Origin of the sequence: Williamsia deligens (assembly GCF_024171765.1) — a bacterium.
Classification (GTDB): domain Bacteria; phylum Actinomycetota; class Actinomycetes; order Mycobacteriales; family Mycobacteriaceae; genus Williamsia_A; species Williamsia_A deligens.
Window position 1 is genome coordinate 915895 of sequence record NZ_JAMTCI010000001.1, and the last position, 52242, is coordinate 968136.

The window sequence follows — 52242 nt, forward strand, 5'->3', positions numbered from 1 at the left end:
GGCGACGGCACCGGGCGACCGGGGCCGGGTCTTCGCCGCGGTCTTCGCCCTGAGCTACACGGCCTTCAGCGTCCCGGCCGTCGTCGCCGGGGTGGTGGCCACCCACGTCGGACTGACCCCGACCGCCGTCGGCTACGCCCTGTTCATCGTCGGTCTCGTGGTACTGGCCGCCGGAGCCGCGATCATCCTCGGACGGCGCGGGGTGACCGACGAGTCGGCAGCCGAGGATTTCGCCGAGGTCGCCGACTGCGTCGCCTGAGGCGTCAGTCGAGGATGCGGGCGAGGAACTCCAGCACCTCGCCGCGTGCCGTGCGCTGCGCGAGCGCCTGACCGACGCGGTCACCGCCGAACGCGATCCCGCCGGTCCACTGCGCAGCGGTCGGGAACTCGCCGAACCGGATGAGGTGTCCGGCGCCCGGGACCACGACGAGACGGTCGTCGTCGGAGTGGCGAGCCTGCACCAGGGTGTGCGCCATGCGCGCCGACGGCCACAGGGCGTCGTCGGCGCCGGCGATGCACAGAACCGGCACGGGCACATCGGACCCCAACGACGGTCCGTCGGGCAACGGGGTCGCCACGATCGCGGCGTCGAGGCCCGCGGCGTAGGCGGGCCAGAGGCGGAGCAGGCTCGGCCGCCCCCGGTCGATGTCGCGACCGACGGTCGCGGCCTCCGCCACCAGCTGCGGCATCAGGCGTCCGGTCGGGACGGGTACCGCGGGCACGGGGACACCCGACCACCGCCACGACGACGTGTCCGGGATGTCCCCGTCGGGGCCGACGGCCTGCCAACTCACCGACGAGGGACTCACGAGCACGAGCCCCGAGAGGACGGTCTCGCGGATCGCCGAGCCGGCCATCGCGACCGCCGCCACCAGTCCCTCGGCCCCGCGCGAGATCCCCACGCACACCACACTGAGCGGGTTGACGTCGTCCAGCGCGCACGCCTCCGTGATCGCACGCGTGAACCGTTCGAGCGGGATGTCGACGACAGTCGCCTCGTCCGGCGCGGTGGGCTCGTCCACCCATGAGACGGCGACGGCCAGGCGACCGTGTGAGGCCAGCATCGCCACGGTCGACCGCTGCGAGTCGACGCCGCCCTCGGATCCGCCGAAGCACACGACGACCGGCCACCCCGCCGGCGGACGATCACCGTCCGGTCGGGCGACCACCGCGGCGCGACCACCGAGCTCGACGTCCTCAACGCGCACGTCGTCGTCGGCGTGGGATCGGGAGACGGAGCGCCGCACCACGTCCTGGCCGTCCCGGCGCACCGTGACGGTCACCGTCCAGGCGTCTGCGGGCGGGACGAACATCTCGCCACCCGGCTCCGGCCGCATCGCCCAGATCGGCGCGGCAGGGTCCGCGACAGACCAGTCGCCGTCGCGGGGTGCGTCGCGACCGGTGTCGACCGTCCCGTCGGACGTCGGCGTGAAGCGGGCGTGCGACGCCCACCGTCGGCCCACGAGGTCGACGCCCGTGCACTCCAGGTCGACATCCGTGTCGGGGTCGAGGCCGGCGACGGTCACGACGAACGGCTCGTCGTGGCGGGTCGCCACGGGCAACTCCAGTGTCACGGTGTCGTCGGCGATGTCCGGCGGGGCTGCGGGCTGATCGACGGGCGTCGCCGGCGCCGCTCGTGCTGCGACCTTCGCGGACTGCCTGTCGAACCAGGGCGGGAACGCGCCGGACACGGCCCCGGCCACACCCAGCACCACGAACGGGATCACCCAGTAGCAGACGACGGACAGCGGACGGTCGGCGTCGCGGACGGTCGCGCTGCCGTCGACGATCGGCGGCACGAACGACACCGCGGTCATCACCGCGAAGGCGCCCACCCACATCCACGTCATCGCGAGCGTGACGGCGCGGAACCCGTCGGTCCGGGCGGTCACGTCGTCCACCGCGTCCGCGGCGTACTCCCGCACGAAGGGCCGGCCGACGAGCACCCCCACCAGCGCGACCAGGAACAGCCCCAGGTTGCCGACAGGCTGCAACCAGCGTTCCAGCACGGAGTCGTCGAGGGCGATCGCGGCGATCAGCAGGACGACGAAGACGACCGCGGTCCCGACGTCGAGGGACCGCCACCTGCGCCCGGAGGCCCGGGTGACCGTCGTCGCCAGGAGTGCGACCCCGGTCGCACACGCGACGGCGACGACGAAGCCCGTGTTGCCCACGAGCACCCAGAACAGGATCCAGGGCGCGAACCCCAGGACGAAGGACATCCGCGCACCCTTCTCTCGTCGGCCCCGGACCTCATCTCATCGCATCCGACGGCGACGTGAGCCCGGTTCGTCGTTGCCGACCTGCGACCTCCTGCCCGGCGGTCGAGACGGGGTCGTGCTTCCGGGCGGAGCTGCTCGGGAGTATCAAAGAGGTATGCACCTGCAGCTCACGCCCGACGAGGCAGCCTTCCGCGACGAGATGCGGACGTTCTTCACCACGAAGATCCCCAAGGAGATCCGCGAGCGCTCCGCCAAGGGCGCGCTGAACTTCCCCGACGACATCATCACGACCCAGCGCATCCTCAACGAGGAGGGCATCGCGGTCCCGAACTGGCCTGTCGCCGACGGCGGCAAGGACTGGACCCCGGTGCAACGCCACATCTGGCAGGACCAGCTGAACCTGGCCGCCGTCCCGGAGCCGCTGGCGTTCAACGCCGCCATGGTCGGCCCGGTGATCGCCCAGTTCGGGTCGCAGGAGATCAAGGACCGCTTCCTGCCCGCGACGGCGAACCTCGACATCTGGTGGTGCCAGGGCTTCTCCGAGCCTGAGGCCGGCTCCGACCTCGCGTCGCTGAAGACCAAGGCCGTGCGCGACGGTGACCACTACATCGTCAACGGGCAGAAGACCTGGACGACGCTGGCCCAGTACGCCGACTGGATCTTCTGCCTCGTCCGCACCGACCCCGACGCGCCGAAGAAGCAGGCCGGCATCAGCTTCCTGCTCATCGACATGAACTCCGAGGGCATCGAACGCCGCCCGATCCAGCTCATCGACGGTGGCCACGAGGTCAACGAGGTCTGGTTCACCGACGTCCGCGTCCCCGTCGAGAACCTGGTGGGCGAGGAGAACCAGGGCTGGAGCTACGCCAAGTTCCTCCTGTCGAACGAGCGCGGCGGCATCGCCCGCGTCTCCTACAACAAGATCCGTCTGGCCCGGGCGAAGGAGCTCGCCGCGTCGATCACGACCCCGAACGGCACCCTGCTCGACGACCCGCACATGCGCGCCCGCTTCGTCGAGCTCGAGAACGCGCTGCTGGCGCTGGAGCTGACCCAGCTGCGCGTCGTCGCCGCGGAGACCGGCGGCAAGCCGAACCCGGCGTCGTCGGTGCTCAAGCTGCGGGGCAGCGAGATCACCCAGGACGTCACCGAGCTGATGACCGACCTCGCGGGCAACGACGCGCTGACGGTGTTCGACGCCGACGTCGACGACTCCGAGTGGGCCCACCTGGCCATGCCGACGTACCTCAACACCCGCAAGGTGTCGATCTACGGCGGCTCGTCGGAGGTGCAGCGCACCATCATCGCCTCCGGGATCCTCGGGCTCTGACCCGCCGCCCTCCCCGCTCACCTCCCACACCCGTACCCACGAGAGAGGGTCGTCCCCCCATGGATTTCGAACTGACCGAAGAGCAGACACTGCTGCGTGACACCGCGCGCGAGGTGCTCGGCCGCGCCTACGACGTCGAGAAGCTGCGCGATGTCGCCGCGACCGATCGCGGCTGGAGCACCGACGTCTGGAACTCACTCGCCGAGATCGGCATCCTCGGACTGCCGTTCACCGAGGAGGACGGCGGTGTCGGCGCCGGATTCGCCGAGACCGCGGTCATCGCAGGCGAATTCGGGCGCTCACTGGCACCCGAGCCGTTCATCACCGGCATGGCCACCCCCGGTGTCGCCCTGGCCGCGGCCACCGACGACGCACTGCGCGGCGAGATCGTCGCAGCACTCGCCGGGGGCGACCTGGTGCTCGCCTACGCCCACGACGAGCCCGGGGACCGCTGGCCCACCGCGGCGCTGTCGACCACGGCCACCGCGTCCGGCGACGGCCACACCCTGACCGGCACCAAGAGCCCGGTGCTCGCCGGTGACGTGGCGGGCAAGTTCATCGTCACCGCCACTCTCGACGGGGCGCCCGCACTGTTCGTCGTCGACGCCGACGCCGACGGCGTCACCCGCACACCGCTGCGCACGCACGATCGTCGCCGCGCCGCACGCATCACCTTCGACGGCGCGGCCGCCACCGCGCTCGCCGTGGACGACGCCGCCGCCGTCATCACCAAGACCGAGGTCGTGACGCAGACCCTGCTGTGCGCCGAGGCCGTCGGCGCGATGGAGCAGGCCCTGAACCAGACGACCGACTACCTGAAGTCGCGCAAGCAGTTCGGCGTCCCGCTGAAGACGTTCCAGGCGCTGACTCACCGCGCCTCGAACATGTATGTGGAGCTGGAACTGGCCCGCAGCATCAGCACCTACGCCACCATGCGACTGGCCGACGACGACGTCGACCCTGCCACCGCATCGCGCGCGAAGCTGCAGATCTGCCGGTCGGCCCGCCTCATCGGGCAGGAGACCATCCAGCTGCACGGCGGGATCGGCCTCACCGCCGAGTACCCGGTGGGTCACGTCGTGAGCCGGCTGACGGCGATCGCGCACACGCTCGGTGGCTCCGACGACCACCTGCGGGTGCTCGCGGAGTCGGTCGCCGATCACGACATGCTGACGCTGATCTGAGCGCCCCGGGGGCCATGGGGTGTGGGGTACCGACGGTTACACTCACGTCTCCCCGACGAAGGAGTCACCCCATGGCCGCCCCGCTCATCGAGACGTCCACCGAGATCGCCGCCACGCCCGAGCGTGTGTGGTCGATCGTGTCCGACCTCGGGCGGATGGGTGAGTGGAGCCCGCAGTGCCGCAAGGTGATCGTGCGGGGTGGGACGGTCAAGCTCGGCGCCCGGACGATCAACGTCAACAAGCGGGGGCTGCTCGTGTGGCCGACCACGGCGAAGGTGGTGCGGTTCGAGCCGAACAAGCAGATCGCCTACAGGATCACCGAGAACCGCACCGTCTGGGGCTTCGAGATCACCCCGACCGACGCCGGCGTCCGTCTCACCGAACGGCGTGAGGCCACGGGCGGGCAGACCACCAAGGTCTCGTCGACGCTCATCGACCTCGTCATGGGCGGCACCGACTCGTTCGACGCGGAACTCGAAGAGGGCATGCGCGAGACCCTCGTGAAGATCAAGGCAGCGGCCGAGCGCGGCTGAGGCGCACCCCCGCCGCGCCCGACCGGGGTCTCACTCGGCGAGCTTCGACACCGCCTGCGCCCACAGGAAGAACTTGTTGGTGCCCAGGTCCTTCACGGTGGTGATGTTGAACGCCTCCTTGAGGAGTTCGGCGTGACGGGGGCTGACACCCTGCAGCGCGTCGACCGGCGCGTCGGCCAGCTCGTCGATCGGCTTGTCCTCGTAGGCCTTGTCGAACTTGTCCTTGAATCCCGCCATGGGCTCCTCCTTCTCGGCGCCGCGGACGTCCCCGCGCGCACCGACCACCGTACGACCCGTCGGCGGCGTCAGGAACCGAGTCGCGACATCAGATCAGGCAGATCGGCGATCGAGTCGATGACATGGTCGGGGACGGGACCGAACTCGTCGGCCAGGACCTTGTCGAGTTCGTCGGCGCGGAACTTGCCGGTGCGCACCAGGACTCCCTGCAGGGCCGACGCCTGCGCGCCCAGCACGTCGTTGTGGAGATCGTCGCCGACCATCACCACCGAGGTGGGTTCCATCCCCAACATCTCCACGGCCGCACGGAATCCGATGGGCGACGGTTTTCCGATGGCCCGGATCCCCTGTCCCACAGCCTTCTCCAGGCCCTCGAGGTAGACGCCGGTGTCGATCTTGACGCCGTCGTCGGTGGACCAGGTCATCGAGCGGTGCATCGCGACGACGGGCACGCCGTCGAGCATCATCTGCAGGATCCGCGACATGGCGTCGTGGGTGAAGCCCGGGCCCGCACCCCCGAGGACGACGACCTCGGGGTCGTCGTCAGGGCCGTCGACGATCTCGACACCGGACATGTCCTCGGCGATCGGCCCCTTGTTCAGCACCCACACCCGCCGACCCGGGTACTCCTCCCCGAGGAACTCCGCGGTCAACCGCGCCGCCGACAGGATCTCCTCCGGGCCGACCCGCAACCCACACGACGTGAGCGCGTCGGCGATCTGGTGTCGCGACCGCGACGTCGTGTTCGTGAGGAACATCCGGGGTACCCCGCGACGCTCGAGGGCGTCGAGGGCCTCGACGGCGCCGGGCAGCGGACGCCATGAGGTGACCAGGACCCCGTCGATGTCCAGCAACAACCCCGTCATGGCTCGAATCTAGTCGGCCCCAGAGTCCGTCGCACCGCGCCCGTCGCCTGGCATGCTGGCTCCCATGCCCCCGTTGCCGGACACGGCCGATCGCACCCAGGACCACGCGGCCCTCGCCCCGCTCGTCGCCGACCTGATGGACCGAGCCCGCACCGACCTCGCCGCCCTCGTCGCGCACCCGTCCGTGCACGGCGCCCCCGGCCGCGAACAGGCCTGCGCCGACGCGGCGCAGTGGGTGGTCGACGCCTTCACCGAGGCCGGTGTGCCGTGCTCGTCGATCTGCACCGTCGACGGCAGCCACGCCGTCATCGGGCACCACCCCGGGCCGGAGGGCTCGCCGACCGTCCTGCTCTACGCCCACCACGACGTCCAGCCCGCCGACGACGCCGACTGGGCCTCACCGCCGTTCACGCTGACCGACCGCGACGGCCGCTGGTACGGACGCGGCGCTTCGGACTGCAAGGGCAACGTCGTCGCCCATCTCACCGCCCTGCGTGCGCTCACCGCGCTCGACGGCGACGGCCTGCCCTGCGGCGTCCGCGTCGTCGTCGAGGGCTCCGAGGAGGCCGGCGGAGAAGGCCTCGACCGTCTCGCCCGCGACCAACCGAGCCTGTTCGACGCCGACGTCATCCTCATCTGCGACACCGGCAACGTCGCCGCCGGCACCCCCACCCTGACCACAAGCCTGCGCGGCGTGGTCAACGTGAAGGTGACCGTGGAGACCCTCGAATCGCGCGTGCACTCCGGCCAGTTCGGCGGTGCGGCACCCGACGCGCTCGCCGCCCTCATCGCCGGACTCGCCAGCCTGCGGGATGCCGAGGGCGACACCACCATCGACGGCCTGCCGGCCACCGCGACGTTCGACGGCGCCCCGTACGACCCCGAGACGTTCCGGTCCGACGCCACGGTGCTCGACGGCGTCGACGTGATCGGGTCCGGCGCCCCCGCCGACATGGTCTGGGCGCGTCCCGCGGTCACCGTCATCGGGCTCGACGCCCCCGCCACCGCCGGGGCCGCGTCGGCCATCGCCCCGCGCGCCGCGGCGATGCTGAACCTGCGGGTGCCCCCCGGTGTCGACCCGATCGTCGCCCGCGATGCCCTCGCCGACCACCTGCGCGCCCACATCCCGTGGAACGCGCGGGTCACGGTCGAACCCGAGGCGGTCGGCGCCCCGTTCGCCGCCGACACCACCGGCCCCGGCTACCGGGCGCTCACGGCCGCGATGGAGCAGGCCTACGGCGCGCCCGTCGTGCGTTCGGGCCAGGGCGGGTCCATCCCGCTGTGCACGGTGCTCTCGGAGATCAGCCCCGACGCCGAGATCGCCCTCCTCGGCGTGGAGGAACCCCGGTGTCGCATCCATGCCGCCGACGAGAGCGTCGACCCCGACGAGATCGCGCGGACAGCACTGTCGGAGGCACTCTTCCTGCGCGGGATGGCCGGCGGGATGGCCACCGGGACCGCGCGACCGTGAGCGGTCACGACCACCCGCTCCGGCCCGGTGAGTCCTTACGGCCCGTCGCCGAGCACGCCCGCGTCGTCGCGGCGCTCGTCTCCGCGCGGCCACCGGAGCGCGTGCGACTGGCCGACGCGCTCGGACGTGCCTGCGTCCACGACGTCACCGCACCGATCGCGCTGCCCGGCTTCGACAACTCCGCGATGGACGGTTACGCGGTCCGCGCCACCGACGTCGCCGCGGCGACCGACGACGAGCCCGTCGTCCTTCCCGTCGCCGCGGACATCCCCGCGGGCCGGACCGACGAACTGACGCTCGAGCCGGGCACCGCGCACCGGATCATGACCGGCGCACCGATGCCCGACGGCGCCGACGCCGTGGTGCAGGTCGAGTACACCGACGGCGGCACCACCACCGTCGCGATCCGCCGCGCCGTGGACGCCGGCACGTCGGTCCGCCGTGCCGGCTCCGACATCGCCGCCGGTGATCTCGCGCTGGCCGCCGGGACCGTGCTCCACGCACCCCAGATCGGTCTGCTCTCCGCGCTCGGCGTCGCCGAGGTCGACGTCCCACCCCGGCTGCACGTCGTCGTCCTCTCGACGGGCAGCGAGCTGGTGGCCGCCGGACAACCGTTGCTGCACGGGCAGATCCACGAGTCGAACGGCGCGATGCTGTGTGCCGCCGTCACCGCCGCGGGGGCGCGCGCGAGTGCCATGCACTTCGTGCCCGACGACGTCGACGAGTTCCGCGCCCACCTCGACGGCGTGGTCGACTCCGACGACCCACCCGACCTCGTTCTGACCTCCGGCGGCGTGAGCGCCGGCGCCTACGAGGTGGTCAAGGACGCGCTCGCCCGTGACGAGGTCGAGTTCGTCAAGGTCGCGATGCAGCCCGGGATGCCGCAGGGCTGCGGTCGGTACTCCTCCTCCTCGGGACGGTCGGTGCCGATCGTCACGCTGCCCGGCAACCCCGTCAGCGCACAGGTCTCGTTCGAGATCTTCGTGCGCCCACCCCTGCGGGACGCGATGGGTCTGTCGCGGGATCGTCGCCGCGCCACGGCCGTTCTCACCGACGATCTGCGCTCGCCCCCGGGCAAGCGGCAGTTCCGTCGGGGTGTCGTCGAACCCGCCGACGGCGGCGGACTGCAGGTGCACCCCATCGGGCCGCCGTCGTCGCACCACCTGCGCTACCTCGCCTCCGCGAACGCCCTGGTGGACATCCCCGCCGAGGCCTCCGACGTCGCCCGCGGCACCGCCGTCGAGGTGCTCCTGCTCGACGACTGATTGCCCGCCCGTCCCGGGGAGCCGTTAGGCTGGCGGTCCGTACAGGCGCGTCGGCGACACGGCGCAACAGCGCGTCGGTGACACGACGCATCCGATCGAAGGGACGGTGCGAGGCACGTGGCACGACGCCCGAAGCCCGCCCTCCCCGCCGACGCCGTCCCGGGTGCCCCCCTCGACGACCGCGGGCGCATCACCCGGCACACACAGGGTCTCGCGCACATCGTCGAGCTTGTCGGCCACACCCTGCCGCCGATGCATCCCGCCGGTCTGCCGTTCGTCGCGGTGCCGGCCGCGGTCGCCGTCGCCGGACGCCGCCACCGCTGGATCCGGACGCCGGCGGTCACCACCGCCATGGCGTGCGCGGCGTTCTTCCGTCACCCCTCGCGGGTGCCGCCCACCACCACCGGGGCCGTGGTCGCACCCGCCGACGGCGAGATCACCCTCGTCGACGTCGCGATCCCGCCACCCGAGCTGGGTCTGGGCGACGCGCCGCTCCCCCGGGTCTCCACGTTCCTCAGCGTCCTCGACGTGCACGTGCAGCGCGCGCCGGTCAGCGGCGAGGTGGTGTCGGTGACGCACACACCGGGGTCGTTCCTCTCCGCGGACCTGCCCGCGGCGAGCGCCGAGAACGAACGCACCTGCATGCACATTCGCACCGACTCCGGTGACGACGTCGGTGTCGTCCAGATCGCCGGGTTGCTGGCCCGTCGCATCGTCAACGAGAAGTCGGCCGGTGACCGCGTCGAACTCGGTGAGACCTACGGCCTCATCCGGTTCGGCTCCCGTGTGGACGTCTACCTGCCCGCGGGCACCGAGCACTCCGTCCTCCCGGGCCAGCGCGCGGTGGGCGCGGAGACCGTGCTGGCGAGGTTGTAGATGACCCAGCAGCGTCCCGCCCGGACGGGCTCCGCGACGCGCCGCACGGTCCGTCGCCCCAGGTCCGACAGCAGCGTCCTGCGTCGTCGACACGGCCGCCGGGCCGACGTCGACCGCCGCGTGCCCGACCTCGCCGCCGGACGACTGCTCATCCCGTCCGGCCTCACCGTCCTGGCCATCTGCGCCGGCCTGTCGGGGGCACGGTTCGCGCTCGACGGCCGCGTCGACCTCGCCGTCGGCATGATCGCCGCGGCGGCCCTGCTCGACGGCGTCGACGGACGCATCGCCCGACTGCTCGACGCAACCACCCGGATCGGCGCCGAACTCGACTCCCTCGCCGACGCCATCAACTTCGGGGTGGTGCCGGCACTGACGGTCTACCTGCTGTTGCTGCGCGGTCAGGACGCCGGCTGGATCATCGTGCTGATCTTCGCCTGCGCGATCGTGCTGCGGCTGGCCCGGTTCAACATCCTCGACGACGACGTCAGCGCACCGACCTACACGCGCGACTACTTCATGGGGGTGCCCGCGCCCGCCGCCGCGATCATCGCGCTCCTGCCGGTGGCGTGCGACAAGCAGTTCGGTGAGGGCTGGTGGACGTCGACCGCAGCCGTGGGCGCGTGGATGCTCGTCACCGCCGCGCTCGCGGTCAGCCGGGTGCCGACCGTCTCGGTGAAGACGGTGTCCGTACCCCCGCACAAGGTCGCCGGGATCCTCATCCTCGTCGCGGTGGCCGCCGCACTGCTGCTGACGTTCCCGTACGTCCTGATGATCCTGCTGATCGTGGGTTACCTCGCCCACATCCCGTTCGCGTGGCGGGCCAGCCGGTGGACGGCGAAGCGGCCACACACCTGGGACAAGGCGCCGGCCGAACGGCGCGCGGAACGCCGTGCCGACCGCGGTCGCGACCGCAACCGACCCGTGCGGTCGCAGGCGCGCCTCGGTCTGCGCCGACCGGGCAGGCCCTGACAGCTCAGCCGCGCGACACCTGGTAGAACACCGAGTTCCCGCCACCCGCGGCGCCCGCCACGCTGCCGACCTCGACGGTGTAGAGCGTCCCCGACTTCGTCGCGCTGAGCACCACCACCTTGTTGCCGCCCTCGGTGGTCCGCTGGACCTCCTTGTAGCCGGCCTTCGTGAGGTCGCCGACGGCGTCGTCGAGGGCGGTGGTCGCGGTGGCCGGGCCCTGCACCGTGAGGTTCCAGCCCTCGTCCGCGGTGCCTCCCGCCGACAGCAGCGGGCCGTCGAGCACCGGGACGTCGTCCTTCGGGAAGTCCGACGGCAGCGCGAGCGCCGACGGCGACCCCGGGCCCGCCGGTGAGTCCGATCCCGAACCGCACGCGCCGAGGAGCCCGCAGACGGCGAGGACCGCGATCACCACCGCCGCCACGCGCGGCGCTGACCGGTGGCGGGCCCGTCGGGGGGCGGGGGTCGACAAGGAGTTCATGGTGTCCCTTCGTTCGCAGGCAACCTACCGGCTGCGACGGCCGCGCTCCGGGTGGGGACAGCGGGGGCCCTCCGGGCCGGGACCTCGGGGCCCTCCGGGCCGGGACGGCCGCAAACGGACACGCCCGGTAGAGTCGACACCGCGGATGAGCAGCGGCGTAGGCCTGCGCGGTCCGTGACACCCCGCCCATGCCGGACAAGACGGAGTGCCCGTGATCGCCATTCTGCTCGCGTTGGTCGCCACGGCCGCCGCAGCACCCGCGATCATCATCTGGCTCGGTCGACGGGGCTTCTACGTCCTCGCGCTGGCCCCCGCGGCAGCCACCGTCGTCGTGATCAGCAGGTGGCCCACCGACGACTCACCCTGGACCGAACGCATCTCCTGGGTGCCCGCCCTGCACATGGACATCGACCTGCGGATGGACACCCTCGCCGCGGTGATGTCGGTGCTGGTCCTCGGTGTCGGTGCGCTGGTGCTCTGCTACTGCGCGGAGTACTTCAGCGACGTCCGCCGTCGGGTCGCCGGCTTCGGCGGGGAGATGGTCGCGTTCGCCGCGGCCATGTTCGGGCTCGTCGTCAGCGACAACATGATCGTGCTGTACATCTTCTGGGAGGCCACCACGGTCCTCTCGTTCCTGCTCGTCGGGTTCTACGCCCAGCGCGCGACGTCCCGCCGGGCCGCCACCCAGGCCCTGCTCGTCACCACCGCGGGTGGCCTGGCGATGCTCGCGGGCATCATCGTCCTCGGCGAGCGCGCGGGCAGCTACCTCCTCTCCGACGTGATCGCGTCGCCACCGACGGGTACGGCGGTCACCGTCGCGGTGGTGCTGATCGTGATCGGCGCGCTGAGCAAGTCCGCCATCGTGCCGTTCCACTTCTGGTTGCCCGGCGCTATGGCCGCCCCCACCCCGGTCAGCTCCTACCTGCACGCGGCCGCGATGGTGAAGGCCGGCATCTTCCTGATCGCCCGGTTGGCACCGGGCTACTCCGACCTGCTCGCCTGGCAGATCCTCTGTGTCGGGCTCGGCGGGCTCACGATGATCCTCGGCGGGTGGCGGTCGCTGCGCGAGTTCGATCTCAAGCTGATCCTCGCCTTCGGCACCGTGTCCCAGCTCGGCTTCCTCATGGTGCTCGTCGGCGTGGGCGATGCGAACGTGGCGCTGGCGGGTCTCGCGATGCTGGTGGCCCACGCCCTGTTCAAGGCGTCGCTGTTCATGGTGGTCGGCGTCATCGACCACTCCACCGGTACCCGCGACGTCCGCAAGCTCGCCCGACTGGGATCGGCCATGCCCGGGCTGACCGTCGTCGCCGTGCTCGCCGGCGCCAGCATGGCCGGGCTGCCGATCACGATGGGGTTCGTCGGCAAGGAGGCGGCGCTCGCCTCGCTGCTGGACTACGACGGTGTCGGCGGCTGGGAGGGCGGCGTCCTGACCACCGTCGTGGTCGTCGGGTCGGTGCTGACGATGGCCTACACGGTGCGCTTCCTGTGGGGCGGTTTCGGGCGCAAGGTGCAGTCGACCCCGAGTGCCGCAGTCGCCCGCATGCACCGTCCCTCACTCGCCTTCCAGGCGCCCGCCGCCGTCCTGGCCGTCGCCGGTGTCGTCGCCGGGTTCCTCGCGTCCCCGCTCGGCGACATCCTCGAGCGGTACGCGTCGACGCTGCCCGCGCACGGCCACGAGATCGAGCACCTCGCCATCTGGCACGGTCTGACACCCGCCCTCGGGTTGACCGCGGTGGTGATCGTCGGCGGTGTCACCACGTTCGTGGTGCTGCGCGCCCGTCGCCGTCGTCTCGGTTTCACCACCCCGCCGCTGGGCAACGCCGACCGCATCTACGACGCGGTGCTGCGCGGCGCCGACGTCGCCTCGCTCGCACTGACGCGCGTCACCCAGACCGGTTCGCTGCCCGTCACCCAGGGCGTCGTCATGGTCACGCTGATCATCACCCCGCTGGCCGCCCTGTTCCTGGGCAACCGGAACCGCCTGGAGGTGGCCGGTTTCGACTCGCCCGTCCAGGTGGTCATCGGTGCCATCATGATCGCCGCGGCGTTCGCGGCGACCATCCTGCGCAACCGTCTCGCGGCCACCCTCATCGTGGGCGTCACGGGGTACGGCTGCGGCATGATCTTCGCGTTCTACGGTGCGCCCGACCTCGCGCTCACCCAGTTCCTCGTCGAGACACTGAGCCTCGTCATCTTCGTGCTCGTGCTCCGCAAGCTGCCCGCCGAGACCGAGAAGCGCCACCTCACCGGGTTCCGTCCGCTGCGCATCCTCATCGCCCTGGCGTTCGGCGCCCTGCTCGTCATCATCGGGCTGTTCGCCGCCGCCGCCCGCTCCGGGCCCGGCGTCGCCGCCGACCTGCCCAAGGCCGCATACGAACTCGGCAACGGCGCGAACGCCGTCAACGTGCTGCTCGTCGACATCCGCGCGTGGGACACCCTCGGCGAGATCTCGGTCCTGCTCGTCGCGGCGACCGGTGTCGCGTCGATGGTGTTCCGGCACCGGCGATTCGGCTCCGCGCCGCGGGTCGCCGACGCCGCCCGTCACCAGGGTGCCGACCCGTCCACCGTCGACGGCTCGGAGGCACCCACGCCCGCCGAGCCCCCGATGCCGCTGGCGCGCACCACCTGGCTGCGCGGCAGCGAACTGCGCGACCCCCGGCACCGGTCGATGGTGCTCGAGGCGACCACCCGACTCATCTTCCCGACCATGGTGGTGCTGTCCATCTACTTCTTCTTCGCCGGCCACAACTCCCCCGGCGGCGGTTTCGCGGGCGGCCTCACCATGGGCATGGCCCTGGTGCTGCGCTACCTCGCGGGTGGTCGATACGAACTCGGCGAGACCATCCCGTTCGACGCCGGCCGGGTCCTCGGTGTGGGACTGGCGTTCGCCGCCGGGACCGCCATCGCGTCGGTGCTCATGGGCGCACCCGCGTTGTCCTCGGCGACCATCGAGATCACGCTGCCGGTGCTCGGCGACATCAAGTTCGTCACCGCACTCTTCTTCGACCTCGGCGTCTACCTCATCGTCGTCGGACTCGTGCTCGACGTGTTGCGGAGCCTCGGCGCCCGCCTCGACATCGAGGAGACCGCGACCAACGCACAGCCCGGTGAGACCACCGAGGTGGCGACGAGCCGATGAACCTCGACCCCTCACCGGTGAACCTCGGACTGCTCGTCGTCGTCGGACTCGTCGCGGCCTGCGGCGTCTACATGCTCCTCGAGCGCAGCCTCATCCGGATGCTGCTGGGCCTGCTGCTCGTCGGCAACGCGATCAACCTCATGATCATCGTGCTCGCCGGCAGCATGGGGAACCCGCCGATCTACGGGCGCACCAGCGACAACCGCTCGGGCGACGCCGACCCCCTGGCGCAGGGCATGGTGCTCACGGCGATCGTCATCACGATGGGCGTGGCCGCCTTCGTCCTGTCGTTGGCCTACCGCTCCTTCGTCATCAACACCGACGACGAGGTCGACGACGATCCCGAGGACGTGAAGGTCGGCGCGCAGTCGCTATCCGACGCCCCCGACCGCGACCGCAGCGACGACCCCCTCACCGGCGTCGACACCAAGGTCGGCGACATGTTCGACGACGACGGCAACCCGCTGTCCGTCGACGAGATCCGTGAACGCAAGCGCAGCCGCATCGAGGCCGACCTCATGCCGGAGGACACCGACTCCGACAACGACGACCTCATCGACGACGAGGCCCTCCTCGACGAGGACCAGTCGCAGAAGGGCCAGTCACACGAGGACGGGGCCCGATGACCCCCGACACGTCGTGGTTCGCGACGCTCATCGTGCTGCCGACGCTGCTGCCCCTGATCGGCGCCGCGTCGACCCTGGTGATGGGACGCAGCCCCCGCGTCCAACGCGCGGTCACCATCCTGGCCATCGGCGGGGCGTTCGTCGCGTCGTGTCTGCTGCTCTACCTGACCGACAGGCACGGCACCTACGCGCTGCACGTCGGCGGGTGGGACGCCCGCGGCACCGACAACGGTCCGCTGGGCATCACCCTCGTGGTCGACCAGTTGTCCGCACTGATGCTGGTGGTCTCCACCGTCGTGCTGCTCTGCGTCGTCCTGTACGCCGTCGGGCAGGGCATCCGCGACGGCACCAGCGAGCAACCGACGTCGATCTTCCTGCCGACCTACCTCGCGCTCACCGCGGGCGTCTGCAACGCCTTCCTCGCCGGCGACCTGTTCAACCTGTTCGTCTCGTTCGAGGTGCTGCTCGCGGCGAGCTTCGTGCTGCTCACGCTGGGCGCCAGCGCCGACCGCGTCCGCGCGGGCGTGTCCTACGTGATGGTCTCGATGGTCTCGTCGCTGATCTTCCTCGCGGGCATCGGCTTCGCCTACGCGGCGACCGGCACGCTGAACCTCGCCGAGATGGCGGTGCGCCTGCAGGACGTCCCCGACGGAACCCGCACCGCGCTGTACGCGGTCCTGCTGGTCGCGTTCGGGATCAAGGCCGCCGTCTTCCCGCTGTCGACGTGGCTGCCGGACTCCTACCCGACCGCGCCGGCACCGGTCACCGCCGTCTTCGCCGGCCTGCTCACCAAGGTGGGTGTCTACGCGATCATCCGCACGCACACCCTGCTGTTCCCGGGTGGGTCGATGGACACGGTGCTCCTCGTCGCGGGCCTGCTGACGATGGTGGTCGGCATCCTCGGTGCGATCGCCCAGGCCGACATCAAGCGGCTGCTCTCGTTCACCCTGGTCAGCCACATCGGCTACATGATCTTCGGTGTCGCGCTGTCGTCGGAGTTCGGTCTCGCCGGGGCGATCTACTACGTCGCGCACCACATCCTCGTGCAGACGACGTTGTTCCTCGTCGTGGGACTCATCGAACGACAGGCCGGGTCGGCGTCCCTGCGTCGTCTGGGCGGTCTCGCCGCCAGCCCGCTGCTGGCCGGACTGTTCCTCATCCCCGCGCTGAACCTCGGCGGCATCCCACCGTTCTCCGGGTTCATCGGCAAGGTCGCACTCATCGAGGCGGGTACGCAGGACGGCAGCGTGCTGGCCTGGATCCTCATCGCCGGGTCGGTCGTCACCAGCCTGCTGACGCTGTACGTCATGGCCCGGGTGTGGACGAAGGCGTTCTGGCGTCCGCGCGCCGACGCACCCGAGGGCGACCTCGCCGACATAGGCCCGTCCGCCCTGGTCGACGAGGAGGGCGACATCGCCTTCGGCGAACGTGCCGACGTCGGGCGGATGCCCATCGGCATGGTGGTCCCGACGATGATGATGGTCGCCGCGGGACTGGTGTTGACGGTGTGGGCCGGCCCCATCTTCGACTTCGCGTCGACGGCGGCCACCGATCTCAGCGACCGCGGGATCTACCTGACCGCCGTGCTGGGGGGTCCCCGATGAGCCGTCCGATGGGTGGGACACCCACGAAGGGTCGCGTGTGGGGATCGCTGCACCACGCATGGCGGGTCAGCTTCATGTTCGTCGCGTGGCACCTCGCGCACGCGGTGGTCTGGGTGAAGAACCGCATCCACGTGCTGCGCTGGTTCGGCTCCGACGGCCGTGAGGTCGCTGTCCGACTCTGGACCATCGCCTGGCTGACGTTCGTGTGGGTGTTGCTGTGGGGCACCCTCTCCTGGGCCAACATCCTCGGCGGCATGCTGGCCGCGGTGCTGATCCTGGTGCTCCTGCCGCTGCCGCGGGTACCGGTCGAGGGTCGGATCCACCCCGGCACCGTGCTGCTCCTGCTGCTGTACCTCGTCCGCGACTTCTTCGTGTCCAGCGCCGAGGTCGCCTGGTTGGCGGTCCGCCCGGGCCGCGCACCCCTCAGCGCGGTGCTGCGTGCACGCGTCGCCATCAAGTCCGACATGGTGTTGACGCTCGCCGTCGACTACATCAACCTCGTCCCCGGCACGATGGTCGTCGAGATCGATCACCGCCGACGCCTGCTCTACGTGCACCTCATCGACGTGTCGTCGGAGAAGAAGGTGCGCGACTTCCACAAGCAGATGGCGACGGTGGAACGACTGTTCGTGCGCGCGTTCGAGCGTGACAGCGAATGGCACCCCAGCCCCTACCACGGTCTCGACGACGAGTTCCACCGTCCGCTGCCCGTCGCGCCGACCCGCAGGACACCCGCGCAGACCCGGGGAGAGGACCGCACATGACCGTCGTGTGGGTGATCGCCGCGACGATGCTCCTCGCCGCGGCCGCGATCACGATGATCCGCATCCTCGCCGGCCCGGGCACCCTGGACCGTCTCGTCGCCCTGGACACACTCATCGCGCTGTCGATGTGCAGCCTCGCCGGGTGGGCGGCCTACAGCCTCGACTCGACGGTGGTGCCCGCGGTCGTCGCGCTGGCCCTGCTGAGCTTCGTCGGGTCGGCCGCCATCGCCCGGTTCCGTGTCCGCGACGACGTCGTGCGTGTGCAACCCCCGCGCGACGAGGTCGCGTATCACCCCGGAGAGGCGGAGACGGTGGTCGGCACCGACGTCGACGCCGACCAGGGCGCCGCGATCGCAGCCGACGACGAACTCGACGAGAAGGACGGGGACTCCTGATGATCACCGACATCGTCGTCGCCGTGCTGGTGCTCCTCGGCTCGTTGCTGGCGCTGACCGCCGCGATCGGGGTGCTGCGCTTCCCCGACACCCTCACCCGGATGCACGCGACCACCAAGCCGCAGACCTTCGGGCTGCTGCTGGTGCTGATCGCGGCGATGATCCGGCTGTCGGGCAGTGTCGACTTCGGCATGTTGGTCCTGTCGGGACTCTTCGCCCTCGCGACCGCGCCCGTCGTCGCGCACAGGATCGGCCGCCTCGCATACCAGGAACAACGGGTGCGCGACGCCGACGACTCCACGTCCTGAGCGACTCGTCGCCGACGGCGGCGACGCCCCGGCGCGCACCGAAGGATCGCTCGGTAGCTTTCGTCCAAACGCACATATCCGTTATGGTTCTCGTCACAGTAACGTCGCGCTCTGTGGGGGACACGCGACGCTGATCGGGGAGGGCTCCATCGTCATGTCGAATGATTCCGCCGAGGTCACGCGCCCAGGGGGGCTGACCATCACCGTCGCAGGACGGCCGGCATCCCGGTCTCTCGCCGACATCAACAAGCTCGCGACGCAGCTCGTCGGCCATTTCGCCGACAACGTGGCGCCCTGCCACACGTTGCCCGGCGAGCAGCTGCATGGCGACGTCACGGCGGTCACGCAGACCTGTCTGCGGATGGCCATCGAGGTGCTCGACCAGCAGACGCTCCCCGACGAGGCGCAACTCGCGCAGCTGCGTGAGGCGGCGGCCCAGTGGGCCCGCGAGGGCGTCCCGCTCGACACGATCATCCACACGTACCACGAGGGCATCAAGGTCGGATTCGACCTCATCGCGGCCCAGGCGTCGGCCGACGACCTCCCCGACCTGATGTCGGGGTTCCGCCTGGTCATGGCCCTGCTCGACACGTTCACCGTGGCCGTGTCGACCGCGTACGTGGAGGAGCACCACCTCGTCGCCGGCCAGCACCACTCGGCCACGCAGACCCTGATGTCGGCACTGCTGTCCGGTCACACCGCGTCGGCCGTCGCACGACAGACCGGTCTGCCGGTCGCGCAGTCGTACCAGGTGATCTCGATGGCGATCGCGCCGCATCCCGACGAGCTCGACCCGCGGGTGAACACCAAGATCGCCGCTCGACGCAAGCTGCGGCGGGTGCAGTCGACGCTCGCCTCGATGTTCAACGGCCGGGCGCTGACGTTGCTGTCGAACAAGGGCGGCACCATCCTCGTCCCCGCCGACGGGGACATGCCGCGCCTGACCGGGGCTCTGCTCGAGGAGCTCAGCGCGACCGCCGAGGCCCCGATCATCGCGACGCAGGCGGTGGGGTCCACGGACACCATCCCGAACATGGCCGAGGAGACGCAGGAGCTGATGGACCTGGTGCGGGCCATCCGGCGCCCGCCGGGTCTGTACCAGATGCAGGACCTGCTCATCGAGTACCAGATCACGCGCCCCGGTCCCGCCCGCGATCACCTCGCGGCGACGCTGTCGCCGTTGGAGAACCACCCCGAGCTGCTCGAGACGCTGCGGGTGCACCTCGAGACCGGGCTGAACCGCAAGGGCACCGGCCGCCGGATGCACATCCACCCGAACACCGTCGACTACCGACTGCGCCGGATCACCCAGACCACAGGGATCGATCTCGCTCTGCCGGAGGGCATCTCGCGCGCCCACATCGCGTTGCTCGCCCTCGAGCTCGAGCAGCAGGCGACCCGCCCGTCGGCCTGACGCCTCGTCAGGTGCGGTCGAGCTCGCCGACCACGGCGGCGACCACGTCGAACATGCTGCCGGTGCGTTCCAGCACCGCCCGCTGGCGTTGGTAGGAGCCCTTGCCCGACGCGATCGTCAGCACCGACGCGAGTTCCTCGCTGCACCCGAGGCGTTCGGCGATCGGCGACAACCGCTCGACGATGTCGGCGAGGTCGTCGGTGACGAGGCGTTCGGTGCAGTCGGCGTCGGTGATGATCACCGCGTCGAGGCCGTAGCGCGCCGCCCGCCACTTGTTCTCCTGCACCAGCCACGGCGCCATCTCGCGCGGCAGTGTGCCCGCGGTCCAGCGCTCGTCGAGATCGACGACGAGGCAGTGGATCAGCGAGACGATCGCGCCGAGCTCGGCCAGCGTCGAGATCCCGTCGCACACACGCACCTCGACGGTCCCCAGCCGGGGGGAGGGGCGGATGTCCCAGCGCACCTCGTTGATGTGGTCGATGATGCCGGTGGTCTTCTGGTCGGCGACGAACCCCTCGAACTGATCCCACGTCGAGAACTGGAACGGCAGACCCGCGGTCGGCAACTGCTGGAACATCATGGCCCGGTTGCTGGCGTAGCCGGTGTCCGTGCCGGACCACATCGGGGACGACGCCGAGAGCGCCAGCAGATGCGGGTAGAAGGCCAACAGCGCGTTGACGATCGGGAGGACCTTCTCCTGCCGGTCGATGCCGACGTGGACGTGGACACCCCAGATGAGCATCTGACGTCCCCACCACTGGGTGCGCTCGATCAGTTCGGCGTAGCGCGGTGCGTCGGTGAGTTGCTGGGTGGACCACTCGCCGTAGGGATGGGTTCCCGCGCCGAAGAGGTCGACACCGATTTCGTCGGCCATCCCCGACACGACCCGCAGGGTCGACCGCAGATCGGCGACCGCGTCGCCGGTCGTCGCACAGACGCCGGTGACCAGTTCGACGGTGTTGCGCAACAACTCTCGGTGCACGCGTTGCTCGAGAGTGGGGTCGCCGTGGGCGACGACCTTCTCGAAGAGATCCGCCGCGGAGTTCGAGAGCTCACCGGTCGTCTTGTCGACGAGGGCGAACTCCCATTCCACCCCGATGGTCGGGGCGGGCGAGCCGACGAACTCGATGTGCTCCACGGGCACGCGAGCGCCGCCCGCCGCGGGGGTGGTCACCCCTGTCCGATGACCCCGCAGGCCACGCGCGAGCCGGCGTCACCCGTGGAGAGCGTCTCGCTGTCGGGAGCGGGCGCGTACCGGGTGGGGATGTTGGCGAAGTTGTCGGGACCGCTGTGGATGATGATCGCCTTGCCGGTGATGTCGCTGAGCGACACCGCGTCGGTGGTGGTCACCGTCTCGCCGCGGCCGTTGCCGTCGACCAGGATCGACACGAGGTCACCGCTGGAGGGGTGACCGGTGCGGCCGTCGACCTGCAGGTGTCCGCCGGCGGACAGGAACGCGCCGGGGGCGCCACCGGTCGGGGCGGTGGAGTTGTTCTCGCACTTGCCGACGGAGTGGATGTGCATGCCGTGGAACCCGGGGGTGACGCCGCTGGTCACGGTGACGTCGACGCGGACGGCGTTCGATCCCGCCGAGGTGAACTTCGCGGAGCCGACCTGCGCTCCCGACGGCGAGATGAGCGATGCGGTCAGACCCGAGCTCGAGGAGCTGCCCGAGGACCCCTCGGATCCGGATTGCTGCGACGCGGACACCGATCCGCCGGACTCGCCCTCGCCCAGCCCGCCGGGCGCCTGGTCTCCGGTGATCACGGCCGGGGTGGTGCCGGGGGTGGACGACGGCTGCTCGTCGGGGCTGCAGCCCGCGACGACGGCGCCGACGGCGGCCGCCGAGGCCATGGCCGCGACGACGCGGCGGACGGTGCGGCGGGTGGTCGGCTGGAACGTCATCGCTGGTGGGTCTCCCTCTGGTGCGGGCGCCGGGCCTGGCCGGATCGTGTCCCGGGAATCATATCGGTCGCACCCGGGTCTCCCGGCCACCCACCTGCGCGGCCCGTGCGGGTCAGCGGGTGAGGACGACGACCGCGATGCCGCCGCGACACTGCGTGAACGCCGACGGACGCGCGTCGATGCTGGCCCCGCCGTCGAGATCGGAGGCGACCTTCTGGGCCTCCGCACGCTGGGACGCGGTATAGAACACCGTGTTCTCGGTGATGCTCGAGGTGGAGAGGTTCCCCGGGGCGCTGGTGCGGTACCCCTTCGCCTTCAACGCGTCGGTCACCTCGACGGCCAGTCCGGTGATGGTGCCGGCGTTGTACACGCAGACCAGCGGACCGGACGTGGATGCGCTGCTCTCACCCGCCGCGCTCGGGGCGAGGGAACCGCTGCTCGCAGCGGTGGTCGACGACGGTGCGCCGGACGTGCTCGGCGCCGTCGACTCGGAGGCGGCCGCCGCCCGCAGATCGGCCTCGGGGCTGTTGCCGGAACTCGCCGCGGAGTGCCATCCGAGTCCGACGAACACGACCGCGACGGCCAACAGGAGCATCGCGCCGGCGCGCAGGGGCAGGCGATCGGAGTCGCGTTCCGGCGTCATCACGGGCGCCACTCTACGAGATCAGGTGATGTCGAAGCCGAGGCGCCGCGCGGCCCGGGCCTTCTGACGGCTCGCACGCAGACGGCGGAGACGCTTCACCAGCATCGGATCGACGGCGAGCGCCTCGGGACGGTCGACCAGCGCGTTGAGCACCTGGTAGTACCGGGTCGCCGAGAGACCGAAGAGCTCCTTGATGGCCTCTTCCTTCGCGCCGGCGTACTTCCACCACTGGCGTTCGAAGGCGAGGATGTCGTGTTCGCGACGGGTCAGCCCGTCGGCTCCGACGGCGTTCGCGTCGACCGTCTGCCCGTCGGTTGTGGTCGTGTCGGATGGGGAGGCCTGGTCTGCCGGTCGCCCCGACCCCTTCTGGCTACGCGCGGTTGCGCCGTCCATCTCGCTCCCTCGAGGTACCTGCTGCTGACACCACACCGATTGCGCCGACTCGCATGTCGCCCCGATCCCGACGACGGGTCGCCGGGTGAGTTACATCGATGTGTTTCACGGAGTATCTAATCACGGTCGGGCCGGGATTCCCGGGTGCAACGTGCCGGGCGTCGACCCCGGATGTGCCGAGTAATCTCTCGCGCATGGCGATTCTCCCCATCTGCATCGTCGGCGAGCCGGTGCTGCACGAGCCCACCGCCCCGGTGGAACTCGACGCCGACGGCAAGCCCCCCGCCGACGTGGTGGCCCTCATCGACGACATGTTCGAGACGATGGACGCCGCCCACGGTGTCGGTCTCGCCGCCAACCAGGTCGGCGTCGGCAAGCGGTTCTTCGTCTACGACTGCCCCTCCGGTGAGACGCGCGCCTCCACCCGCCAGCGCGGCGAGGTGATCAACCCCGTCCTCGAGACGTCCGAGATCCCCGAGACCATGCCGGATCCCGACGACGACGAGGAGGGCTGCCTGTCGGTGCCGGGCGAGCAGTTCCCCACCGGACGTGCCGACTGGGCCCGCGTCACCGGCGTCGACCGCACCGGTGCAGAGATCGTGGTCGAGGGAACCGGCTTCTTCGCCCGGATGCTGCAGCACGAGACGGGCCACCTCGACGGCAAGCTCTACGTCGACGTCCTCGTCGGGCGCAACGCGCGCGCCGCCAAGAAGGCGATCAAGCGCAACGGCTGGGGCACACCGGGCCTCACGTGGACGCCGGGCGAGGACCCCGACCCGTTCGGCCACGACGACCCCGACGAGTGACCTCCCCCGTCGACGGCGCACCCGGCGACCGGGTGGTCGTGCGGTTCGCCAAAGGCGACGGCGCGCCGGGTGACTGGCGCCGCGACCCGTCGGCGACCCGCACCGACGTCACCGGCGTCCTGGTGTCCGCGGACGACACCGCGATCGTCGTCCGCCGTGACGGCGAGGAGGTTTCCATCCCCGCTGCGCTGGTGCTGTCGGTGCGTGTCCTCCCCGACCGCGCGGTGCGCACCAGCGAGATCCGCGAGCTCGAGACCGCGGCCGCCCACGGATGGCCCGGCACCGATCGGGAGACCGTCGACGGATGGCTGCTGCGCGCCGGTGGTGGTTGGTCGCGGCGCGCGAACTCGGCCGTGCCCCTGGCCTTCGGTGTGACCGCGGACGTGGCGACTCTCTCGGTGATCCGGCGGTGGTACGACGACCACGGACTGCCGACGACCATCGCGGCCGTGGACCGGGTTCTTCCCGCCGGCGCTGTGCCCGACGGTGTCCGCGTGGCGGTGATGACGCGTGACATCCTGTCGGTTCGTCCCGATCCCGCTGTCTTCGTGGACGTCTCGACCACCCCGACCGACGACTGGCTCGCCGCGGTGATCGGTCATCGCGACGAGGTCGTCGACCCCGCGGTGGCCGCCGATGTCCTGTCAGCCGTCGTCGACGGCACGCTCCTGTTCGCGTCGGTGACGGTCGACGGGACGCTCGTCGCGACGGGACGGGGCGCGATCACCCGGTCCACCGAGGCGGCCCCGACCTGGCTCGGGTTGTCCTGCCTCCGGACGCATCCCGACCACCGCGGCCACGGGGTCGGGACCGCGGTCGTCACCGCCCTGATGCAGGACGCGCGCAAGACCGGTTGCGAGCGGGCCTATCTGCAGGTCGAGCAGGACAACGCCGCCGCGATCCGGCTGTATCGCCGCCTCGGCTTCGTCCGGCACCACGGGTACGGCTACCTCACGCTCTGATCCTCCGGGTCACAAGCGGTTCTCGGTCGGCTCACAGTCGGCGTCCAGGTTCGCGGATCACGGTGGTCTCCATCAGCACCGCAACCCCAGGAGCCCGCCATGATCGCCACCGCACATCTCTCCGGTCTCGGAACCGACATCGCGGTGTCGGTCACCGAGCCCTCGTCGCTCGAATCCGCCGTGCGTGACGCCGCTCGCCACGCCCGCAACATCGAGCTCACCGTCGACCGCAGCCGACCCGGAGCCGAGATCCACGCCGTCGATGTCGCCGCCGGGGCGCCGGTGCTGGTCAGCGCGGTGATGGAACAGATCGTGGCGCGCGCCCTCTATTTCGCCGACATCACCGACGGCGCCACGCAGGCGGTGCGCCGCAGCAGCATCCCCGACGACCGGTTCCTCGCCCGGATGCGGTTCTCCGGCGACGGATCCGCGCCGGTCGTCATCACGTCGTCCGAGGTGGCGCCCGTCTGGCACCGCCCGCGTCTGTCGGGCGGCATCCTGGAGGTCCCCGCGGACGTGCGGCTGGAACTGGTGTCGACGGGCCGTGCGTTCCTCGCCGATCGCGCCGCCCACCGCATCGCCGACCGTCTGCAGTGCGGGGTGATGGTCAGCGTGGCCGGCGTGACCGCCACCGCCGGCCATCCCCCGCTCGGGGGTTGGCGACTCGACGCTGCGGCGGGGCTGCGGGCCGTCGAGATCCCGGCCGGGTGGGCATGTGCCGTCGTGACGGAGGACGACGTGGCCCGTCTCCCGCGTAGCCCGTTCGATGCGCGCCCACATTCCGACCACGCGGCCGTGCGGGTGATCGCGCACGAAGCGGGAACCGCTGCGGCAGCGACGATCCTGACGCACATCGATCCGGTGCGCGCGCAGGCCTGGGCCGAGGCGGAGGACATGGTCGTCACCGCCTCCTCGGCGCACGCCGGTCACGCCGCCGCCTGATCAGCCCGCGCGGGCGCGCGGGATCGGTGTTCGTGTCCGGTGGGTGTGGTGATCAGCGTGTCGTGTCGGACTGCTGTCGGCTATCCGCGTCCGACGGGTGGGCGTGCCGTCGTGACGGATGACGAGACGGCTCACGAAACGAGAGCAGCTGCGGCAGCAGTGATCCTGACCTGACGCACATCGGTGCGGTGCATGCGACAAGTGGAGACCCCAGCACGTATAGGTCATTCCGCCGACTGACCCACATCCCGTTCAGCCGGGCGTATGTTGCCGTCTGTAGCGACCGCGGGTGCGCGGGATCGATGTTCGTGTCCGGTGGGTGTGGTGATCAGGGCGTCGTGTCGGCCGGTGTCGTCGATCGCGGTGGTGACCTCCCACCCGGCCGCTTCTTTCTGCCGGTTGTGGGTTCGGCATTCACCGAGACCGTTCAGTGCGTCGGTGGGCCCGCCATCGCGGTGCGGGTGGGCGTGGTCGATCTCGGCGATCGGGGCGTCGCAGTACGGGATCCGGCAGGAGATGTCGCGGCGGGTGATGAACCGGCGCAGCCCTGACGGGAAGATCCGGGCGCGGGATTCCATCGCCACGAGGGCGCCGCTGTCGGGGGTGGCGAACAGTCGCCGCAGGGTGACGAGCGCGTCTGCGTCGAGGGCGTCGGCGATCATGCCGCGCGCGGTGTCGGCCGGGACAAGGCCGTAGCCCGCAACCTCCGCGGCGGCGGCGGCGCCGACGAGCACGTCCGCCGACACGACGACGTCGACCGCGACGGCCACATCCTCAGCCCTGGCTTTGCCGGTGAGGCGTTCGAGCAGGGTGTCGGCCATGACCTGCGCGTGGGTGCGGTCGTCGTCTCCGACCAGGCCGTCAGCGTGCTGCTTGAGCGCCGCGTAGGCGGCGATGCCTGCGGTCATCGGTAGCAGCGCCGACAGTTGCACCATGGCATCGGGTTTCGGACGCATCGACACCCGGCGGTCCTTCGGTGCAGTGGCGTTGCGGTCGACCACAGCATGCGGATCACGCTGATAGGCAATCTGCTTGGCCAGCGCCTCGAGCGCCCGGTCACCGACACCGTCGAGCGTCGCGGCGTCTGCGCACAGGGCCTGATCGATGACTCGCCGGTCCTCGACCTGCAGGTACCCGGTCTCCCGGACCAAGATGGTGGCCCGCCACTCCGAGAGCGAGCCTTCGCGCAGCCGAGCGAACGCGTTGGGCATCTCCGCCATCGCCCGCGCGAACCCCAGATGCCGCCCACCCGCGTTACCCGACACCCGCCGCGCCAGCGCGACCTCTGCCGACAATCCGCGGCACCGCCGTTCGACCGGAACCCCGCGCTCGGCCTCAGCGGCGGACCGCAGCTCCTGCAGGCGCAGGGTGTCGGCGGCCTGTCCGGCAGCACAGGCGGCCTTGACCGACTCCATCAGCGAGATCCGGTCAACGGCCTCCGCCTCGTCACCGGCAGCGGGGAGCGCAGCGAGCACAGCCATCACATCGCGCAGCGCTTCCCGCGCGTCGATGCCGATGTGCTCCATACGGACATGTGTACACGAGGGGTCCGACAATGAATACGGCCGAAACCTGCTTGTGCACAACATTTCTGCGCCGTGACGGTCACCCGGTCACCCCACCCGTCGAGTGGGCGGCTGGAGACGTCGAGTGGGCGTTTGGAGACGTCGAGTGGGCACCCGGCGTGACCGTCACCCGCCGTGGAGCGAATTTCGCCATCGGCACGACGGCACCTCTTGCGCCGTCCACCGATCTGTAGAACAGTGTTCCATAGAACACCGTTCTACAAGACGCCGTCGACCTCGATCGGAGCGCACCATGCCAACCCTCCCGTGGGCACCCGGATCCGCACGGACCGGTCTCGACCGAGGCGAGGTCGTGGTGATGGCCTCACGATTTGAGCTCACCTCCTACCGCGACGTGCCGGCGTTCTTCCTGGCCGCGCTCCGCGTCCATCAACAGGTGAGGCGGGCGGACGGGGCGATCGGGGTGTCGCTGGTCGCCCGACCGCTCCACCGCACGTTCTTCACCGTGAGCTCATGGACCGAGCGTGAAGCGGTGACGGCGATGATCCGATGCGAACCGCACCGGTCGGTGATGACCACGTTCCGGGAGTGCACAGCGGACTCCGCGTTCGTGTTCTGGACGGCGCCGGCCGATGTCCGCCCGGACTGGGCGGACGCCTACCGACGACTCGGCTGCGATGTTCGAGGAAAGGCGCCGCGGCCCACGTCGTAACCTGACGACGATGACACTGCGCATGCCTCCGCCGAGCGATCCCGGGCCGCCAGACCCCGGACCGCCGGACCTCGGATCGCCCGACGACGAGCGGCGGCGTCGCACACGCATCCTCATCGCAATCGCTGCAGTCCTCGCACTGTTGGTGATCGTCCTGTCCATCGGGGTGTCGTGCAGCGGTGACGGCGACGACCCGGTCCCCGCGGGGACCACGACGGTGACCAGCACCGTCGAGACGACCACGACGACCACCACCGACGACACCCCCACGCCGACAACCGCCGAGACGACCGAGCAGACGCAGCAGCAGACCACCGAGCAGCAGCAGGCTCCGGCGACGCGCCAGCCGGGCAGGACTCAGGCGCCCGGCCAGCAGAAGAAGCAGGAGAAAGACGACAAGCCGGGTGGTGGCCCCGGGGCTGCCGGGAAGGACGCGCCCGGTCCCCCGAGGTGAGATCGTGCCCCGTGGCGTCGCTCCTCCGCCGCGGGGGCTCGGCTCCTAAAAGCTGGAGTGCGGCGCCCCGATGCCGGGATCGATGGTGACCGGACCCGACGCGCTCGGCGTCACCGGGAAGTCGAAGATCGCCGTCGGCAGGTAGACGGTCGCACAGGCGTTGGGGATGTCGACGACGCCCGAGAGCCGTCCCTCGATCGGCGCGGCCCCGAGCAGCAGGTAGGCCTGCTCCGGTGAGTACCCGAACTTCGTCAGGTAGTCGATCGCGTGCAGACATGCCCGCTGGTAGGCGAGATGGGAGTCGAGATAGCGCTGTTCGCCGTCAAGCGTCACCGACGTCCCCGAGAACGCGAGCCACTCACTGAACTGTGGATCGGTGGTGCCGGGCATGAAGATGGCGTTCTCACTGACGCCGTAGGTGCTCATGCCGTCCCGGATGATGTCGACGCGCAGGTCGATGAACCCGCCCATCTCGATGGCGCCACAGAAGGTGATCTCACCGTCGCCCTGGGAGAAGTGCAGGTCACCCACCGAGAGGTTCGCGCCGTCGACGAACACCGGGTAGAAGATGCGACTGCCCTTGGTGAGGTTCTTGATGTCCTGGTTGCCGCCGTTCTCGCGCGGGGGTGCCGTGCGCGCGGCCTCGGCGGCGGCGGAGTCGAACGCGTCGCCGGTGAGGGTTCCGAGGATGGCGTCCTTCGGCAGGGGCGCCAGCGCCAACGGCGGGACCCGCTCGGGGTCGGTGGCGATGAGCGCCGCCTCCCGGGTGTTCCACGTGGACAACAGATCCGACGACGGTGCCGTGCCCATCAGGCCGGGGTGGACGATGCCGGTGAACTCGACGTGCGGGACGTGGCGCGACGTGCAGCGCTGACCGCTGAAGTCCCAGATCGCCTTGTAGGCGTCGGGGAACTGCTCGGTGAGGAAGCCACCACCGTTGAGGGTGGGGAAGATGCCCGTGTACCCCCACCCCTGCCCGGCCAGCGGACCCGAGTCCTCCTGCGGGATGGGCCCGAGATCGAGGATGTCGACGATGAGCAGGTCGCCGGGCTTCGCACCCTCGACGGCGATCGGCCCCGAGAGCACATGGACGCCGTCGAGCGGGGCATCGCGGATGTCGTCGGCGGAGTCGTCGTTCACGATCGCCCCGTCGAACCACTCGCGGCAGTGCACCCGGAACTCGTCACCCGGCTTCACGGTCACCGCGGCGGGGATGTCGGGATGCCACCGGTTGTGTCCCACCTTCTCCTGCTGTGTGAAGGGCTTGGTGGAGTCGAGGGGAAAGACCAACTCGGGCATGCGATCTCCGTTCGTCGTGGGGACAGATCAGGGTCGCGGGAGGCGACGATGTCGGGGATCGGTGGAGACGCGCCGGGGGGCCGACGAGCGGCCGGGAACGCCGCCGACCACGGCGGGCCGTTCCGCCGTCGCGCGGGTCGCGTCGATGAGTGCCGTCGCCGTCGTGTCCGCACGGACACCGACGGCGGTGACCACCCGACGGGCGTCCGCCCCGCAGGTGTCGCAGTCGACGGCGTCGGGGACGCGCGTCATCGAGAACGATCGTTCGACGTCAGGACACGTCGGACAACGAAAGACGTAGAGCGGCATACGGGCTCCTGCCGGGAGGGCGTGCCACGACGCTACGACCGGCGCGCGGGACTGTCCACACGAACCGCGAACTACGCTGAGGCGTCATGCGCATCGCGACGTGGAACGTCAATTCCATCCGGGCCCGGGCCGAACGTGTCGCCGACTGGCTCGACCGCCACGACGTCGACGTCCTGGCGATGCAGGAGACCAAGTGCTCCGACGACCAGTTCCCGACGATGTCGTTCCTGGCCGCCGGGTACGAGGTCGCGACCGTCGGCGTGAGCCAGTGGAACGGCGTGGCCATCGCCTCGAGGGTCGGCCTCGACGACGTCGCGACGCACTTCCCCGGGCAGCCCGGCTTCGCCAAAGACCCGGAGGCGGACCCCGTCGTCGAGGCGCGTGCCATCGGGGCCACGTGCGGCGGGGTGCGGGTCTGGAGCCTGTACGTACCGAACGGCCGCGCTCTCGACGACCCGCACTACACCTACAAGCTGCAGTGGCTGAGTGCCCTGCACGACGCCGGCGCGCGATGGCTCGCCGGCGATCCCAACGCTGCGGTGGCGCTGACCGGCGACTGGAACATCGCCCCGACCGACGAGGACGTCTGGGACGTCGAGTACTTCGCCGACAAGACCCACACCTCGGAACCGGAGCGATCGGCGTTCTCCGCGATCGTCGACGCCGGTTACGCCGACGTGGTCCGTCCGTTCACCCCGGGCGAGTTCACGTACTGGGACTACACCCAGCTGCGATTCGCGCGCCGCGAGGGCATGCGCATCGACTTCGCCCTGTGCTCTCCGGCGCTCGCCGCACGTGTCAGCCACGCCGAGATCGACCGGCAGGAACGCAAGGGCAAGGGCGCGAGCGATCACGCGCCCGTCATCGTCGACGTGGACTGACGGACCCGGTGGACGTGGCGCGACCGTCCGGTAGCGCCGGCCTCAGCGGGGGCACGACCACACCCAGGACCCCGCGGGCCGCGGCCGCGAGCATCGCGACGGCGTCGAAGTAGTCCCGCCACAGCGTGATCCGTCCGTCCCGCACCTCGAACACCCCGCAGACCCAGAACGTCATCACGAACGGACCGAACGCCAGCAGGTCGGTGCGTTCGTTGAGAACCGCGCCGTCCTCATCGCCGGTCGCGCGGTGGACGACGACGTCGAAGCGACCGACGCGGGTGAAGCGACGGAACAGCGCGATGGTCGAGCGGGCGGAGCGGATGCTGGGAAGTCCGACGTTCTGGTAGAGCAGGTCGTCGTCGAGGAGCTCGGAAGCGCGTCCGAGGTCGGCACGCGCGAGGGCGTGCAGGAAATCGTCGACGACCTCGACCTGACTCATCGACACTCAGACAGCGACAGCGGCGTAGCCGGGGTGCGTGGTGAGGAAATGGCGGGTGAACGTGCACACCGGGCGGACCTTGCCGCCGCTGTCGACGACATGCTGCAGGGCGCCGACGGTCAGCTTCGACGCGAGACCGTGGCCGGTGAACTCGTCGTAGAGGACCGTGTGCAGCACGGTCAGGACCTGCTGCCCGCCAACGTCCTCCACGGAGTACCCGAGCACGCCGACGAGGTCGCCCGCGACGTACAGCTCGAACCGATCACGCTCCGCGTTGTGTCTGACCTCGGACAACTGGTGCAGGATCGACTGCGCGGACTGTTCTGGCCTCTTCTTGCGTCGGACGTGCATCGCCACCTCCCTCGGGTTCATCGTCGCCTCTCGTGGCTCGTCGTGTGACTGCGATCACACTAGCGCTCACCGTACCTACGTAGGCGTAGTTATGCTTTTGTTCAGTCATTCGTGACCATCCCGACGCACCCCCGCTGGAGCCGGTCACAGCCCGGTTCACGCCGCACTTCCGTATGACGCAGGCGAGCCCCATCCGGTTCCACGGCGCACCGCGTACGCTCTCGTCGGGGCCGCAGTCCGGCCCCGACACAACTGCACATTCCACGGGGGCTCTCACGTACCGAGGGCTGAGATGGCGGCAGGCGGCCGCCGACCGACTGAACCTGACCGGGTAATGCCGGCGTAGGGAGCACTCGATGACGACCGATTCCGTCACGTCCATCACCACCGGCCCCATCCGTGGGAGCCACAAGCATCTGCACGAGGTCGACGGCATGTCGGTGCCGTTCCGCCGTGTCGAACTCTCGACCGGTGACCACCTCGACGTCTACGACACCTCCGGCCCGTACACCGCCGACGTCCCGCACACCGACCTCGACGCCGGACTCCCCGCCATCCGTGACACGTGGGAACACCCCGACCCCGTCGACGGCGCGTCGACCCAGTTGGCCTGGGCCCGAGCCGGACTCGTCACACCGGAGATGCGGTACATCGCCACGCGCGAGGGTGTCGACGTCGAACTCGTGCGGTCCGAGGTCGCCCGCGGCCGTGCGGTGATCCCCGCGAACCACAGACACCCCGAGTCCGAGCCGATGATCATCGGCAAGGCGTTCGCGGTGAAGGTCAACGCCAACATCGGCAACTCGGCGGTCACGTCGTCGGTGGCCGAGGAGGTCGAGAAGATGGTGTGGGCCACCCGCTGGGGTGCCGACACGATCATGGACCTCTCGACCGGCGACGACATCCACCTCACCCGCGAGTGGATCATGCGCAACTCCCCCGTGCCCGTGGGGACCGTGCCGATCTACCAGGCTCTGGAGAAATGCAAGGGCGACCCCACCGCACTGACCTGGGAGATGTACCGCGACACCGTGATCGAGCAGGCGGAGCAGGGTGTCGACTACATGACCGTGCACGCCGGGGTGCTCCTGCGGTACGTACCGCTCGCCGCACACCGGGTCACGGGGATCGTCTCGCGCGGTGGGTCGATCATGGCGGCGTGGTGTCTCGCGCACCATCAGGAGTCGTTCCTCTACACCCACTTCTCCGAGCTGTGCGAGATCTTCCGCCGCTACGACATCACCTTCTCCCTCGGCGACGGCCTGCGTCCCGGGTCGATCGCCGACGCCAACGACGAGGCGCAGTTCGCCGAACTCCGGACGCTCGGCGAGCTGACGACGATCGCCAAATCCCATGGTGTGCAGGTGATGATCGAGGGACCCGGTCACATCCCGATGCACAAGATCGTCGAGAACGTCCGACTCGAGGAGGAGCTGTGCGAGGAGGCGCCGTTCTACACCCTCGGGCCGCTCGCCACCGACATCGCACCCGCCTACGACCACATCACCTCGGCGATCGGCGCGGCGATGATCGCTCAGGCCGGCACCGCCATGCTCTGCTACGTGACCCCGAAGGAGCACCTCGGTCTGCCGGATCGTGACGACGTCAAGGTCGGGGTGATCACCTACAAGATCGCCGCGCACGCAGCCGATCTCGCGAAGAACCATCCCCGGGCGCAGGAACGCGACGACGCCCTGAGCCGGGCCCGGTTCGAGTTCCGGTGGAACGACCAGTTCAACCTCGCGCTCGACCCGGACACGGCGGTGGCCTACCACGACCAGACGCTGCCCGCCGAGCCCGCCAAGACCGCGCACTTCTGCTCCATGTGCGGACCGAAGTTCTGCTCGATGCGGATCTCGGCGGACGTGCGTGCCTTCGCCGAGGACAACGACCTGCGCACCCAGGCCGACATCGACGCCATGCTCGCCCGCGAGATGGACCGCAAGTCCGAGGAGTTCGTGGCGAGCGGCAAGAACGTCTACCTGCCGATCGAACCGGTCGGCTGACCGCCCGACGGGTCGCGTGGACTCAGTCCCGCGCGACCCGCCAGAGCGGGTTCACCGGGCCGTGTCCCGCACCGAGCGGATACGACCACCGGATGGACTCGCTGACCCACTCCTTGGCGAACCGCGCGGCGTCGGGGACCGACTTCCCGTGTGCCAGTGCGCACACCATCGCCGAGGCGAGGGTGTCGCCGGCACCGTGGTCGTGCGGGGTGTCGATGCGCTCGTGCTCGAGCCGGAGGAAATCGGTGCCGTCGTAGAGGATGTCGGAGCTGTGCGGGCTCGAGCGCAGGTGCCCGCCCTTCACGATCGCCCACTGGGCGCCCATCGCGTGCAGCGCCACCGCCGCCTCGCGCTGCGTGTCCTCGTCGACGACCTCGATGCCCGTGATCAGGACGACCTCGTCGAGGTTGGGCGTGACCACCGTCGCGATGGGGATGAGCCGCTCGCGTAATGCGGTCATGGCCTCGACGGCGAGCAGACGGTCACCGTGCATCGATGCGCACACGGGGTCGACGACGAGCGGTATCGGCCGGTCGCGTCCGATGCCGACCTCGGCCGCCACGTCGACGATGGCGTCGATGATCGCGCCGGTCGCGAGCATCCCGGTCTTCACCGCACCGAGGCCGATGTCCTCTGCGACGACACGGATCTGGCCGGCGACGGTCTCCGGCGGTACTGGGTGGACACCGGTCACGCCGAGCGTGTTCTGGACGGTCACCGCGGTGACCGCGACACACCCGTGGACGCCTGCGAGCGCCATCGTGCGCAGGTCGGCGGCGACACCGGCACCACCGCCGGAATCGGTACCGGCGACGGTCATCGCGCGGACGGGCGTCTGTCCGAGGGGAGCTGTCGGCAGCAGGTTCACGGACTCGAATCTACGCCGACGGACGCGGCCTCAGGCGTCGCGGCGCATGGTCACGACGACTCCGCCGGCGAAGATGGCGATCGCCCACACCGCGAAGTAGAGCAGCGACCCGTAAGGCCCCCAGGGGAAGTCGATGCTGTCCCCGACGGCGCTCTCGCTGATGAAGTGTGTCGCGTTGTTGAACGGCAGGTAGGGACCGATCGCGCTGACCTTCGGGATGGCCCCGATGATGCCCTCGAGCGCCAGCGACCAGATCAGCAGGATCACGATCGCACCGGCGCTCTGACGCACCAGTGCACCGATGCCCAGACCGATGAGCACGCAGAGCACCGCGTAGACGGGGATGCCCCAGTACTGCCGGACCGCCTCGGAACCGGTGAGGTCGATCGACGACCCCGCGTCGCCCGCGAGGGCCTTGCCGAGCACGATCGCGACGACCGCGAGGACGAGGGTCACGACCCCCGACAGGCCGCCGTAGACGATGGCCTTCGCACCCAGGACCACCTCGCGGCGCGGGATGGCCTGGAAGGTGGTGCGGATGGTCCCGAACCGGAACTCGCTGGTCACCGCGAGGACCGCCATGATCATCAGGACGATGACACCGATCTGGGACACCCCGATCGCGAAGAACGACGGGTCGCGCAGGTCGGAGGTGTCGCTGGTGCTGGTGCTCGCCGAGAGCACCCCGATGAGCACCGAGATGAGGATGCCCAGGACGACGACGATGCCGACGCACCAGTAGGGCGAGCGGGTACTGAGCAGCTTGATCCGCTCGGCGTCGATGGCGTGGCTGATCATCGTGTCCCTCCCTGCGGCCCCGCGGAGCCGTGATACTGCACTTCGTTCGCGGTCAGCGACATGAACACGTCCTCGAGCGAGGCGACACTGCCCGAGAGTTCGTTCAGGACGATGCTGTTCGCCGCCGCGATCTCACCGACGCGGTCGGTGGTGACGTCGGGGACGGTCATGACGGGCGACCCGTCGGACTTGGGCGCGGGGTGCAGACCCTCCGCCTCGAGGAGCCGATGGAGCTCGGGCAGTTGCGGACTGCGCACGGTCACCGTGCGCTGCGCCTGGCTGGTGAACTCGGTGACCGAGCAGTCGGCCATGAGTCGGCCCTTGCCGATGACGATGAGATGGTCCGCGGTCAGGGACATCTCGGTGAGCAGGTGGCTCGAGACGAGCACGGTGCGGCCCTGCGTCGCCAGTGCCTTCATGAACTTGCGGATCCAGACGATGCCCTCGGGGTCGAGACCGTTCACGGGCTCGTCGAACAGGAGTACGCCGGGGTCCCCCAGCAGCGCTCCCGCCAACCCGAGTCGCTGGGACATGCCGAGCGAGAAGCCGCCGGCACGTTTGCCGGCCACCTCCGACAGACCCACGTCGGCGAGGACCTGGTCGACGCGCTGCGCCCCGATCCCGCTAGCCGCGGCCATCCACCGCAGGTGCGAGCGCGCGGAACGGTTGGGGTGCACCCACTTCGCGTCGAGCAGGGCGCCGACCTGCCGCAGCGGGTCCTGCAGGTCGCGGTACGGCTGCCCGTTGATGGTGGCGGTGCCCGAGGTGGGGTTGTCCAGACCGAGGATCATCCGCATCGTCGTCGACTTGCCTGCACCGTTCGGGCCGAGGAAGCCGGTGACCATCCCCGGCTTCACGTCGAACGTGAGGTCGTCGACGGCACGGGTGGCCCCGTACGTCTTCGTCAGTCCCTGCACTGTGATCACAGCCGCGACTATGCCAGCCGCCCCGGGTGACGACATCGGACGAAGGGTGGACGTCGCGACGGCGGGCGTCAGTCGGGGGTCGGGGACCAGTCCAGGTCCGGCGAGGACGCGTGCGCCCAGAACCGCCGCGGTATCCGACCCGCATGGCGCGCCAGATGGCCCGCCTGCACCGCATGCGCCATCGCCGTCGCCATCGCGACCGGGTCGTCGGCACGGTTGACCGCGGACGCCAACAGGACGGCGTCGCACCCGAGTTCCATCGCCAGCGCCGCGTCGCTCGCCGTCCCCACCCCCGCGTCGAGCACGACCGGGACGGTCGCGGCGGCAACGATCATCTCGATGTTGTGCGGGTTCGCGATGCCCAGCCCGGTGCCGATGGGCGACCCGAGCGGCATCACCGCCGCGACACCGGCGTCCTGGAGTCGGGACGCCAGGACGGGGTCGTCGTTGGTGTAGGCCATCACGTCGAAACCGTCGGCGACGAGCTGGTCGGTCGCGTCGAGGAGTTCGACGGGGTCCGGCAGTAGCGTGCGGTCGTCGCCTGCGATCTCGAGTTTGACCAGGGTCGTCTGCAGCGCCTCCCGCGCGAGCTGCGCGGTGAGCACCGCCTCCGCCGCCGTCCGCGTGCCCGCGGTGTTCGGGAGGACCTCGATGTCCAGTGACCGCAGCAGGTCGACGACGCCGCTCGAGCCGCCGGCACCCGCCCGACGCATGGCGACGGTGGTCAGCTCGGTGCCCGACGCCTGCAGCGCCCGCCGGAGGACATCGTGGTTGGCGGCACCGCCGGTGCCCATGATGAGGCGCGAGCCGAAGGTCCTGCCCGCGACGAGGAACGCGTCAGCCACCCTGCACCGCCGTCAGCACCTCGACCCGGGCACCGGCCGAGACGCCGTCCTCCCAGGTCGAGCGGGGGCGGACACTGCCGTCGACGGCGACCGCCACGCCCTGGTCGGGCAGGTCCAACACCCGCAGCAGGTCGCTCACGGAGATGTCGTCGTCGACGTCGTGGTCGGTGCCGTTGACGGTCACGGTGATCATGCGAACCTCCGGGGGTGCAGGGTGTCCGACCACCGGTGCGTGGGGCGGTCGGCGAGGGTGTCGAGGACGATGTCCGCGGTCAGCGGGGCGAGCAGGATGCCGCCGCGCCCGTGTCCGGCCGCGACGACGGTGCGGGCGTCGATCCGCCCGATGAGCGGCAACCCGTCGGGGGTGAGCGGGCGGAACCCGGCGCCGGACTCGGCCAACCGGTACTCGGCCAGCCCCGGCATGAGGTCGCCGACGTCGCGCAGCAGGTCGGCGACACCGCCGACGCGGGGTGCGGTGTCGGCGTGATCGGACACCTCGTACTGCGTGGCGCCCACCACCACCCCGTCGGGACGCGGGACGACGTAGACGGGCCGCCCGTGCCACCGGGCGCGGACCACCACCGACGGCGGGGCGGGCGCGGTCGGCGGCCGGTGCAGGCGCAGCACCTCGCCCTTCTCGATGCGGACGGGGACGTCCGCCACGACGGAGGGCACCCACGCCCCCGCGGCGACGACGACCTGATCGGCGTGGAGGTCGGCCAGGTCGTCGACGCGGTGGACACACCGGCGGACACCCTCGGCGCCGCCCGCTGTCCGCAGCGCCGCGAGCAGGCCCCGGTTGTCGACAGCTCCCTCGCCCCGCACCAGGTGGCCGCGTCGTACGCCCGCCAGACCCGGTGCCCGCGTGCGGATGTCACCGGCACCGACCGTCTCGACGGGGTGCGCCCGGCCGGAACACCAGTCGGTGACCGCGGCGAGCTCGGTGAGGTCGGATCGGTCGCCGCCGACCAGCAGGGTGTCGTGGGCGACGAGCACGTCCGCGGCACCGAGGTCGTCGACGAACCCCGGCCAGCAGGCGGCGGCCGCCGCGGTCAGTTCGAGGGCGTCGTCCTCGCCGATGCGCGCCTCGCCCACCACGCCGAGCATCCCGGCCGCGACGGACGACCCCGACGCCGCGCGTCCGTCGTCGACGACCGTGACGTCCCACCCGGCACGCGCGGCACGCCAGGCGACGGCGGCGCCGACGACTCCTGCGCCGACGACGGCGAGGGTGGGACGGGACGGACTCATGGCGATGCGGCCTTCCTTCGCCGGCATTACCCGGATCAGGTGTGACGGTCGGCGACGGATGGTGTCGCGATCTCAGCCCGGCCGTTCCCCGAGCCCCCGTGTGTGTCGGTTCGCCAGCCTACGCGCCGACGCGACCGCAGCCGGACCGTCGCGCGTCGCTACCGTGCACTCCTGTGGACCCCCGCACGCGACTGGCCGACGCCCGCCTCTACCTGTGCACCGACGCCCGGCGTGACCGCGGCGACCTGATGGCCTTCCTCGACGCCGCCCTCGCCGGCGGTGTCGACATCGTGCAGTTGCGCGACAAGGGATCCGAGGGTGAGCGCACGTTCGGGGCGCTCGAGGCGCGGGAGGAACTGGAGATCCTCGCCGCGATGCGCGTGGTAGCCGACCGCCACGGCGCCCTGCTGGCCGTGAACGATCGCGCCGACATCGCCGCCGCCGCCCGCGCCGACGTCCTGCACCTCGGTCAGGACGACCTCCCGCCCGCCGCCGCCCGAGCGATCGTGGGACCCGACGTGGTCATCGGTCGCTCCACCCACGACCCCGACCAGGCCGACGCCGCCGACGACGACGTCGACATCGACTACCTCTGCGTCGGCCCGTGCTGGGCCACACCGACCAAACCGGGCCGGGCGGCTGCCGGCCTCGACCTGGTCTCGCACGCGGCCGGTCGAGCACGGCGACTCCCCTGGTTCGCCATCGGCGGCATCGACGCCGAGCGGCTGCCCGAGGTCACAGGCAGGGGTGCGGAGCGCGTGGTGGTGGTCCGCGCGATCACCGGCGCCGACGACGCAGGCGCGGCGGCGCAGATCCTGCGCGGGGCACTTCCCGGGGCGAGGAGATCTTGATCGGGGCGCCGACCCGGTCTAGCCTCGTCCTCACCATGACTCGCGCACTCGTAGTAACCCGCCGCAGCGGGGTCTGACACGACCGACCCCCCGTCTGCGGGTCGTTGCGCTCTCTCTCCTCTCGGTCACTTTCTCCCCGCGCCACGGCGCGATGACAGAAGACCACCGTCATGACCACTCTGATCGACCACCGGGATCCGTCCACCACCTGCGCCGCGACCCGATTCGCCGCGCCGCTGCCCCGGCCCGTCCGCGCGGACGCCGAACGTCTCGCCTGGGATGACTTCGTCGGCACCTATGCACCGACCGGTGCTGGCGGGACGCGTCTCGGCAGCTGGGACTCCTGCCCCGCCCGCAACGACCTCACCGACTACCGCGCGACCATCGCCGTCGACGGACGCATCTGGTCGCTGCGGGAGTCCGCCTGTGGTCCGCTCGCCGCGGCCACGGCGATGCTGCACGCGCTCGGGTGCGGCGTGGAGATCACGGGACTGCACCAGCAACGTCTCGGTTCCCGGGTCGCGATGCTCGTCGAGGTCGACCGGTGCGGCCGCCGGGCCTGGGGCCTCGGAATCGACGGATCGGGCGATCGCGCGGGCGTCCTGGCCCTCCTCGCGGCCCTCGACCGCGCCGTCTGACCGGGCCGGGCCGACCTCTCTACAGCGTGCGCAGCCGTGTGCGCAGTGTCGGCCACGCCTGGGCGAAGGCGGGGTGCAGGGGGAGGTCGTCGACGGCGTCCTCGGGCACCCAGCGCAGTTCGGCCGACTCCAGGTTGGCGACGGTCGCGAGCTGCTCGTCGACCTCGGCGATGACCGTGGTGTAGGTCCACCCGCTGGTCGCGGTGTGTGTGACCACCTCGTCGCGGACGGTCAGCGCGGCCGGCGTGATCCCGGCTTCCTCCCCCGCCTCGCGCACCGCGGTGTCCACGGCGGTCTCATGGGAGTCCCGTGCACCGCCCGGCAGCGCCCACGTGCCGCCCTGGTGCGACCACAGCGCGCGGTGCTGCAGGAGCACCGCGCGCGCCCCCGTGTCCACCGGTGCGCGCAGCAGGAGTCCGGCCGCGCCATGCAGTCCCCAGTACCGGGCGCCGTCCGGGTCGAACACCCACCCGTCACCGTCTCCACGCACCTGCGTGCCTCCCTCGCCGTCGTGGCCGGGGGTGTGCCCGGCCGACGAACCCACGGTAAACACCTCGCCCGGGTTTAGAGTCGACCACAGCCCCGCGCGAGGAGCGCGGCGACGGCGAGACGAAAGAGGTACCGGTTGTGACCGGCGACGCGGCGTCACTGCGCTCCCGGCTGAACCGTGGTGGTGTGGCCTCGCGCGACCGGTCGTCGCGGCGCGCCGACCGCGGCCCGCGACTCACCCGCACCGAACGCCGTGAACTGATCACGCTCGCCCGGGAACAGGCACGGTCGCCGTTGTCGAGTGTCCGACGCCTCGCCGGAACCACGCCGGGACGACTCCTGCTCATCACGTTCCTGCTCGTCCTCGTGATCCTGGGCAACGGGTGGTACGCGTCGGTGTCCCTGGACAGCCGCACCGACGCCCTGCGCCAGACCATCAGCGACACCGAGCCGATCGCGGAGTCCTCGCAGATCCTCTACAGCAACCTGTCCATCGCCGACGCGTCCGCCAACGCGGCGTTCATCTCCGGGGGACTCGAACCCGCGTCTCTGCGCAACCGCTACGCCACCGCGATCGCCACGGCGTCGCGGGCGCTCATCGAGGCCGCCGGGGGCACCGCCGCCGAGAACGACACCGTCCGGGCCGACCTGGGGACCCTCGCCGAGCAGCTGCCCGTCTACACGGGCCTCATCGAGTCGGCCCGGACGAACAACCGGCTCGCCAACCCGGTCGGCTCGGCGTATCTCAGCGAGGCGTCCAACCTCATGCAGACGACGATCCTGCCCGCCGCGGAGCGTCTCTACAGCGCCCGCGCCACCGCTCTCGCCGATCCGCAGAACCGTTTCACGACGCCACCGTGGGTGGTCTACGTGACGCTCGGCGTCGTGCTCCTGGCGTTGATGGCCACCCATCGGTACCTGTCGCAGCGCACCCGTCGACGGTTCAACCTGGGGCTGGTGTTGGCGATCCTGCTCACCGTCGTGGCGATCGTCTGGGTGCTCGTCGGGTCGTTGCTGTCGGTGTCGTCGGTGGACACCGCCGAACGCCGCGGCGCCGAGCCGCTGCGCGAGCTCACCTCGGCCCGCATCCTCGCCCAGCAGGCGCGGTCGTCGGAGACGCTGGCGCTGGCCCGCCGCGGCGACCAGGATGCCCTGCAGCAGCGCGTGGCGTCGGCGTTCTCGCGGATCACCACCGCCCTCGACGACTACCGGGCCGACGCCCGCACCGACACCGACAGGTCGATCGCCGACCGCGCGGAGGGTGCACTGGGGGCCTGGAAGGACGCGCACGAGGCGGCCAACGACATGTCGTCGGCCGGCGACATCCCCGGCGCGACCGCCATGGCCGTCGGTTCCGGGTCCAACGGGGCCGCAGCCGCCTACACCGCTCTCGACGAGGCCCTCATCGACGGGATCCGCACCACACGCACGGCGTTCCGCGACGACATCAACACCGCGCGCGTGGTCATCGGGTACGCCGGGACCGGGGCGCTCGTCCTCGGGGCGATCGCCGCGGTGATGACCGTGCTCGGGATGGTCCCCCGGATCCGGGAGTACCGATGACACCGCGGCGACTGTTCTGCCTGCTGGCGCTCCTCGTCACGCTGGCCACCTGCGCGGGGTGTGTGCGTGCCCCGGCACCGCCGGATGCGGTGCCCTCGGCGCAGGCGACCACCCCCACCCCACCCGGCCTCACCACCGACGCGCCGCGGGAGACGACCACAGCGTCCACGTGCGACCTCGGCAGCCTGCGTCCCACCCCGCTGCCGCGCCCCGGGTTGATGCCGCGGGGTTCGGCGATGGAGCAGATCTTCGCCCGCGGCCGGCTCATCGTCGGCCTGGACGTCGGATCGAACCTGTTCAGCTTCCGCGACCCCGTCAGCGGTGACATACAGGGCTTCGACGTCGACATCGCCAAGGAGATCGCGCGCGCGATCTTCGGCGACCCCCAGCGCGTCGAGTACCGCATCCTCACCTCCGGCGACCGCATCCCCGCGCTGCAACAGCGCGACGTCGACGTGGTGGTCAAGACCTTGAGCATCACCTGCGACCGCCTGCAGGACATCGCCTTCTCGACCGTCTACTACGAGGCCAGCCAACGGATCCTCGCGCTGCGGAACTCGACGATCAGCACCGCCGCGGACCTCGCGGGCAAGCGGGTGTGCGCCGCGCGCGGCACCACATCGATCGCCCGCCTGCAGCAGCAGGTCCCCACCGTGCGCATGACCACGGTCCCCACGTGGGCCGACTGCCTGGTGGTGCTGCAGCAGGGCGGGGTGGACGCGGTGTCGACCGACGACGCGATCCTCGCCGGTCTGGCCGAACAGGACCCCTACGTCCACGTCGTCGGGTCGAGCCTCGGCGATGAGCCGTATGGCATTGGCATGAACAAGGATTCACCGGATCTGGTGCGGTTCGTCAACGCGGTGTTGGACAAGATCCGCGCGGACGGGACGTGGTACTCGATCTACAATCGGTGGCTCTCCATCCTGGGGCCGGTCTACTACCCGCCCCAGCCGCGCTACCGGGACTGAGAGGAGGTGGCGCAGCGCGTGCACGACGAGTCCGATGTCGCCACCCAGGCGGCCGTCCCCGACGTCGCCACCCAGGCCGCGGTCCCCGATGTCGCCACCCAGGCCGCCGTGCCCGATGTCGGCACCGTCGCGGCCTCCCCCGACACCGACCAGACCACCGACGACACCGGCACGCGTGTCCCCCCGTCCGCCCAGGCACTGACGAGCCGGGTCACGCGCAAGCGCCGCCGGCTGGGCACCGGCCTCGTCGACGTCACCTGGGTCCGCGACATCGAGCCCGACGACGCGGTGATGGACAACCCCGTCATCCCCGAGTCCAAGCGCCACTGCTGGCAGTGCGGGACGTCGCTCGGCCGCGCGGAGGGCGCCGGGGAGGGTCCGCTCACCGGGCACTGCCCGAACTGCGGTGTGCGATACTCCTTCGTCCCCGGTCTGGCGCCGGGCACCGTCGTCGCCGACCAGTACGAGATCCGCGGGGCCATCGCCCACGGCGGGCTCGGGTGGATCTATCTCGCCGTCGACCGCAACGTGGCCGACCGCGTCGTCGTGCTCAAGGGCCTGTTGAACTCCAAGGACGACGAGGCCCAGGCCGTCGCGTTCGCCGAACGGCAGTTCCTCGCCGCCGTCTCGCACCCCAACATCGTCAAGATCTTCAACTTCGTCGAACACACCGACGACAACGGCAACACGTTCGGCTACATCGTCATGGAGTACGTCGGCGGGGCGACGTTGAAGAGCCTCACCGCGCCCGCCGACGATTCGTCCGCGCGCACCCAGCTCCCGCCCGAGGAGGCCATCGCCTACGTCCTCGAGGTCATGCCGGCGGTCTCCTACCTGCACTCCGTCGGTCTGGTGTTCAACGACATCAAGCCGGAGAACATCATGATCGGCGGACAGGAGGTCAAGCTCATCGACCTCGGCGCCGTCTCCGCGATCAACGGGTACGGCCACCTCTACGGCACACCGGGATTCCAGGCCCCGGAGATCGTCTCCACCGGACCGCAGGTGGCGACGGACATCTACAGCATCGGCCGCACGCTGGCCGTGCTCGCCGTCGACATGCCCATGGACAACGGGCGCTACCTCGACGGGATGCCGTCGGCCGAGGACTCCCCCGTCCTCGCCGAGAACGAGTCCTTCCGTCGACTGCTGCTGCGCGCCACCGACCCCGACCCGGACGAGCGGTTCGCCTCGGCCGACGAGATGACCGGCCAGATGGTGACGGTGCTGCGCGAGATCGTCGCCCGCCACACCGGCGTCCCCCGCCCCGCGCTGTCGACCGTCTTCACCCCGCAGCGCACGACGTTCGGGACCGATCTGATGCTCGGACCCGTCGACGGCTTCTTCGACCCGGTGAACTCCGAGACCTTCCTCGACCCCGACGACATCGCGGCGGCACTGCCGGTGCCCCTCGTCGACCAGTCGGATCCGGCCGCGGGGTTGCTCACCTCGGCGGCGCTGTCGGAGCCGAACCAGACCCTGGACACCATCCGCTCGGCGAAGCAGGACGGGCTGTCGTCGCTGATCGGCACCGACCCCTCCGACGACCACCCGTCTCTCGAGGTCGACCTCGCCGAGGCACGCGCCTACATCGAGCTGCGCGACGTCGACACCGCTCTGGGTCTGCTCGACATCACCGCGCGCCACCACCAGCACTCCTGGCGCATCGAGTGGTATCTCGGGCTGTGCGCCCTCATCAACGGGGAGGCGGAACTCGCCCACGATCGGTTCTGCGCCGTGCTGTCCGCCATGCCGGGCGAGGTGGCACCCAAGCTCGCCGTCGCCGCGACCGCCGAGCTGATGGGCCGGTGGCAGCGCGCCGGGGGCAGCGGGGACACCGGCGGCGAGGCGGCGGAGCGGGATTCCGCGGTGGCACGGTGGTACCAGAAGGCGCGCCACGAGTACTGGACGCTCTGGCAGACCGATCGCGGGATCGTCACGGCCGCCTTCGGTCTCGCGCGGATGCGGTTCGCCGCCGGCGACATCGCAGGCACGGTCTCCGCGCTCGACGAGGTGCCCGCGACGAGTCGCCACTTCACGACCGCCGCGTGCACCGCGGTGCTCGCCCTCGTCCACGGGCGGCCGCCGGACGCCGTCACCGGCGATCAGCTGCGTGAGGCGGCGCGTCGTCTGGCCGCCATGTCCGACGCCGAGCCCCGCAAGCCACGGTTGTCGATCATGGTGTTGGGCACCGCGCTGGGGTGGTTGGCGGTCAACCCGGACCGCGCGTCGGACGGGGTGACCCTGCTCGGCTTCCCGTTCACCGAACACGGTCTCCGCGAGGGTCTCGAGACGTCGCTGCGACGACTGGCACGGTCCACCGTCGACCGCACCCAGCGGTTCCGCCTGGTCGACCTCGCGAACGTGATCCGACCACGAACCCTGTTCTGAGGCCTCAGATCCACCGTCGAGGGTTCAGGCCCAGTCCATCGACGCGCACTCGAAGCGTCGGACACTGCCGGGGAGCGTCGCGCGGCACATGGTCAGCACGGTGTCCTCGGAGAGGTACGAGCGGACGGTCACCACGAGGCGACGGCCGTCGCCGCCGTCGAGAGTCACGCGGGCGAGGGTCTCCTCCACCTGGATCTCGAGGGGCGCCCACGCATCGATGCGATCGTCGCCGGTGTCCTGGCGGGCGAAATGTTGTGCCGCCTGGACGTGGTGGGACCAGCAGGTCCGTCCGCGCAGATGCGTTGTGTCGACGCGACCTTCCCTGTGCTTGCGCATGATCTCGAGCGGGTCCGCGCTGTCGACCCGCCCGTACGACAGGCCCTCGGGCAGTACCAGCATCGTCGCGGCGAAGCGATCGCCTCCGAGATGCGAGCACTCCCACGTCTCATCGGGGTACTCCGCGTGCAGTGCCGCTGCCACACCACGTCCCCGGACGGCGCAACAGGTGTCGTGCTTTCCGTGCGCGCACACCGCGATGAACGGGGCGGGGACCGGCTCACCGGTCGATCCGTCGAGGGGGATGTCGAGATAGGCAGCGGGACCGTCGACCTCACCGCCGACAAGCGTCGGACCGTCGGGGCTGGTGTGGGCGATGAACCAGCGCCACCGACGCGTCTGATCGCGACGACCGTGCTTGCGGACGGCCACGATCCGCATCGACGCCGCCTCGGCACGCCGCACGATCGAGAGCCCGAGCGCGGGGTCGATCACGGTCGGGGACTCCAGGAACGCCGACGATCCCCACGGGCCGCACAACTCCAGCATCAGCCAGGCCGCACCGGCCGAGGCCGTCGCGAACATCGGTTCGTCGGCGGCCAGTGACCGGTTGCTGCAGGGAAGGGAGACGGCGGGCGTCGTCACCGGCTCACCGCGACGACCACGGACTCCCGCAGCAGACGGCGGAGCAGGACGGCGGAGTCGGCCTCGTCGAGTCCCGGCAGCGACGACACGTCGGCCACGTTGCCGTCGACGAGATGCCGTATCGCGGCGGTGCACACGGCGGGGAAGGAGATCGTCCGGTCGGCCAGCCGGAGGTGGACCCGTTCGGCGTCGTCGGTCACGCTCGCGATGAGTCCGTGCCGCCAGGCCACCTGCACAGACGACACCGAGGAGATCGCGTCGAGCGTCGCGAGCGGCCGCACTGCGACAGGTCTTGTGCGCGACGCCATCTCGCGTGTGAGGTCGTCGGCGACAGCCGAGCCCCACTCGTGCGCGCGGTCGCGGAGCTGGTCGGCGAAGGCGAGCAACGCCTTCGTCGCCTCGGCCTCGAGTGCGGCGTGGTCGGTGGGATCGACCCCCATCGGCAACGACGTGCGCAGGTCCGTGACGGCGGCGGCGACACGGTCGACCGCGGCACGCACGACGTCGACGCGGGTCAGGGCCGGGATCCCGATGGTGAGGTGGATCGACGTCTCGTCGGTCGTCCGCGCCGAGTGCAGCCAGCCACGCGGCAGGTAGAGGGCGTCGCCGGGAGCGAGGGTGGTGTCGATGTGGGGCGGGTGCGCCACGCGCTCGGTGATCGCCGAGCGGTGATCGGTCCACGGCTGCGACGACAGCGGGCTCTCGACGACGGGCTCGTGCACGGTCCAGTGCTTGTGCCCGGAGATCTGGAGGACGAAGACGTCGTGGACGTCGTGGTGGGAGTCGAAGCCCTGGCTGCCCGGCGGCGTGATGTACGCGTTGGCCTGCACGGGATGTCCGAGGTCGTCGACGAGTCCACGGACGAAGTCGATGACGGGCGGCCACAGTCGGTGCAGTCCCTGCAGGACGATGGAGGCGCCGTCGGCGAACGCGGCGAGCGCCTTGGCGGAGTCGACCTGGTCGCCGATCTCGGCGCCCACCCCGGCCGGCGACAGGAACGCGTCGCGACCCAGCAGCGAACCGTTCTTCGCCATGCGGATGAAGGGTGCCCGCACACCGCGCTCCGCGAGGAGTTCGTCGACCGCTGCCGGTGACAGCAGGTCGGAGAAGTCGCGGGGGAGGTCGGCGGCAGGACTGAGCAGGGGTCGGACACCCCAGTGGTTCGCGGCGAACGTCGACGGATCGACGGCGACGCACCTCGTCAGGGTGTCCGACCTCTGCATGTGTTCAGCCTTGCTGTGAGCGGGGTGTGTCAGGCGGTGCCGTCGGCGCCGCCGTCGTGGCCGTTCGGGTTCGAGCCGCCGTCGGCCGGACCCTCGCCCGCGGAGCCGTCGGCGCCGCCGTCGTGGCCGTCGGGGTTCGAGCCGCCGTCGGCCGGGCCCTCGCCCGCGCTCGCGGTGCCGTCGGCGCCGCCGTCATGGCCGCCCGGGTTGGAGCCGCCGTCGGCCGGGCCTTCGCCGCCCGCGCCCGAGGTGGTGATGTCGTTGTCGTCCAGTGCCATGGTGGCCCTTTCGTCGGCCCCGCTCCGGGCGAGGCGTATGGGTGGATCTCATCTCTGTCTACCACCGTCGGTGTCGGCCACAACGCGTCTTGGCGAGCCGACGCAGACGGTCACGGTGTACCCCGCGGTGTCCGGGTCAACCCCCTGCGATCGCGGGGGTATTCCCCCGGCGCCGTCAGCTGCCGTCGACGAGTTCCGCGGCCTTGCGCGCTATGGCGAGTTCCTCGTCGGTGGGGACGACGAGGACGGCGACCGACGAGTCGTCGGGCGAGATGCGCCGGGCGTCGTGCGAGCGGACCGCGTTGGCGTCGGGGTCCACCGCGATCCCGAAACCGTCCATCCCGGCCAGTGCGTCGGCGCGGACCGTCGTCGCGTTCTCCCCCACGCCGGCGGTGAACACGATCGCGTCGACACGGCCGAGGTCGATCATGTAGGCACCGATGTAGCGGCGCAGTCGGTGGATGTAGACGTCGTAGGCGAGTCGGGCGCGCTCGTCACCCTCGTCGATGCGGGCGGTGATGGTGCGGAAGTCGTTGTCGCCGCACAGACCCTTCAGCCCGGAGCCGCTGTTGAGCATTCGGTCGACGGCGTCGATGTCCATGTCCGCGACCCGCTCGAGATAGGCGACGATCGCCGGGTCGAGATCGCCGCTGCGCGTGCCCATCACCAGCCCCTCGAGCGGGGTGAGTCCCATCGAGGTGTCGACGGCCCGACCGGCCCGTACCGCCGACGCCGACGCGCCGTTGCCGAGGTGGAGCACGATGAGGTTCAGCGCCGACGCGGGCCGGTCGAGGAACTCGGCGGCCACGCCGCTGACGTACTCGTGCGACGTCCCGTGGAAGCCGTAGCGGCGGATGTCATGTCGTCGGGCGATCTCGTCGTCGATGGCGTAGGTGGCCGCGTGGGCCGGGAGGTCGTGGAAGAACGCGGTGTCGAACACGGCGACCTGCGGCACGTCGGGCAGGATCTCGCGCATCGCCTGGACACCGGCGAGGTTGACCGGGTTGTGCAGGGGCGCCAGGCTGCTGAGCTCGTCGATGGCGGTGACGACGTCGTCGTCGATGAGGACGGGATCGCTGAAGCGTCGCCCGCCGTGCACGACCCGGTGACCGACGGCCAGCAGGTCGGCGGAGCGCAGATCGGTACCCGCGGCGGCGAACAGGTCCAACGCGGTGTGCAGGGCATCGCGGTGGTCGGCGATGCCGCCCTCCGACTCCCGGGTTCGACCACCCTGCTCGTGACGCGCGGAGGCGTCGTCGGAGCCGATGCGCTCGACGATCCCCGTCGCGACCCGCTCACCGGAACCCGGGTGCAGGAGTTGATATTTGAGCGACGACGAGCCGGCGTTGAGGACCAGGACGGTGTCGGCGGCGGTCATCGGTTGTCCGCCAGCGCCTGCGCCTGGATGGCCGTGATGGCGACCGTGTTGACGATGTCGGAGACCAGCGCGCCACGGGAGAGGTCGTTGATCGGCGCGGCAAGCCCCTGCAGGACCGGGCCGATCGCCACCGCACCGGCGCTGCGCTGCACGGCCTTGTAGGTGTTGTTGCCGGTGTTCAGGTCGGGGAAGACCAACACCGTCGCACGGCCGGCGACATCGGAGTCGGGCATCTTGCTCTTCGCGACGCTCGGCTCCACGGCGGCGTCGTACTGGATCGGTCCCTCCACCAACAGATCCGGGTCGCGGTCGCGGACCAGCTCTGTGGCCTCACGCACCTTGTCCACGTCGGCGCCGGAGCCCGACTCACCCGTCGAGTACGAGAGCAGGGCCACCCGCGGTTCGATGCCGAACTGCGATGCGGTCGCGGCCGAGGAGATGGCGATGTCGGCGAGTTGCTCCGCGCTGGGATCGGGAACGATCGCGCAGTCGCCGTACGCGAGAACGCGATCGGCGAGGCACATGAAGAACACGCTCGAGACCGTCGACACACCCTCGGTCGTCTTGACGATCTCGAACGCCGGCCGGATGGTGTGTGCCGTCGTGTGCGCGGCGCCCGAGACCATCCCGTCGACCATCCCCGCGTGCACCATGAGGGTCCCGAAGTACGAGACGTCACTGATGACGTGGTGCGCGCGGTCGAGGTTGACACCCTTGTGCGCGCGGAGGTCGGCGTAGGTCTGCGCGAACTGCTCCCGATGCTCGGACTTCTGGGGATCGATCACCTCGGCGTCGGAGAGGTCGATACCGAGTTCCTGTGCGCGCGAGTGCACCTCGTCGACGTTGCCCAGCAGGGTGAGGTCGGCGACACCCCGACGCAGCAGACGCCCCGACGCGCGCAGGATGCGGTCGTCGGTGCCCTCCGGCAGCACGATCCGCTTCCGGTCGGACTTCGCCCGCGCGACGAGCTGGTACTCGAACATCTGCGGCGTCACGACGGTGGGCGCGGAGAGTCGCAGCTTGTCCAGGAGGCTGTCGGAGTCGACGTGGTTCTCCATCAGCGTGAGGGCGGCGTCGATCTTGCGGACCGATTCGACGCCGACCCGACCGCGGGCGTGTGCCGCCGTGCGGGCGGTCTCGTAGGTGCCCTGCTCGCAGGTGATGATCGGCAGCGCCGGGCGCAGTCCCTCGACCAGGGACTCGATCATCGGGTGCGGCTTGATGCCGCCGTTGAGGATGATGCCGGAGAGCTTCGGGAAGCCCTGCGCCGCATTGGCGGTGACGAGGGCGAGCAGGACGTCGGACCGGTCGGCGGGTGCGATCACCGCGACGCCGTCGGTGAGACGTTCGAGGATGTGCTCGGCGGTCATGCCACCGACCATCACGCTGAGCGCCTCACGGTCGAGCAGTTCACGGTCGCCGCTGAACAGCTCACCGTCGAGCGCCGTCATCAACTCGTTCATGGTGGGCGCGACGAGGACCGGGTCCTCCGGCAGCGCCCATGCGGGTAGTCCGGTGCCCTCGAGGCGCTCCCGGATGGTGTCGAGGTCGTCGGGGTCGCAGCGGTTCGCGATCAGCGCGACGGCCTGCGCGTGTTCGCCGCGGATCTCCGACAGGCACACCTCGGCGAGCGAGACGATCTCGTCGGGACTCCGGTCGGCCGCCTTGAGGGCCAGCAGCATCGGGGTGCCCAGATTGGCCGCGATGCGTGCGTTGAAGCTCAGCTCCGACGGGCTGGCGACGTCGGTGAAGTCCGAACCGATGACGAGCACGGAATCGCACTGCTCCTCGACGGCGTGGAACCGGTCGACGATTTCGGCCAGCGTCGCCTCCGGATCGCTGTGGACGTCCTCGTAGGTGACGCCGATGCACTCGTCGTAGGACAGCTCCACCGAGTCGTGCTCCATGAGGAGTTCGAGGATGTAGTCGCGTTCGCCGGAGGCCGCCCGCGAGATGGGCCGGAAGACGCCCACCCGTCCGCCGGTGGCCGCGAGCAGGTGCAACGCGCCCAACGCGATCGTCGACTTGCCCGTGTCCCCCTCCGGTGACGCGATGTAGATGCTGCTCGACGTGCCGGGGAGTCCCTCGGGACTGTCTGCGCCCATGGGCACAGCCTAGGGCGTGACCGGATCGGGACGTTCCTGCGATCCGATCGAGTGTTCAGACGATCGACGGCGCCGTCCCGACGGAGTTTCATGATCATGATGCGGCGATTCACTATGTCGATGTCAGGGTGTGCAGTGGCGATGGGGATCATCGCGGCCCAGACGGTGGCTGTGGCGTCTGCCGCGCCCCCGCCTGCGGTGATCTCGCTGGTCCCGACAGCGGACGCGCCGACGTTCCGCACCGTCGTCGACGTGCGCCGCTATGCCGTCGACCATCCCGATGCTCGGCCCGCCGGTGCCAACAAGTGGTCCTGCCGGCCCACGCCGCGGCACCCCCGCCCGGTGTTCCTGCTGCACGGCACGGACTCGAGCGCTTACGCCGACTTCTCGCAGATCTCGCCCCTGCTGGCGGGCCAGGGGTTCTGCGTGTTCGCGATCAACTACGGCGGGGCGGCCGGTGCGACCACCTTCGGCACGCAGGACATCCGGGCGGGCGCACCAGCCGTGCGGGAGTTCGTCGACCGGGTGCGGGCCTCGACGGCGGCGGCGGCCGTCGACGTCGTCGGGTACTCCCAGGGTGCGACGGTCGCCCGCTATGTCGTCGACAAGCTCCGCGCGGCGCCTGTCGTGGCGCACTGGGTTGGGCTCGCCCCACCGAGCCACGGCAGCACGTTCTACGGACTCGGGTTGCTCACCCGCATACCCGGGGTGAGTGGTCTGGTGTCACCGAAGCCGGTGAACGAGTCCATGCTGCAGCAGGTGGCCGGGTCGGATTTCCTGCGTGACCTGAACTCCCCGACCGAGACGGTCCGCGGCGTGCGGTACCTGACCGTCCGCACCGCCGTCGACGAGGTGATCCAGCCGTCGAGCAGCGGCATCCTGCACGGCCCCGACGCACGGGACGTGCTGGTCCAGGACCGATGTCCCGTCGACCTGACCGGCCACTTCCGCATGCCCTACGACGCGGTCGCCCAGAACCTGCTCCTCGAGGAACTCGGCGGGACACCCGTCGCGGGAGCCTGCCGGCCTGTCGCACTCGGGACAGGCATCGCGGACGTCATCCTGAACGCCCGGCGCTGACGGGTCTCCCGCCGCTCCGTGTCAGAACGGTGGTGGGTCGGCGTCCTCGGCGCGTTCGATGGCGCGGAGATGCGCCGCGCGTTCTGTGTCGCGTCGGGTTGCGAGTGTGGTTCTCGCGGGATGGTTCTCGGGTTTCCTGGGTGGTCCGAGGGCGGGGAAGATGTCGATGCCGGTGTAGGCGTTGCCGAGGAACATGTGTCCGGTCGGGGATTCGAAGAACGCCTCGCCCAGGGGTGTCTGGTAGTCGCGCCACCGTGTGTCGAAGGTTTTGATGCGGTGGTGGAACCGGCACAGGGGTTTCAGGTTGTCCCGGGTCGTCTGACCACCAGAGTCCGGGTTGTGGTGGTCGAACGGGGTGGT

General features: G+C 70.6%; 53 protein-coding genes, 1 pseudogene and 1 riboswitch (1 of these 55 only partly in view). Of the genes and pseudogenes, 28 read left to right on the forward strand and 26 right to left on the reverse strand.

The features are described from left to right. Positions 1 to 259: the 3' end of an MFS transporter gene (locus LX14_RS04310; RefSeq protein WP_253646029.1), read on the forward strand. 986 nt of this gene lie to the left of the window's left edge; 259 of the gene's 1245 nt are visible here — the last part of the coding sequence; the start codon falls outside the window, past its left edge; it ends in the stop codon at positions 257 to 259. A gap of 4 nt (positions 260 to 263) precedes the next feature. Here LX14_RS04310 and LX14_RS04315 read toward each other — a convergent pair whose 3' ends face one another. Then, positions 264 to 2222 (reverse strand): acyl-CoA thioesterase/BAAT N-terminal domain-containing protein, encoded by a 1959-nt coding sequence (locus LX14_RS04315; RefSeq protein WP_253646030.1) that lies wholly within the window; start codon positions 2220 to 2222, stop codon positions 264 to 266. Positions 2223 to 2376: 154 nt separating this feature from the next. Here LX14_RS04315 and LX14_RS04320 point away from each other — a divergent pair, with 154 nt between their 5' ends. From LX14_RS04320 to LX14_RS04330, 3 genes are all read left to right on the forward strand, one after another. Beyond that, the gene (locus LX14_RS04320; RefSeq protein WP_253646031.1) at positions 2377 to 3549 is read left to right on the forward strand and encodes an acyl-CoA dehydrogenase family protein; all 1173 of its coding nucleotides are present in this window, start codon (positions 2377 to 2379) and stop codon (positions 3547 to 3549) included. Positions 3550 to 3608: 59 nt separating this feature from the next. Continuing rightward, positions 3609 to 4733 (forward strand): acyl-CoA dehydrogenase family protein, encoded by a 1125-nt coding sequence (locus LX14_RS04325; protein WP_253646032.1) that lies wholly within the window; start codon positions 3609 to 3611, stop codon positions 4731 to 4733. Positions 4734 to 4804: 71 nt separating this feature from the next. Further along, positions 4805 to 5266, forward strand: coding sequence for an SRPBCC family protein (locus LX14_RS04330; protein ID WP_253646033.1), 462 nt, complete (start codon positions 4805 to 4807; stop codon positions 5264 to 5266). A 30-nt stretch (positions 5267 to 5296) separates the two neighbouring features. On the opposite strand, the gene LX14_RS04335 is transcribed toward LX14_RS04330, so the two are convergent. After that, entirely contained in the window at positions 5297 to 5503 is a 207-nt protein-coding gene (locus LX14_RS04335; RefSeq protein ID WP_253646034.1) for a hypothetical protein, read from the reverse strand. A gap of 68 nt (positions 5504 to 5571) precedes the next feature. Further along, positions 5572 to 6369, reverse strand: a complete 798-nt coding sequence (locus tag LX14_RS04340) for an HAD-IIA family hydrolase (protein ID WP_253646035.1) — start codon at positions 6367 to 6369, stop codon at positions 5572 to 5574. A gap of 64 nt (positions 6370 to 6433) precedes the next feature. On the opposite strand from LX14_RS04340, the gene LX14_RS04345 reads away from it, so the two are divergent. From LX14_RS04345 to LX14_RS04360, 4 genes are all read left to right on the forward strand, one after another. After that, a complete protein-coding gene (locus LX14_RS04345; RefSeq protein ID WP_301283157.1) occupies positions 6434 to 7840 on the forward strand; it encodes a dipeptidase in 1407 nt (468 codons plus the stop codon). Further along, the gene (moeA, locus tag LX14_RS04350; RefSeq protein ID WP_253646036.1) at positions 7837 to 9105 is read left to right on the forward strand and encodes a molybdopterin molybdotransferase MoeA; all 1269 of its coding nucleotides are present in this window, start codon (positions 7837 to 7839) and stop codon (positions 9103 to 9105) included. Before LX14_RS04345 ends, moeA begins: the two co-directional genes overlap by 4 nt. Before the next feature lie 117 nt (positions 9106 to 9222). Next, positions 9223 to 9981 carry a phosphatidylserine decarboxylase gene (locus LX14_RS04355; RefSeq protein WP_372505247.1) on the forward strand — a complete coding sequence of 253 codons (759 nt, stop codon included), beginning with the start codon at positions 9223 to 9225 and terminating at the stop codon, positions 9979 to 9981. Beyond that, on the forward strand, positions 9982 to 10950 hold the full coding sequence (locus LX14_RS04360; RefSeq protein ID WP_253646037.1) for a CDP-alcohol phosphatidyltransferase family protein: 969 nt from the start codon (positions 9982 to 9984) through the stop codon (positions 10948 to 10950). Between the two features lie 4 nt (positions 10951 to 10954). Here the strand turns inward: LX14_RS04360 and LX14_RS04365 are convergent, their stop codons facing one another. Continuing rightward, the gene (locus tag LX14_RS04365) at positions 10955 to 11428 is read right to left on the reverse strand and encodes a hypothetical protein (protein WP_253646038.1); all 474 of its coding nucleotides are present in this window, start codon (positions 11426 to 11428) and stop codon (positions 10955 to 10957) included. A gap of 211 nt (positions 11429 to 11639) precedes the next feature. On the opposite strand from LX14_RS04365, the gene LX14_RS04370 reads away from it, so the two are divergent. From LX14_RS04370 to LX14_RS04400, 7 genes and pseudogenes are all read left to right on the forward strand, one after another. Continuing rightward, positions 11640 to 14567, forward strand: a complete 2928-nt coding sequence (locus LX14_RS04370; RefSeq protein WP_253646039.1) for a Na+/H+ antiporter subunit A — start codon at positions 11640 to 11642, stop codon at positions 14565 to 14567. Beyond that, on the forward strand, positions 14564 to 15193 hold the full coding sequence (locus tag LX14_RS04375; protein ID WP_253646040.1) for a Na(+)/H(+) antiporter subunit C: 630 nt from the start codon (positions 14564 to 14566) through the stop codon (positions 15191 to 15193). Before LX14_RS04370 ends, LX14_RS04375 begins: the two co-directional genes overlap by 4 nt. Beyond that, positions 15190 to 16797 carry a Na+/H+ antiporter subunit D gene (locus LX14_RS04380; protein WP_253646041.1) on the forward strand — a complete coding sequence of 536 codons (1608 nt, stop codon included), beginning with the start codon at positions 15190 to 15192 and terminating at the stop codon, positions 16795 to 16797. The genes LX14_RS04375 and LX14_RS04380 overlap by 4 nt, the downstream gene beginning before the upstream one ends. Continuing rightward, positions 16794 to 17561, forward strand: coding sequence for a Na+/H+ antiporter subunit E (locus LX14_RS04385; protein WP_253646042.1), 768 nt, complete (start codon positions 16794 to 16796; stop codon positions 17559 to 17561). Before LX14_RS04380 ends, LX14_RS04385 begins: the two co-directional genes overlap by 4 nt. Next, a pseudogene (locus LX14_RS04390) lies at positions 17558 to 17812 on the forward strand (monovalent cation/H+ antiporter complex subunit F); the annotation flags it as partial. The gene LX14_RS04385 and the pseudogene LX14_RS04390, both read left to right, overlap by 4 nt. Positions 17813 to 17955: 143 nt before the next feature. Next, positions 17956 to 18264: a monovalent cation/H(+) antiporter subunit G gene (mnhG, locus tag LX14_RS04395; protein WP_253646043.1), complete on the forward strand. Its 309-nt coding sequence runs from the start codon at positions 17956 to 17958 to the stop codon at positions 18262 to 18264. A gap of 154 nt (positions 18265 to 18418) precedes the next feature. Further along, complete coding sequence (locus tag LX14_RS04400; protein WP_253646044.1) at positions 18419 to 19678, forward strand: PucR family transcriptional regulator; 1260 nt, start codon at positions 18419 to 18421, stop codon at positions 19676 to 19678. Between the two features lie 7 nt (positions 19679 to 19685). Here the strand turns inward: LX14_RS04400 and LX14_RS04405 are convergent, their stop codons facing one another. From LX14_RS04405 to napA, 4 genes are all read right to left on the reverse strand, one after another. Further along, positions 19686 to 20816 carry a glutamate--cysteine ligase gene (locus LX14_RS04405; protein ID WP_253647885.1) on the reverse strand — a complete coding sequence of 377 codons (1131 nt, stop codon included), beginning with the start codon at positions 20814 to 20816 and terminating at the stop codon, positions 19686 to 19688. A gap of 32 nt (positions 20817 to 20848) precedes the next feature. Further along, a complete protein-coding gene (gene sodC, locus LX14_RS04410) occupies positions 20849 to 21583 on the reverse strand; it encodes a superoxide dismutase[Cu-Zn] (protein ID WP_253646045.1) in 735 nt (244 codons plus the stop codon). Positions 21584 to 21695: 112 nt separating this feature from the next. After that, complete coding sequence (locus tag LX14_RS04415; protein ID WP_253647886.1) at positions 21696 to 22226, reverse strand: LytR C-terminal domain-containing protein; 531 nt, start codon at positions 22224 to 22226, stop codon at positions 21696 to 21698. A 21-nt stretch (positions 22227 to 22247) separates the two neighbouring features. After that, the gene (napA, locus tag LX14_RS04420) at positions 22248 to 22619 is read right to left on the reverse strand and encodes a nucleoid-associated protein NapA (RefSeq protein ID WP_253646046.1); all 372 of its coding nucleotides are present in this window, start codon (positions 22617 to 22619) and stop codon (positions 22248 to 22250) included. Between the two features lie 194 nt (positions 22620 to 22813). Between napA and LX14_RS04425 the strand changes: the two genes are divergently transcribed. The 3 genes from LX14_RS04425 to LX14_RS04435 all read left to right on the forward strand — a co-directional run bounded on the left by LX14_RS04425 (position 22814) and on the right by LX14_RS04435 (position 25329). Next, positions 22814 to 23425 carry a peptide deformylase gene (locus tag LX14_RS04425; RefSeq protein WP_253646047.1) on the forward strand — a complete coding sequence of 204 codons (612 nt, stop codon included), beginning with the start codon at positions 22814 to 22816 and terminating at the stop codon, positions 23423 to 23425. Beyond that, positions 23422 to 24387 carry an N-acetylglutamate synthase, CG3035 family gene (locus LX14_RS20865; RefSeq protein WP_253646048.1) on the forward strand — a complete coding sequence of 322 codons (966 nt, stop codon included), beginning with the start codon at positions 23422 to 23424 and terminating at the stop codon, positions 24385 to 24387. Before LX14_RS04425 ends, LX14_RS20865 begins: the two co-directional genes overlap by 4 nt. Before the next feature lie 99 nt (positions 24388 to 24486). Further along, a complete protein-coding gene (locus LX14_RS04435) occupies positions 24487 to 25329 on the forward strand; it encodes an FAD:protein FMN transferase (RefSeq protein ID WP_253646049.1) in 843 nt (280 codons plus the stop codon). A gap of 224 nt (positions 25330 to 25553) precedes the next feature. Here the strand turns inward: LX14_RS04435 and LX14_RS04440 are convergent, their stop codons facing one another. Further along, on the reverse strand, positions 25554 to 26855 hold the full coding sequence (locus LX14_RS04440; RefSeq protein ID WP_253646050.1) for an HNH endonuclease signature motif containing protein: 1302 nt from the start codon (positions 26853 to 26855) through the stop codon (positions 25554 to 25556). Positions 26856 to 27147: 292 nt separating this feature from the next. Here LX14_RS04440 and LX14_RS04445 point away from each other — a divergent pair, with 292 nt between their 5' ends. Together LX14_RS04445 and LX14_RS04450 are read left to right on the forward strand one after the other, a co-directional pair. Continuing rightward, complete coding sequence (locus LX14_RS04445) at positions 27148 to 27567, forward strand: hypothetical protein (RefSeq protein ID WP_253646051.1); 420 nt, start codon at positions 27148 to 27150, stop codon at positions 27565 to 27567. Between the two features lie 10 nt (positions 27568 to 27577). After that, positions 27578 to 28021, forward strand: a complete 444-nt coding sequence (locus LX14_RS04450) for a hypothetical protein (RefSeq protein WP_253646052.1) — start codon at positions 27578 to 27580, stop codon at positions 28019 to 28021. A 45-nt stretch (positions 28022 to 28066) separates the two neighbouring features. Here LX14_RS04450 and fmdA read toward each other — a convergent pair whose 3' ends face one another. Both fmdA and LX14_RS04460 read right to left on the reverse strand, forming a co-directional pair. Next, positions 28067 to 29320, reverse strand: a complete 1254-nt coding sequence (fmdA, locus tag LX14_RS04455) for a formamidase (RefSeq protein WP_253646053.1) — start codon at positions 29318 to 29320, stop codon at positions 28067 to 28069. A gap of 27 nt (positions 29321 to 29347) precedes the next feature. Then, positions 29348 to 29629, reverse strand: a complete 282-nt coding sequence (locus LX14_RS04460; protein WP_301283158.1) for an FmdB family zinc ribbon protein — start codon at positions 29627 to 29629, stop codon at positions 29348 to 29350. An 86-nt stretch (positions 29630 to 29715) separates the two neighbouring features. Between LX14_RS04460 and LX14_RS04465 the strand changes: the two genes are divergently transcribed. Beyond that, positions 29716 to 30510 carry an exodeoxyribonuclease III gene (locus LX14_RS04465; RefSeq protein WP_253646055.1) on the forward strand — a complete coding sequence of 265 codons (795 nt, stop codon included), beginning with the start codon at positions 29716 to 29718 and terminating at the stop codon, positions 30508 to 30510. On the opposite strand, the gene LX14_RS04470 is transcribed toward LX14_RS04465, so the two are convergent. Both LX14_RS04470 and LX14_RS04475 read right to left on the reverse strand, forming a co-directional pair. Next, on the reverse strand, positions 30491 to 30949 hold the full coding sequence (locus LX14_RS04470) for a limonene-1,2-epoxide hydrolase family protein (protein WP_253646056.1): 459 nt from the start codon (positions 30947 to 30949) through the stop codon (positions 30491 to 30493). The genes LX14_RS04465 and LX14_RS04470 overlap by 20 nt on opposite strands. A gap of 6 nt (positions 30950 to 30955) precedes the next feature. Beyond that, on the reverse strand, positions 30956 to 31300 hold the full coding sequence (locus LX14_RS04475) for a GNAT family N-acetyltransferase (RefSeq protein WP_253646057.1): 345 nt from the start codon (positions 31298 to 31300) through the stop codon (positions 30956 to 30958). 253 nt (positions 31301 to 31553) lie between these two features. Next, positions 31554 to 31666, forward strand: a riboswitch (TPP riboswitch). On the opposite strand from LX14_RS04475, the gene thiC reads away from it, so the two are divergent. After that, positions 31657 to 33306, forward strand: coding sequence for a phosphomethylpyrimidine synthase ThiC (gene thiC, locus LX14_RS04480; RefSeq protein ID WP_253646058.1), 1650 nt, complete (start codon positions 31657 to 31659; stop codon positions 33304 to 33306). (Overlaps the previous riboswitch by 10 nt.) A 22-nt stretch (positions 33307 to 33328) precedes the next feature. On the opposite strand, the gene thiD is transcribed toward thiC, so the two are convergent. The 6 genes from thiD to LX14_RS04510 form a co-directional block, all read right to left on the reverse strand. Continuing rightward, the gene (gene thiD / locus LX14_RS04485) at positions 33329 to 34174 is read right to left on the reverse strand and encodes a bifunctional hydroxymethylpyrimidine kinase/phosphomethylpyrimidine kinase (protein ID WP_253646059.1); all 846 of its coding nucleotides are present in this window, start codon (positions 34172 to 34174) and stop codon (positions 33329 to 33331) included. 30 nt (positions 34175 to 34204) lie between these two features. After that, entirely contained in the window at positions 34205 to 34972 is a 768-nt protein-coding gene (locus LX14_RS04490; RefSeq protein ID WP_253646060.1) for an ABC transporter permease, read from the reverse strand. Continuing rightward, on the reverse strand, positions 34969 to 35898 hold the full coding sequence (locus LX14_RS04495; protein WP_253646061.1) for an ABC transporter ATP-binding protein: 930 nt from the start codon (positions 35896 to 35898) through the stop codon (positions 34969 to 34971). The genes LX14_RS04490 and LX14_RS04495 overlap by 4 nt, the downstream gene beginning before the upstream one ends. A 68-nt stretch (positions 35899 to 35966) precedes the next feature. Then, positions 35967 to 36743 (reverse strand): thiazole synthase, encoded by a 777-nt coding sequence (locus LX14_RS04500; RefSeq protein WP_253646062.1) that lies wholly within the window; start codon positions 36741 to 36743, stop codon positions 35967 to 35969. After that, on the reverse strand, positions 36736 to 36936 hold the full coding sequence (gene thiS / locus LX14_RS04505) for a sulfur carrier protein ThiS (protein WP_253646063.1): 201 nt from the start codon (positions 36934 to 36936) through the stop codon (positions 36736 to 36738). The genes LX14_RS04500 and thiS overlap by 8 nt, the downstream gene beginning before the upstream one ends. After that, positions 36933 to 37994, reverse strand: a complete 1062-nt coding sequence (locus LX14_RS04510) for an FAD-dependent oxidoreductase (RefSeq protein ID WP_253646064.1) — start codon at positions 37992 to 37994, stop codon at positions 36933 to 36935. The genes thiS and LX14_RS04510 overlap by 4 nt, the downstream gene beginning before the upstream one ends. A gap of 173 nt (positions 37995 to 38167) precedes the next feature. Between LX14_RS04510 and thiE the strand changes: the two genes are divergently transcribed. Beyond that, positions 38168 to 38845: a thiamine phosphate synthase gene (gene thiE / locus LX14_RS04515; protein ID WP_253646065.1), complete on the forward strand. Its 678-nt coding sequence runs from the start codon at positions 38168 to 38170 to the stop codon at positions 38843 to 38845. Positions 38846 to 39015: 170 nt separating this feature from the next. Continuing rightward, positions 39016 to 39483 carry a hypothetical protein gene (locus LX14_RS04520; protein ID WP_253646066.1) on the forward strand — a complete coding sequence of 156 codons (468 nt, stop codon included), beginning with the start codon at positions 39016 to 39018 and terminating at the stop codon, positions 39481 to 39483. A 19-nt stretch (positions 39484 to 39502) separates the two neighbouring features. Here LX14_RS04520 and LX14_RS04525 read toward each other — a convergent pair whose 3' ends face one another. Further along, a complete protein-coding gene (locus tag LX14_RS04525) occupies positions 39503 to 39973 on the reverse strand; it encodes an NUDIX hydrolase (protein ID WP_253647887.1) in 471 nt (156 codons plus the stop codon). Positions 39974 to 40110: 137 nt separating this feature from the next. Here LX14_RS04525 and LX14_RS04530 point away from each other — a divergent pair, with 137 nt between their 5' ends. The 3 genes from LX14_RS04530 to LX14_RS04540 are packed head-to-tail and all read left to right on the forward strand — an operon-like array spanning position 40111 to position 44897. After that, complete coding sequence (locus tag LX14_RS04530) at positions 40111 to 41535, forward strand: GlnX family signal transduction membrane protein (RefSeq protein ID WP_253646067.1); 1425 nt, start codon at positions 40111 to 40113, stop codon at positions 41533 to 41535. After that, the gene (locus tag LX14_RS04535; RefSeq protein WP_253646068.1) at positions 41532 to 42506 is read left to right on the forward strand and encodes a glutamate ABC transporter substrate-binding protein; all 975 of its coding nucleotides are present in this window, start codon (positions 41532 to 41534) and stop codon (positions 42504 to 42506) included. The genes LX14_RS04530 and LX14_RS04535 overlap by 4 nt, the downstream gene beginning before the upstream one ends. Positions 42507 to 42512: 6 nt before the next feature. Next, positions 42513 to 44897, forward strand: coding sequence for a serine/threonine-protein kinase (locus LX14_RS04540; protein WP_253646069.1), 2385 nt, complete (start codon positions 42513 to 42515; stop codon positions 44895 to 44897). Positions 44898 to 44921: 24 nt separating this feature from the next. On the opposite strand, the gene LX14_RS04545 is transcribed toward LX14_RS04540, so the two are convergent. The 5 genes from LX14_RS04545 to pta all read right to left on the reverse strand — a co-directional run bounded on the left by LX14_RS04545 (position 44922) and on the right by pta (position 50802). Next, positions 44922 to 45758, reverse strand: coding sequence for a ferredoxin family protein (locus tag LX14_RS04545; protein WP_253647888.1), 837 nt, complete (start codon positions 45756 to 45758; stop codon positions 44922 to 44924). Between the two features lie 56 nt (positions 45759 to 45814). Next, positions 45815 to 47041, reverse strand: coding sequence for a cupin domain-containing protein (locus LX14_RS04550; protein WP_253646070.1), 1227 nt, complete (start codon positions 47039 to 47041; stop codon positions 45815 to 45817). A 29-nt stretch (positions 47042 to 47070) separates the two neighbouring features. After that, entirely contained in the window at positions 47071 to 47319 is a 249-nt protein-coding gene (locus LX14_RS04555) for a BatC protein (RefSeq protein WP_253646071.1), read from the reverse strand. 175 nt (positions 47320 to 47494) lie between these two features. Next, entirely contained in the window at positions 47495 to 48697 is a 1203-nt protein-coding gene (locus LX14_RS04560; RefSeq protein ID WP_253646072.1) for an acetate kinase, read from the reverse strand. Further along, positions 48694 to 50802 carry a phosphate acetyltransferase gene (gene pta, locus LX14_RS04565; protein ID WP_253646073.1) on the reverse strand — a complete coding sequence of 703 codons (2109 nt, stop codon included), beginning with the start codon at positions 50800 to 50802 and terminating at the stop codon, positions 48694 to 48696. Before pta ends, LX14_RS04560 begins: the two co-directional genes overlap by 4 nt. A gap of 141 nt (positions 50803 to 50943) precedes the next feature. On the opposite strand from pta, the gene LX14_RS04570 reads away from it, so the two are divergent. Next, positions 50944 to 51882 (forward strand): esterase/lipase family protein, encoded by a 939-nt coding sequence (locus LX14_RS04570; RefSeq protein ID WP_253646074.1) that lies wholly within the window; start codon positions 50944 to 50946, stop codon positions 51880 to 51882. 21 nt (positions 51883 to 51903) lie between these two features. Here the strand turns inward: LX14_RS04570 and LX14_RS04575 are convergent. After that, positions 51904 to 52242, reverse strand: a 339-nt coding sequence (locus LX14_RS04575; protein ID WP_253646075.1) for an HNH endonuclease signature motif containing protein, incomplete at its 5' end; no start/stop codon positions are given.

Excerpts from the sequence above, each read along its gene's own strand:
- napA (WP_253646046.1), bottom strand. The coding sequence starts at position 22,619 with ATGGACGGCGCAACCGCGCGTAGCCAGAAGGGGTCGGGGCGACCGGCA.
- LX14_RS04475 (WP_253646057.1), bottom strand. The coding sequence starts at position 31,300 with ATGCACGTCCGACGCAAGAAGAGGCCAGAACAGTCCGCGCAGTCGATC.
- LX14_RS04570 (WP_253646074.1), top strand. The coding sequence starts at position 50,944 with ATGGGGATCATCGCGGCCCAGACGGTGGCTGTGGCGTCTGCCGCGCCC.
- pta (WP_253646073.1), bottom strand. The coding sequence starts at position 50,802 with ATGGGCGCAGACAGTCCCGAGGGACTCCCCGGCACGTCGAGCAGCATC.
- LX14_RS04415 (WP_253647886.1), bottom strand. The coding sequence starts at position 22,226 with ATGACGCCGGAACGCGACTCCGATCGCCTGCCCCTGCGCGCCGGCGCG.
- LX14_RS04360 (WP_253646037.1), top strand. The coding sequence starts at position 9,982 with ATGACCCAGCAGCGTCCCGCCCGGACGGGCTCCGCGACGCGCCGCACG.
- LX14_RS04445 (WP_253646051.1), top strand. The coding sequence starts at position 27,148 with ATGCCAACCCTCCCGTGGGCACCCGGATCCGCACGGACCGGTCTCGAC.
- LX14_RS04340 (WP_253646035.1), bottom strand. The coding sequence starts at position 6,369 with ATGACGGGGTTGTTGCTGGACATCGACGGGGTCCTGGTCACCTCATGG.
- LX14_RS04545 (WP_253647888.1), bottom strand. The coding sequence starts at position 45,758 with ATGTTCGCGACGGCCTCGGCCGGTGCGGCCTGGCTGATGCTGGAGTTG.
- LX14_RS04375 (WP_253646040.1), top strand. The coding sequence starts at position 14,564 with ATGAACCTCGACCCCTCACCGGTGAACCTCGGACTGCTCGTCGTCGTC.
- LX14_RS04400 (WP_253646044.1), top strand. The coding sequence starts at position 18,419 with ATGTCGAATGATTCCGCCGAGGTCACGCGCCCAGGGGGGCTGACCATC.
- LX14_RS04520 (WP_253646066.1), top strand. The coding sequence starts at position 39,016 with ATGACCACTCTGATCGACCACCGGGATCCGTCCACCACCTGCGCCGCG.
- LX14_RS04535 (WP_253646068.1), top strand. The coding sequence starts at position 41,532 with ATGACACCGCGGCGACTGTTCTGCCTGCTGGCGCTCCTCGTCACGCTG.
- LX14_RS04435 (WP_253646049.1), top strand. The coding sequence starts at position 24,487 with ATGATCGCCACCGCACATCTCTCCGGTCTCGGAACCGACATCGCGGTG.
- LX14_RS04335 (WP_253646034.1), bottom strand. The coding sequence starts at position 5,503 with ATGGCGGGATTCAAGGACAAGTTCGACAAGGCCTACGAGGACAAGCCG.
- LX14_RS04460 (WP_301283158.1), bottom strand. The coding sequence starts at position 29,629 with ATGCCGCTCTACGTCTTTCGTTGTCCGACGTGTCCTGACGTCGAACGA.
- LX14_RS04345 (WP_301283157.1), top strand. The coding sequence starts at position 6,434 with ATGCCCCCGTTGCCGGACACGGCCGATCGCACCCAGGACCACGCGGCC.
- LX14_RS04560 (WP_253646072.1), bottom strand. The coding sequence starts at position 48,697 with ATGACCGCCGCCGACACCGTCCTGGTCCTCAACGCCGGCTCGTCGTCG.
- LX14_RS04465 (WP_253646055.1), top strand. The coding sequence starts at position 29,716 with ATGCGCATCGCGACGTGGAACGTCAATTCCATCCGGGCCCGGGCCGAA.
- LX14_RS04550 (WP_253646070.1), bottom strand. The coding sequence starts at position 47,041 with ATGCAGAGGTCGGACACCCTGACGAGGTGCGTCGCCGTCGATCCGTCG.
- LX14_RS04490 (WP_253646060.1), bottom strand. The coding sequence starts at position 34,972 with ATGATCAGCCACGCCATCGACGCCGAGCGGATCAAGCTGCTCAGTACC.
- LX14_RS04380 (WP_253646041.1), top strand. The coding sequence starts at position 15,190 with ATGACCCCCGACACGTCGTGGTTCGCGACGCTCATCGTGCTGCCGACG.
- LX14_RS04320 (WP_253646031.1), top strand. The coding sequence starts at position 2,377 with ATGCACCTGCAGCTCACGCCCGACGAGGCAGCCTTCCGCGACGAGATG.
- LX14_RS04470 (WP_253646056.1), bottom strand. The coding sequence starts at position 30,949 with ATGAGTCAGGTCGAGGTCGTCGACGATTTCCTGCACGCCCTCGCGCGT.
- fmdA (WP_253646053.1), bottom strand. The coding sequence starts at position 29,320 with ATGCCCGAGTTGGTCTTTCCCCTCGACTCCACCAAGCCCTTCACACAG.
- LX14_RS04315 (WP_253646030.1), bottom strand. The coding sequence starts at position 2,222 with ATGTCCTTCGTCCTGGGGTTCGCGCCCTGGATCCTGTTCTGGGTGCTC.
- mnhG (WP_253646043.1), top strand. The coding sequence starts at position 17,956 with ATGATCACCGACATCGTCGTCGCCGTGCTGGTGCTCCTCGGCTCGTTG.
- LX14_RS04365 (WP_253646038.1), bottom strand. The coding sequence starts at position 11,428 with ATGAACTCCTTGTCGACCCCCGCCCCCCGACGGGCCCGCCACCGGTCA.
- LX14_RS04510 (WP_253646064.1), bottom strand. The coding sequence starts at position 37,994 with ATGAGTCCGTCCCGTCCCACCCTCGCCGTCGTCGGCGCAGGAGTCGTC.
- LX14_RS04425 (WP_253646047.1), top strand. The coding sequence starts at position 22,814 with ATGGCGATTCTCCCCATCTGCATCGTCGGCGAGCCGGTGCTGCACGAG.
- LX14_RS04325 (WP_253646032.1), top strand. The coding sequence starts at position 3,609 with ATGGATTTCGAACTGACCGAAGAGCAGACACTGCTGCGTGACACCGCG.
- LX14_RS04440 (WP_253646050.1), bottom strand. The coding sequence starts at position 26,855 with ATGGAGCACATCGGCATCGACGCGCGGGAAGCGCTGCGCGATGTGATG.
- thiS (WP_253646063.1), bottom strand. The coding sequence starts at position 36,936 with ATGATCACCGTGACCGTCAACGGCACCGACCACGACGTCGACGACGAC.
- sodC (WP_253646045.1), bottom strand. The coding sequence starts at position 21,583 with ATGACGTTCCAGCCGACCACCCGCCGCACCGTCCGCCGCGTCGTCGCG.
- LX14_RS04450 (WP_253646052.1), top strand. The coding sequence starts at position 27,578 with ATGACACTGCGCATGCCTCCGCCGAGCGATCCCGGGCCGCCAGACCCC.
- LX14_RS04385 (WP_253646042.1), top strand. The coding sequence starts at position 16,794 with ATGAGCCGTCCGATGGGTGGGACACCCACGAAGGGTCGCGTGTGGGGA.
- LX14_RS04330 (WP_253646033.1), top strand. The coding sequence starts at position 4,805 with ATGGCCGCCCCGCTCATCGAGACGTCCACCGAGATCGCCGCCACGCCC.
- thiC (WP_253646058.1), top strand. The coding sequence starts at position 31,657 with ATGACGACCGATTCCGTCACGTCCATCACCACCGGCCCCATCCGTGGG.
- LX14_RS04555 (WP_253646071.1), bottom strand. The coding sequence starts at position 47,319 with ATGGCACTGGACGACAACGACATCACCACCTCGGGCGCGGGCGGCGAA.